Genomic DNA, 55878 nt, shown 5'->3' with positions numbered 1-55878 from the left:
TACATGGGCGGGGGAGGGGCGATAGGCGGGGAGTGGTGCGGGTGAATAAGGCGCGGAGGGTGCTTTAAGCGTAATGGAATATTTTACCGAGCTGGGTCATATCGGTTTGTTTCTGGCGGCGTTTCTGGCTGCCACGGTGTTGCCACTGAGTTCCGAGGTGGTGCTGGTGGCATTGCTGCTCAATGGCTTGTCGCCGGCGTCACTGGTGACGGTGGCCACGGTGGGGAATGTGCTGGGGGCGCTGGTGAACTATGCGCTGGGTTACTGGGCCGGGGTGGCGGTGATCCGGCGATGGCTGAAGATGTCTGAAGCGGAATTTGTCTCTGCGGAAAAGCGGTTTCGCAAGTATGGGGTGTGGTCGTTGTGTCTGGCCTGGGCGCCGGTGATTGGGGATCCGCTGACGGTGATGGCGGGGATTCTGCGGGTGCGGTTGTTGTGGTTTGTGCTGTTGGTGACGGCGGGGAAGTTGTTGCGGTATGTGGTGATTGCGTGGATGGCGGGGTGAGAATAGCTGTGAGCTACGAGCTACGAGCTACGAGCTACGAGCTACGAGCTACAAGCTACAAGCTACAAGCTACAAGCTACAAGCTACAAGCTACAAGCTACAAGCTACAAGCTACAAGCTACAAGCTACAAGCTACAAGCTACAAGCTACAAGCTACAAGCTACAAGCTACAAGCTACGCTTGAATCTGATAGCAAACCCCGGAAAAGTTCCCGTGGTTTTGCACTTCTACGAAGCCGCTGTAGGAACGTAGCGTAGCGAAGCAACGCACGGAGTGCGGCCCGAAGGGGTGAGCGGAGCGAATAACCTGCCTGCAGGCGATCTGAGCCTGAGCGAGGTAAGGATTCCAGAGGCGAGTTTTGAGTGACGAGTTTCGAAAATCAAATAACCACAACAAGGCACCAGGTTTGAGGTTTTGCCTTTCGATACTCGCTTCTCGTCACTCGAAAATGATTTCCTCGCTGCGCTCGGATCGCGGTCGAACGACCGCTCCTACAGGGACCGGTTGGGGTTAATCCAGCAAGGCTCTGAGGTTGGCGATGCTGGCTTCGGCTACGGCGTCTTCCTGGGCTTCATCCTTGATCACGCCGATGCCGAGGTAGTCGATATCGTCCTGGGGGATTTCATCCAGGAAGCGGCTGGCGGCGGTGTCGATGCGTTCGCCGTATTGTTTGCGGGTAAGGGCCTGGGTCATGGCCAGGGTTTCCCGGGCGCGGGTGATGCCCACATACATCAGGCGGCGCTCTTCGACGATGTTGTCTTCTTCGATGCTGCTGCGGTGGGGCAGCAGTTCTTCTTCCACGCCCATCATGTAGACATGGGGAAATTCCAGCCCTTTTGAGGCGTGCAGGGTCATCAGCTGGACGCGGTCGGAATCGTCTTCCTCTTCCTGTTGCTCGAGCATGTCGAGCAGCACCAGCTTCTTGATGACACTTTCCAGATCGCTGGCGCCGTCATCTTCTTCTTCCTGTTTTTCCAACATGCGTTCAATGCTGCGCACCAGTTGCCAGACGTTCTCGATGCGCTTTTCACCGATGCGCGGGCTGGAGGCGTTCTGCATCAGCCAGCCTTCGTAATCGATATCGCTGATTAGTTCGTGTACGGCCTGCAGGCTGTTCTGGCCAAAACAGAACTCGCGCTTGGCATCCAGCCAGGCCTTGAACTTTTGCAGTTTCTCGGCGGACTTGGGTGCCATCACTTCGCCAAGGGCGAAGTCATCACAGACATGGTAGAGCCCCTGCTCTCGCTTGATCGCCCAGGTGGCCAGTTTCTCCAGTGTGGTGGGGCCAATCTCCCGGCGTGGGGTGTTGATGATGCGCAGGAACGCATTGTCATCGTCCGGGTTCACCAGCAGACGCAGGTAGCACATCAGATCCTTGATCTCGCTGCGCGAGAAGAAACTGGTGCCGCCAGACACCTTGTAGGGAATCGACAAGCTTTGCAGCTTCATTTCCAGAATGCGTGACTGAAAGTTGCCACGATACAGGATGGCAAAATCTTTCCACTTCAATCCTTGTTGAAGGCGGCGGTGGAAGATATCGCTGGCAATCCATTCGGTTTCCGCGTCTTCATCGCGCAGCGCGGAAAAACGGATCGGCTCGCCGTAGCCGTAATCGGACCACAGGGTCTTTTCGAACACATGAGGGTTGTTGTCGATTACCGTGTTGGCGGCTTTCAGGATGCGGCCGGTGGAGCGGTAGTTTTGTTCCAGCTTCACGACTTTCAGGGTCGGCCAGTCTTCCTGCAGTTGCGCCAGGTTTTCCGGGCGGGCACCACGCCAGGCGTAGATGGACTGGTCATCGTCGCCCACCACGGTGAACTTGCCTTCTGGCAGGGTGAGCATTTTTACCAGCTCGTACTGGGCGCCGTTGGTGTCCTGGTATTCATCTACCAGCAGGTACTGGATGCGGTTGCGCCATTTTTCCAGAATGCGCGGCTGCTCCTTGAACATGCGCGCGGGCATCAGGATTAGGTCGTCGAAATCCACCGCGTTGCACACTCGCAGCATGCGGTCGTAGCCGCCGTAGGCCATGGCGGCGCGCAGTGCTTCGTCCGTGTCAGCAGTGCTGACCGCTTCTTCTGGCAGTACCAACGCATTTTTCCAGTCGGAGATGCGCTTGTGGATGGCGTCCACCGCGTCCAGGTCTTTTTCGGAATCCCCCTGACGCAGGATCTCCTTGAGGATTTCCTTGCTGTCGGCACCGTCGAGAATGGAGAAGCCGTTACGCAGCCCGCAGGCCTTGAGTTCGGACTTGAGGATGCGCAGGCCCAGGTTGTGGAAGGTGGAGACGATCAAGCCCCGGGTCATGTCGCGGCTGACCAGGCTCTGCACACGCTCCTTCATCTCCCGGGCGGCCTTGTTGGTGAAGGTCACCGCGGCGATATGGCGGGCCGACATGCCCCGTTCCAGAATCAGCCAGGCGATCTTGCGGGTGATCACGCTGGTCTTGCCCGAGCCCGCCCCGGCCAGCACCAGAAGGGGGCCATCGGCGTAGTGCACGGCTTCCTGCTGGCGGGGATTGAGTTTGCTCATGGGGTGGTTATCCGGGCTCGACTTCGGGGTGAATGGCAAAGGCGGGTATGATACCAGCGAAGTGGCTGCACTCCAGATACCGGATGTCAGTTGGTCGATGAATTTTGTCTCTCCCGGCGCCATGGCATGGCCGGGGGCGGCCTGTAGAGATGGTCGGCATCAGTATGGTCATGCGTCTGGATTTCTTTCTTGCCCACGGCACCGGGCTGAGCCGCAAGCAGGTGAAAATACTGATCGGCAAGGGCGCGGTGCGCGTGGACGGCGAGGAGCGGCCCAAAGCCAATACCCGGGTAGTGGAAGGCCAGGGGGTCTGGCTCCATGATGAACCGGTGCAATTGCCGGGCCATCGCTACCTGATGTTGCACAAACCGGCGGGGGTGGTGAGTGCCACCGAGGACGGCGAACACCGCACCGTGGTGGATCTGATTCCTGCCGAGCTGCGCCGGGATCTGCACCCGGCCGGACGGCTGGATCGCGATACCACCGGGCTGGTGTTGCTGACCAGCGATGGCGACTGGTCTCACCGGCTGACCTCTCCCAATCATGCTTGCGGGAAACGCTATCGGGTGTGCTGTGCCGACCCTGTCAGTGACGAGGATCTGCAGGCGCTGCGAGAGGGTATTCTGCTGCGTGGCGAAGACAGGCCCACCCTGCCGGCAGAGGCGGAACGTTTGAGTGAGCACGAATTGCTGCTGACGATTACCGAAGGACGCTACCATCAGGTGAAACGGATGCTGGCTGCCCGGGGCAACAAGGTGGAGGGGCTGCACCGGGAGCAGATTGGTGAGATCGAACTGGATGCGGAGCTGGCACCGGGAGAGTTCCGGGTGCTGACGGAGGACGAGGTGGCGAGTATCTAACGCCTACAGTGGCTCCGCCACGTTTGTATGGATTGGCTGCACCGTGAAATGGAGGGAACCATGACTCAGAAAAAAATCGGGCCTGTCACGGTGGAAACTGTGCAGGGGGATATCACCCGTCAGCCGGACCTGGATGCCATTGTGAACGCGGCCAACGCGGCGCTGCGCACAGGCGGAGGGGTCGCGGGGGCGATTCATCGTGCTGCCGGACCGGGGTTGGAACAGGAATGCCTGCCGCTGGGGCCAATCAAGCCGGGTGAGGCGGTGATGTCCGGTGGCCATCATCTGCCCAATGCCCATGTGATTCATTGCCTTGGTCCGGTGTATGGGCATGACAAGCCGGAGGATGAACTGCTGGCGTCCTGCTACCGGCAGGCGTTGTTGCTGGCCGACCGGGATGGCATCACCGCCATCGGCTTTCCCGCCATTTCCACCGGCATCTTCGGGTATCCCATTGCTGACGCTGCCGAGGTCAGCTTGAAAGCCGTGGCGGATGTCGCTCCGAGCCTTGCTGCGGTGAAAACCGTGCGGTTTGTGTTGTTCAGCGAGAACGACAAGGCGGTGTTTGATCACGCCCTGACATCGATTTAAGCGCCGCTGCTTTCGGTTCTTCATGTCTCAACACGGAGTGTGAATGTACGCCGTTATTTTTACTGCCCGCGTGGGCGATCAAGATCATCATTATGGCGACATGGCGGGGCGCTTGCGCGATCTGGCCATGGCAGAGTTTGGTTGCACTGAGTTTGTCAGTGTCACGGAAGGGGAGCAGGAAATTGCCATTTCCTATTGGCCGGATCAGGACGCCATCCTTGCTTGGAAGCAACAGGCGCAGCACCGGGTGGCACAGCAGTTAGGCAGGGATGGCTGGTACACACACTACAAGGTAGAGGTGGTGAAAATCCTCCGGTCCTATTCCGCAGAGGCGGGTGTGTAGGTGTGCTTCTTTCGCGTGGGAGGGGTATAAAAAAGGCGGAGATGGGCTTTCGCCCATTTCCGCCCTACGAGGTTTAACCCGTTTTTCTCGGTGAACTCTGTGGCCTCTGTGGTAAAAAATCTTTACCCCAGTTGCCCCTGCAGTTCCATCACATCCACAGTGCGCTCCGGGTTGAGCGGATCGATCAGGGTTTTCGCGTCCTTATAAACTCGCGGTGTCTGGTAAAGCATGGCCACAGCTTTGACGTGGCTCGGGCACACGTAGCGATCCGGCATTTCCTTTTCTAGCCAGGCACGGACTTTCGGTGCCTGGTCGGAGCCCATCTTCGGGAACAGGTGGTGCTCCACGTGGTGGCTGAAGTGGAAGTGCAGCGGATCGATCCAGCGCCAGGCGCGTACGCTCATGGAGTTGTCCACCGGATGATTGTTGTCCATCTGCGGGCGCATCATGTGGTTGGTCAGGATGTAGCTCTGGCCAATGAAGTTCAGGATCATCACCGGGATCAGCACGGTGAAGATGGCCAGCGGACCGGAGGCAATGGCCAGGGCGATCCACGCGGCACCACACAGCAGAGACTGGGTAATGGCCTTGCGACGATTGAAGCCCTTGAACTCCTCACGACGGCGGGTCTGCATCCACAGCACCAGTTGGGCGTGAAACATGAAGGAGTAGAACAGAAACAGGAAGCTGTACCAGGTGCCGCTGCCGGGGGCCGGTTTGGTGAAGTTGGCCATCTGCGGGTACTTTTCATAGCGTGCCATGGTGCCGAAGGAATCCGGGTCCTTGTCGCCCAGGTTGGTGTGGGCGTGGTGCGCCACGTTGTGCCAGCGGCGCCAGAATTCCGGCGGCACCATGGCGGGGCCGAAGCCCATCCAGCCGAGTACATCCTGCATGCGGCGGCTCATGCCGAGGGCGCCGTGCAGCACCTCGTGGGCCAGCAGCGCCTGACAGGCCAGAGTGTGGCCGGCCAGCAGGCTGAGCAGCAGGTTGCCCCACCAGGGCAGGTCAAAGGTCAGAATGCTGGCGATGCTGCCGACGATGATGGCGGTCATGGGGATAAACCACAGGCCGCGCAGGGGGCGGGATTTGAATGCCGCAGGGCCAAGATCCTTTTTCACCGCATCGCGAATGGCGCGAGCGTCGTCAGCGCCAAACTGGCGGCTGTAGGTTGGGGTATCGGTGGTCATGCTCTGTCCTTGGCGTTGCCATGGGTAGGATTCTGATGACAGGCATTCTGGTGAACAGTTGTTGGCAGGCGAAGTGCAGGGCTGGCCATTGATCGGTCATTTTCGGACAGAGGCGCAAAGTGGCGTATAGTAGAGGCTATGAGTCGTGAACGTTTCGTACAGCTAGACCCTGGCACAGGCCGCTCTCCGGTCCCGGTCAACTATGTCCGCAATCTGGTGGAGCTGATTGGTGAGTTGGGTATTGATACCTCTCGCCTGCTGAACCGCGTGGGTCTGAGCAAGGAAGATGTCTACAATCCGGAGCCGGCACTGCGTTTCGAGCAGTTCCGCCGGGTGATGGTAGGCGCGCGCGACATGACCGGTAATCCAGCTCTGGGGTTGAAGCTCGGCCAGCAGCTGACCCTGACTGCCCATGGCTTGCTGGGCTATGCGGCCATCAGCAGTGCTGACCTGGGCGATGCCCTGCGTCTGCTGGAACGTTATTTCCGTACCCGTACCCGTCTGTGTGTGCCGCGCATCGAGCCGGTGAGCAGTGGGGTGCGTTTCTGTCTGATCGAAAGCATGCCGTTGGGCGATATTCGCGAGACCTACCTGGAAGTGGTGGTGTCGGCGGTGGTCGGTGGTATCCGCTATCTGCTGGGCGACCGTTTTCAGGGGGCGGTGCTGGAGTTGCCGTATCCGGCTCCGGAGCATGCCCATCTTTACAATGAATTATTGGGTATGCCGGTGGAGTTCGGCGCCGAGGTGGCGGCGTTGCGTTTGCCGACCCGGCTGTTGAATGAGCCCTTCACCCTGTCCGATCCGGCCTCCCGGCAGATGGCCGCGCAAAAATGCGAGGAAGAACTGCAGCGTCTGGAAGCCGATCAGGATTGGGCTAGCCGGGTGCGTGCTCGCCTGATGCAGGCGGAGGGCATGCTGCCCAGTCTGGAGCAACTTGCCAGCAACTTTCATGTCACCTCCCGCACCCTGCGGCGCTACCTTAATGCGCTGGATGTGAGTTACCGCTCGCTGCTGGAAGAAGTGCGGATGACCAAGGCCATGGGCTATCTGCAGGCGAACATTACGGTCCAACAGGTTGCCCTGCGGCTGGGGTACGCTGATCCGAGTAACTTTGCCCGCGCCTTCCGCAAGTGGACAGGACACCCGCCAAGTCATTTCCAGCCGTAACAACCTGAGCGGCAAGCTACAAGCTTCAAGCTGCAACACGAAGCAGGCCGCGGGTCATCATCAGCCCCGTGCCCGCGCACCTGCCATATGTTTCGCGGGCACGGCGCGCAAATGATGAGGTCATACCCCGTGTTGAAGCTTGTAGCTTGCGGCTTTTGTATTCCTTGCCTTTCGAAACTCGTGACTCGGAACTCTAAACTGATTAGCCTCGCTGAGGCTCGTATCGCTTGCAGGCAAGTTATTCGCTCCGCTCACCCCTTCGGGGCCGCACTCCGTGCGTTCTCTGCTGCGCTACGTTCCTGCGGGAGAGGGATCTCGCGCCTCGATCTCTGGTATTCGCCGCCTTATATCGCTAGTGTTGCCGGTCCACATCGGGAAATAACAACACCCCATGAGCAACCACGAACCCGTCCTGCTGGTGTCCCGGCACAATCATCCCCGCGGCAGTTGTCAACGCGGGCGCATGCAGCGTGACCGACTGATCCACCGTGCTTCCTACGTGGTGGTGCAGGATCTGGCCGGGCGGGTGTGTGTGCAGCAGCGGGCGGCGGACAAGCATTTCTACCCTGGCGGCTGGGATCTGGCCGCCGGTGGGGTGATGCGCCCGGATGAATCGGTGGCGCAGGGCCTGAGCCGAGAGTTGTTTGAAGAGCTGGGTCTGCGTCGTCAGTTTAGTCGCTGGCAGTGGTTCTGGTTTGCCAATCCCCATCACCGGGTGTGGGGCGCGCTTTCATCGGTGCAGGCATGTCCGCAGGCAGTGTCGTTGAGCGATGAAGTGGTTGCCATAGACTGGCTGCCGGCACAGCAGGCACTGGCCCTGCCCGGGGCTACGCCGGATACTCGCCATGCCCTGTCCTTACTGCTGGCATCACCACGCTGAGCGTTTTCGTCCTTGTCCAACAGGCGTCTGCTGGGTAGCTTCTCTGCATCGAGAAGGAGAGCCTTATGACTCAGCGATTCAGTGTTGCCGGTAAGCGTATTCTGATTACCGGTGCCTCCAGTGGTTTTGGTGCCCACTTTGCCAAAGCGCTGGCCGAGGAAGGGGCGGATGTGGTGCTGGCCGCCCGCCGCGTGGAAAAACTGGAAGACACCGCCAACGCCGTGCGTGCCCTGGGCCGTGAAGCCACCGTGGTACCCATGGATGTGAGTGATCACGCCAGCGTGGAAGCGGCGTTTGCCGACATGCCTCCGCTGGATGTGGTGGTGAACAACGCCGGTATTTCCCAGGAAGGCCCTACCGAAAATATCCCTGAAGAAGAATGGGATCGTGTCATCGACACCAACTTGAAAGGTGTCTGGGCGGTCTCCAAGTTCGCCATTCAGCAGTGGAAGCGAGATGGTCGTCCGGGCAGCATCGTCAATATCGCCTCCATTCTCGGCCTGCGGGTTGGTGGTCGAGTGGCGCCATACACTGCTTCCAAGGCGGCAGTGGTGCAGTTGACCAAATCACTGGCGCTGGATTGTGCCCGCTACAACATCCGCTGCAACGCCATCTGCCCAGGCTATGTGGAAACCGACATCAATCGTGATTTCTTCAGCAGTCCGCAAGCAGAAAAGATGCTCAAGCGTATTCCCTACCGCCGACTGGGGCAGATCGATGAACTGGTGGGCCCGCTGTTGTTGCTGGCCTCTGATGCTTCGTCCTACATGAGTGGAGCGATCATCGCGGTGGACGGCGGCCATCTCTGCAATACCCTTTGATAGGCACACGCGGCACGGCAACAAATACGGCCTGAAGCGTAGGAAACCCTTGAAACAGTATTAAGGAACGACCATGGATTTTTCCCTGAGCCCGGAAATTGAAAACCTGCGTCAGAAAGTTGCAGCGTTTGTTGAAGCCGAAGTCATGCCGCTTGAAAGCGACAAGGGCAACTACGACGAGCACGAAAACTTCAAGGAAAGCGTGGTCGACGCACTGCGTGAAAAAGCCAAGGCGCAAGGCCTGTGGGGTTTTCAGCTGCCGAAAGAACGTGGTGGTCTGGATGTGGGTGTGGCGGGTATGGCGGTGCTTTACGAAGAAGCCGCTCGTAGCCCGTTTGGTCCCGTGGTGTTCAACTGTGCACCGCCAGATGATGGCACCATGATCCTGCTCAACAAGATACTCAACGACGAGCAAAAAGCGCGCTGGCTGCAGCCGATGATCGACGGCAAGGTGCGCTCTGCCTTCGCCATGACCGAGCCCGATGGGGGCTGTGGTTCTGATCCATCCCTGACCTACAGCACCGCCACCAAAGAGGGTGACAACTGGGTCATCAACGGACGCAAGTGGTTCATCACCGGTGCGGAAGGCGCCCAGCATTTTGTGCTGATTGCCAAGACCAGTGATGACCCGCGCAAGGGCCTGACGGCCTTTATGTTCGATGCTGACCAGCCCGGTTGGGAAATCGTTCGCCGCATCCCGATCATGGGCCCGGAAGAACACGGCGGTCACTGTGAGCTGAAGTTTGACGGTCTGGTGATTCCTGACGAAAACCGTTTGCTGGAAGTTGGCGACGGCTTGAAAGTCACCCAGATTCGTCTCGGCACTGCGCGCCTGACCCACTGCATGCGCTGGTTGGGTCTGGCCAAACGTTGCATGGAAGAAGCGGCGGGTTATGTGGAGAACCGCATGAGCTTTGGCACGACTCTGGCCGAGCATGAAGGTGTGCAATGGATGCTGGGTGACGTGGCCAAGGAAATCGAAGTGGGCCGTCTGCTGACCATGCAGGCTGCCTGGATGCTGGATCAGGGTGACTTTGCCAAGAAAGAAATTTCCATGGCAAAAATCCACGTGGCCGATACCTTGCACAAGGCGGCGGATACCGCCATCCAGCTGTGCGGTGCCCGCGGTTACTCCAAGGACACCTTGCTGGAGTGGATCTACCGCTACGCCCGCCAGGCCCGTCTGGTCGACGGCGCCAGCGAAGTGCACAAGATGGTGTTGTCCCGCTTTTATCTGAAAGAGAAGCGTGATTTTTTCAAGTGGGGCGTATAGCTGCTCTGCAGCTGCAACAGGCACCATGCCAAAAAAGCCGGCTTTTGCCCACTGCTGTCCCACAGTTTGGGCGGTCATAAATAGAGCCTCATCTGAGGCTCTATTGTTTTGTCTGGAGGGTCCGGGTTCAGCAGCTCTTTCAGGGTCTTCTTCTCGAACAGGTTGCCTTGAAGCACTCGCATGATCCTCTGCACGGTCCAGCCCGCCCTTGCGCTGTGGCGGGCGAACGACAGCAATAAATAGGTACACAGGGCAATCCATAGCTGGGTCAGAATCGCGTTGCGGGATGTGCCCACGAAGGCCTTGATCTTGAGGTTCTGCTTGATCGCCTTGAAGAATAACTCGACTTGCCAGCGATCCTTATAGATGTCAGCAATCGTGCGTGCGCTTAGCTTGAAATTGTTGGTCAGGAAGACGTAGTGACGGCCCGTTTCCGGGCAGCGGAAGCCGACCCGACGCAGCCGGGGCGCGCCACGCTTGAGAGCATGCGCACTGTTGAGCTGGATGACCTGGTCCGAGGTCACGCCTTGCCCCTTGATGAACTCGCGTCGCTCCAGCACCTTGTAGATGCTGTTCGGGCGGAGCCGGGTCACAAAGAATACTCCCTTTTCAGTCAACGACTTATACCAGCCATAGTCCACATAGCCCTTGTCGAAGGCAATGATGCTGCCCCTTGGAAAGTCAAAGCCTCGCCCGGCAATCAGTTCGCTTTGTTTGCCATCGGAGATCGAGACAAACTCCGGAATCATGCGTTCGTGGTTCAGGCCCACGTGCAGTTTTACCGAGGCTTTGTCGGCATTATTCCGGGCCCAGGGGAACAGGTGGATGGACAGATCAATCAGGCTGGCATCGAGGGAATAGAGTGGGTTTTTGAAGCGAAAGCGGCGCTGTCCCGGCAAGCTCTGGCAGCGTGTCAGTAGCTTGCTAAACAGGGGCTCGTACAACTGATAGGGCTGCTTCTCGTTCACTCTGGCCAGTGTCGAACGCGCAATCGGCTTACCGCCCAGATGGTACAGCTTGCCTTGCTGGGCCTGCAGGTTGGCTTCGATATCCCGCAGGCTCTGTCGGCCCGCTACTTGGGAAAGCGCCATGCCGAGAAACTGATCCCAGCGGGTCGCTGATCTCAATTTCTGCCCTTGATGGTGCTCTCGCGCCAAGGCCTCGAATTCATGTCTCGAAACCGGCTTGAGCAGATCGTGAAAGGTGGTGTTAGAATGCGACAAAGCCTGAACCTCCCTGATGACAACGTTTTCTTCGCAGATACATTGTAATCAGATTGGTTCAGGCTTTTTCATTTATCCCAAACTGTGGGACAGCAGTGCGCTGTTGCGGAGCTTTTCTTAATGGCGATTTCTATCCTGCGCTGTGAATCTCGAATTGCACACCAATGCGCCGGGCTTCCTGGGCCGCGCGTCGTTGTCTCTCCTCTGAATCGTCCACAATCACGGCAAGAATTTCTGTCTGTAGTGCTTGGGCATGTCCCTTATCCATTTCCTGGTTGGCAATGCGATGGGGCAGATCGTTGAGTAATTGATTGCCCAGTGTTTTTTGCATTTGAGTATTGTTTTGCGCGGCAATCTTGTCCCATTGCTCCCGTAATTTGGCAAAACGCAACCGATTGGCAAGCCGGGTAAGTTCTTGTGCAGGCTCTTCATGACGGGCGGCGACGGATTCCAGAACCTGCCACTCCATGGGAGAAATAAATGCCGGGCGCGCATTCAATTCCCCCTGATATTCTTCTCTCCCAATTTGATTCAGCGCCTGTTGCGCTGCATTTTCCTGTTGTTCAACCAAGTCGTCGTTGCGAGCGTCGTCAGCATTGTTGGTTTGCTCAACGACGACAGACTTCAGCTCGGTGGTTTTAGCGTCCGCGTTGTTAGGTTGTATATGGGGAGGCAGAAAGAGTGCGATACCGACAGCGGCCGCAATCAAGCCAACGCCGGTGGCTGCTTTCAGGGTATTGGGTGAATGATGAAAACGATACATGGATACTCCCTGTTCTTGGAGGCCGGCCCGAAAGCGGGCCGGCTATCATGGTTACCAGGTGGTCGGTGCCGGTGGCGCCACATTGAAGCTGTATTGCTGGCCCGGGCCTGACATCAGGGTCGTGAACAGGCTGTTGAACAAACCGCACCCTTGCATGCGTGGGAAGCTGGTGGTGCCAGTAAAGGTCAGCTCACCACTGCCCAATGCGGAGACCGGTCCATCAAAGTCCACGGGGAAGGCTACCGGCGTTTCGGTCTTGCAACCAAAGGGGATCTGCAGGAAACCAAACCCGGCGGATTTTACGGCGATATCGGCGTAGGCGGTGCCGTGCACACCCAGTTGGCCATGGTTGTCCAGTGAGGCCGTCCCGGTAGTGGGGGCAATGGGAACGACGGACAACTTCACATCCAGCGGCAGGACGATGTTGAGTTTGGTTGAAAAGTGCGGCACGTCCAGGTTGCCGTTGAGGGTGCCTGCGGTCATGTCGGTGTCGGCAGAAAAGGTGGAAGTTTCTGGTAGATCTACGGTTTGTCCCAGAGTGGCCAATTCCATACTGGCATCCAGATTCCATTGATCCAGTGAGACAACAAAGTTTCCGCCGCCGGGATTGGGGTTGGCAGTGGGTTTGGGTTTCAGAGTAAGACAGGTGCCGACTGTATATTTGCCATCCATGCGATCTTGCAGCCAGGACAGAACCGGGGTGGCGGCCTGGAATTGGGTGACGATGTGCTCACTGGGAAAAACGCCGAAGGTCACATTGCCAAACTTGCGGCAGTACTGCTTTTTTAGCGCCAGGTGTTGATCCAGCGGGATAAATTCATCGGCGGTGCCGTGGTATTGATACAGCGGAACCTCGATACGCTTGTTGCCGAGGGCTTGCTCTGCAAGGGTGGCGTTGACTTCAGGAATGGCAAGCAGAGTATCCAGTGGCGCATTGCCCACGGTGTATTCGGCCAGATCCTTGTTCATGTAATTGAACAGGGTATCGAACACACACTGATCGGCGGTCACCTTGGCAATTTCAGTTTTGCCTTGAACATTGGCGCGGTTGTCCAGATCAATTTCTGTAGGGTACTGGGCATCAAGACCGATAACGGTTTGCAGCAGAAATGAGGAGCCGGTACTGGCATTCAAGTAATGTGCAGTATCGAAGAAATCGGCGGGTGTGCCGCCTGCTGCAACGGCTACCAGATTGATATCGGCGGCGTAATCCTTCCAGCGCTCGCCCGCCCAGGATGCTGTTTGCCCGCCTTGTGAGTAGCCCCAAATCGCGGTGCGAGTTGCTGGTGTGATGCCACTGTCTGCGATCTGTGAGCTCGCCCGGATAATATCCAGTGCGGCATGTGCCTGTGCTTTGCCGGCCATATAGGAGGGCGTGTCTCCTGTGGTGTAGCCAGGGTTGTCGGTGATCACCACAGCATAACCGGCCTGCAGTGCAGCGCGGATATTGGCATTTTCGTAGTCGGTACCCTGTGCCATTTGCAGAGACGGCGCGCAGCGCTGGGCCAGGCCATGGGTGCCAACGGCATAACTGATCAGCGGACGTTCACCATTGCCACTCCATGGTGCCTCCGGTACCAGCACCGTGCCGGTGACCTGGTTAGGATTGCCGATGGCATCTGTGGAGTGATAAAGCACATTCCAGGCAGACACCGACGGGCTGCCGGTGCCGAGGTCCACGCTGGTTTCGCGCTGCCAGATCAATTCGCCCGGCTGGCCTGTGGCGATGACGGGTGGATCATAAAAACCCATGTCGGATGGGCCTGTCATGGCCGCGTGGCTGCTCAAGGGGGGTAGTAGCAGTGCTGTGGTCAGCCCTGCGACGGCGGCAAGGCCGCTATTGTTGTAACGCATGTCAGACTCCTTTTTTATTTTTCTCCGACGCAGCGGTCGGAGGGGAGCCTGAAAGTAGTGGGTGCCTGCCATGGGCGCAGGATGAAAAAGGCCAGATATCGGTTAAATATGGCCAATGGAAATGATTGCTGTGGAAATGTGATGGAGTTGCTATTGCCGATGTGCCTTGGCCGTTGCTTCTTTTTCTGCAAGAAATTCTGTTGGCGACAGCCCTGTCCAGCGGCGGAACGCTTTGGCAAACGCAGAGGAGTCAGTGAAGCCGAGCATTAGCGCCAGTTCAGTGATCGACTCTCCGCCGCGGGAAAAGTACTCGCGGGCGAGTTTTTGCCGCACATTATCCAGTTCTTTCTGATAACTGGTGCCATTTTCGGCCAGTTTTCGGCGCATGGTTCTGCCGCTCATGCCCAGTTCTGAAGCGGCATTTTCCAGCGAGGGGAAGGCGCCGTAGTAGCGCATCAACATGCGTCGTAAACGCAGTGGAAGGATCCGCATGGCTCGGGTGGGAATATTCTCAAACAGGGATTTTTCTGCAGACATGGCCATCAACCGATTGGCCAGAGGAAGTTCTCTCTCCGCCAGTGATTCACAGCCTACAATTGCGTTTTCAGGTTGATCGAAGATGACCGGGCACTTGAAGTAACGGCGATAGATATTGCCCCAGGCGGGTTCGGGATAGGCAAAGGTGACGTGCTTTGTGTAATCGTGGGACCCGATCAACTTTTCCATGATGTTGTAAAAACTCACCATGTTCAGCTCAATAAAAAAATGGGTGTAGGGCGCCAATGATATTTCTTCACGTATGAAGAATTTTCCCTCTCCCTTCTCGAGGTAACCGTTCATGGAAAGTGGCGGAAAAAGTTCGTCGCAAAAGCGGGAGATCACCTCAAGGCACTCTCTCAATGTGGTCTGGGTAACGGCCGCGACCCCGGCCATGCCATGGTGAGAGATCGTCATCAGGTTGCCCATGGTCAGGCCGAGGTAGGGCATCCTTAATGCCTGTACCGCCTGATCAACAAGGGCGACGACCTGGCGGGTGTTGATAAAGCGACCGTCCTCGCCCGGAAGGTAGTCGATGCCGGCATTGCGATAAAAACTGGCCTGATCAATACCGATGATGTGTTCGATGATTTCATGAGGGTTGTCGACATGGAACTGGATTTTCTGCTGCAGCCAGTCTGCATCCAGATTGAGGCTTTTCCGCAAATCGAAATAGGTCTGAATATGGCCGAGCGGTATGCAGGGGCTGTCCTTGTCCATGTTTGCTCCTGGCGCGTTCTTTTTGTTTTTGTCCAATTGGGCCATTTAATTACTAACACAGGAGATAAATGGCTCAGCTGGCTGAAAGAACAGATGCCTTGGGCGCAAGGGCTACCCGGAGGAGGCTTGGCCGATATTTTGCCGGTAACTCAGTGCTTCCCGTAAATGATCCCGTTCCACCTCTTCGCTCTGTGCCAGGTCGGCGATGGTTCTGGCTACCCGGATACTGCGGTGCAGTGCGCGGGCCGACAGGCCGAGCCGATTCATGACGCTGGCCAGCCAGTCCCGGTGGGGGCGTAACAGCGGCTCAAGATCATCTGGCGACAAATCACGATTGAGCCGTTGTTGTCGCTGCCATTGTCGTTGCCAGGCTTCTCGTACTCGCTGACAAACGATGGCGCTGGTTTCGCCTTGCTTGTCGCCCAGTAGCTCATGGGCGTCGACGGCGGGAACATCCAGATGCAGGTCGATACGATCCAGCAGCGGGCCGGACAGTTTGGACTGGTAACGTTTGGCTTTTTCACAGCGATAACCGCAGCTTTTTTCCGGATCACCCAGAAAACCGCAAGGGCAGGGATTCATGGCCGCGACCAGTTGAAAGCGGGCAGGAAAAGTCAGCTGCTGGGCGGCACGGGCGATGCTGACTTCGCCGGTCTCCAGCGGCTCACGCAATACTTCCAGCACGCGCCGATCAAATTCCGGCAGCTCATCCAGAAATAGCACGCCGTGATGGGCAAGGGAGATCTCTCCGGGCTTGGGGTAACTGCCGCCACCGACCAGCGCTGTGGCCGAGGAAGTGTGATGGGGAGCCCGGTAAGGGCGCTGGTAAAACAACTGACTGTCGCGCGGCTGTTTCAGCGAGTGGATGGCGGCGACTTCCAGGGCCTGGCGAGAGCGTAGGGGAGGTAACAGTCCAGGTAATCGCGAAGCCAGCATGCTTTTACCGGCTCCTGGTGGGCCGCTGAGTAACAGTGAGTGGCCCCCGGCCGCCGCAATTTCCAGAATTCGTTTTGCCATTGCCTGACCGCGAATCTCGGACAGGCAGCCGCCCTGCAAAGTCTGCTCACATGGCGGGTTGCTGTGATGACCGGGCAGAGGTGCCTGGCCTGTCAGGTGGGCGGCAACCTCACAGAGCTGATTGGCGGCCAGGGTCTCGACCCCGGTGAGACTGGCTTCGTCGGCGTTCTCTTTTGCGACCATCAGGCTGCGTTCACTTGCCTGGCAAGCCAGGGCACAGGGGAGGATGCCGGATACCGGATTCAGCTGGCCATTGAGCGAGAGTTCACCTGCGAACTCCAGCTGATCCGTATCAACTTTACCCAACTGGTTGCTGGCGATAAGGATGCCCAGGGCAATCGCCAGATCAAAACGACCACCATCTTTGGGGAGGTCGGCGGGGGCCAGGCTGATGGTGATCCGGCGCTGGGGAAATTCAAAACCACTATTCACCAAGGCAGAGCGCACCCGGTCACGGCTTTCGCGTACGGCGGTGTCGCCCATGCCGACAATAGTAAAGGCGGGGAGACCTGGTGCCAGATGGGTTTCGACACGCACCTCCCGTGCATCAATTCCCAGCGGCGCACGGCTATACAACAGAGCGTGTGTCATTGTGGCTCGCATTCCAAGAATAACGCAGTGCAGTCTAAGCGGGTTGTGCCGGGGGGCGTGTGCGAGGTTGGTGATGTTGTGCGTAGGAGATTGGCCGTTTGTGCTGCTATGGCCGCTGTGCCCACTGTGTACATGCCACGGTTTCACCGCGATGGCGAGCGGCGACAAGCCAGCCCCCGTAGGAACCTGCCTGCAGGCGATAAAGAGCCAGTGACGAGGTATGAGTTTCGAGTTTCGAAAACCTGAAATGCAAAGCGGCTTTTTTGCCTTTCGGAACGTGCAGCTTGATCCTGCTTTTTGTGCCCATCGCTTGCAGGCCTGCCTCCTGCTGTGGAGGCAGTGTTTCACGCAAAAGCGTATCAGCCGCGCTTTTTACCGGCTTTTTCCAGCACCATCAGCGTATCCACATAGCTGACGAAGTGATCCAGATAGGCAGGGGATAATTCCTGCAGGGCGCTGATGGCGCGGGTAACCAGGCGGTGGGAGTTGAGGGGGCCGGCGTCACTGGGCGTCTGGGTAAGGGCGTCTTCGATGCGGCGACGTTTGCGCTGTTGTTGCTGACCGGCGCGTACCCGGCTCAGGGCTTTCAGTTCGCGTGGACCTTCATTGACTGGCTGCGGTACGGCATTTTCTTGCGCAAACAGATTCCCTTCCTGTTCCTGCAGCATGACCCTTAGCGGGTCGAGATTTTCCGGTTCCGGGGTGTTGTTGCCATGCAATTTTAGCAGGGCAAGCACTTCTGCCAATGGCGAAACGGAAGGTGCAGGCGACAGCTGACGCAACAGACTTTTAAAAGCCTGTTGTTCGTATAACGGCGTTAGTTCGGGTTGCTGTTGCCGGTCCCATTTCTGTTCCACAGCCTTTTGGCAATCGTCCAGTCGTTGCTGCAGCTGGGTGATTGCATCGCCAAGGCGGGCCAGGGTGCGAGGGCTGTTGTGGCGAAGCTGCGCCAGCCGTTTGCACTGGCTCTGCAGGAAACGGAAGGCGACGGGATCGAACTGCTCGGCCCCCCGCGTTTGCAGGGCATCGACACGTTCTGTCAGTTCAGAAAGGGACATGGCTTCAGCCATTGCCGCTCTCCGTTTCTGCCGAGGCGTCTTCAATATTGTCGGTGTTGCGGCGCGGTACGGTCGTCAGTTCGACGCGGCGGTTTTTGGCGCGGGCGGCGCTGTCGTCGTTGGGGACCACCGGCTGATGCGGACCAAAGGCAGCGGCGAACACCTGGTCTTCCGGCATGCCCTGATCAATCAGGGTGCGGGTGACGGTGAGGGCCCGCTGGGCAGAAAGCCCCCAGTTGTCTTCATAGCGGCTGTTGCCGCGCTGGATCGGCAGGTCATCGGTGAAGCCGCTGACCATGAGCATTTCGTCATGTTGATCCAGATACAGCTGCAGCGGTTTGACCAGATCCTTGAGCAGGACTTCACCCTCTTCCTGGAGTTGGTCGGAGTTGATCTGGAACAACACGCTGCCGCTGATGCCGATGCGGCCATCGCGGAAGGTCACCCGGCCGCTGGCCAGCGGATCGGCCAGCGCCTGTTCCAGGGCCATGCGGCGCTGTTCTTCAGCGAGGCGCTTTTCCTTTTCCTGTTCCAGCGACTGGCTCAGCTCCAGCTGGATGCCGATGACCCACACCAGTACCAGTACCAGGATGCCCACCAGGGCTGCCATCAGGTCAGAAAAGATGGCCCAGACCGGTGAGGCCTGGGCGTCGTCGTGGAGCTCTTCCATCAGCTGGCCTCGGCCGCAGACAGGTTGCCCAGGGCGTCGATCACGTCTTTCTGGGAGGTCATGCTCAGTTCGATCACTTCACGGGCTTGTTCCACGTAGTAGGCCAGTTGCTCATCGGCGCGGATGGCAGACTTGTCCAGTGCGGCCTCTACCTTCTGCAGGTTATCCAGCAGCTTGTCGTTGCTGTCGCTGAACAGCTGCACAGCGGCGGCGAACGAGTCGCTGAGGCTGGCCACTTCGGCAGCGCTGCCGGTGACATCGCCGGCCACTTCATTGAGCCGTTCGCTCTGCTCACTGACCTGCTGGGTGAAGGTGTCGCCCACCTGGCTGAGAGTCTCGCTGGCGCGGGTGATCAGGGTCTCGATGGCCTCACGCTGGGCGGTGGCCGCGTCGCGCTGGTTGCTGAGCAGCTGATCCAGCTCTTCAGTGATGCGCTGGCGCTCTTCCAGCAATTCGTTGTCACGCTCGCTGCTGCGGGTCATTTCCTCGCGCAGGCGGGTGATCACTTCCGCCGCCGCTTTCGGGGTTTCCGAGGCGGTTTCGATCAGGCGGGTCATGGGTGCTTCCAGTGCGGTGCCAAGGCGGGTCAGATGCTCGCTGACGGTACCTTCCAAGGCTGCGAGACGTTCGCTGGCGGCACCGGCGCGTTCGGCCTCGGCGTCACGCAGGGCGGTCAGTTCTTCACGGATGCCACTCACCAGCTGATCAAGACCTTCGCGCTGACCGTCCAGCAGGGTGGCGGTGCTGCTCTGGAACTGTTCATTGTTGTTGCTGAATGTATCGCGCAGGGCTTGCAGCAGTTGTTCATTGCTCTGCTGTTGCTGGCTGTTGTGCTGCTGCCACCGTTCGCCGGCCTGCTGAATGGCCTGGCTGAATTCGCCGGTGGCGGCATTCAGGCGGCTTTGCTGCTGTTCGGCAAGGGCGGCCTGGGCATCACGGGCTTCCTGCAGCTGACGGTCATGTTGGGCCTGTTGGTCGGCCAGTTGTTCCTGCCAGTGTTGCTGGCCGCTGCGGCTGGCCTGCTCGAACTGCTCGGCCACCGCCTGCAGTTGCTCGCGGCTCTGTTCAGCCAGGCCTTGCTGGCTGTCGCGCAACTGCTCGAGCAGGGTGTCGCTGTTGCTCTTGAAGCGGTCGTGGTGCTCGGCCAGTGAGGTGCTGATATCGCTGACCAGTCGGGCGCTGGTTTGCTGATGGGTATCCAGTCCCTGCTGCCAGTGGTTGGCGGCAGCCTCGGTGGTGGCGCGGAATTCTTTGGTCAGTTCACTGAGCTGCTTTTCGGTGAGCTCGGCAAGACGGGCATGGGTACCTTCCACCTGCTGGTTAAGGGTGGCCAGGGAGCTTTCCATCAGCGGCTGGATGTTTTCCACCGCCAGGCGGCTGCTGTCGGCCAGGGTGTCCTTGAGGGACTGGCTGACATCATTGGCCAGCTGACGGTATTGGCTGTTCACAGCCTCATGAAACTGCTGCTGATTGCCGGTGAGGCTGTCGCGCAGTTCGGAGCCCAGGCCTTCCATTCGGGTTGCCAGCGCCTGCAGGGCATCCACCAGTGCCGGGAAGGTTTCACTCTGTTGATGCAGTGCCTGATAGGCGGCCTCGCGCTGATGATCCAGTGAGAAGGCATGCAGGGTGGTGTCGCTGAGAGTGTCCAGCCTGCGCGAGATCAGCATGCGGTCGCGACGGCACAGGGTGGCGGTCAGGCCGAGCATGGCGGAGGCCGCGACCCCGGCGATGGAGGTGCCAAAGGCCAGGCTCAGCCCGGCAATAGGGGCAGACAGGGCGCTACGGATGGCGGTGAGTTCGCTGCTGCCGTCCAGGGCGGTGGCGGCGCCCTGCAGGGTCACGATCATGCCCACAAAGGTACCCAGCAGGCCGAGCATGACCAGCAGGCCGGTGAGGTACGGAGTCAGGACCGGGCCGGGCAGAGCGGCGGGGTGGCCGTCGATGCGGCGCTGCACGCTGTGACGCAGTGGTACCGGCAGGCTTTGCAGCCAGTGACGCAGGTTTTCTCGGCTGTCGGGGAGATCGTTCAGACGATCATCCAGCGCGGCGGTATTACGGCGGAAGCGTAACAGCTCGGCGAAACCCATGGCGTAGACGGCAGCAATGATAGCCGTCACGGTGAAGGCTACGGGCTGGCTGATAAAGGTGATGGCGATCCACAGGACCGCGATAGCGCCAATCACAAAGGGCGCAGCAAATAGATAACGTTTCATGGAGTGGGGCTTACCTCATTGGTGTCATGCGCGCCGGCGGGGGCAGTTTCGGTCGCCTCCCGAGCCGCCGCGAGCAGGCCAAGAACCGGTTCTTGTCGGGCATCCAGTTCGGCCAGTAACAGCATTTTCAGTTCCTGCCGAAATTGGGTGAGCCAGCCTTGCGGGCCCAGCCAGTCGGCGGGAGTGTGGAAAGGGTCGCGCTGCTGCCAGAGCAGGCGATAACGTTGTTCGAGTACGCCGGCCAGAGCGGCGAATCCCTGACGGGCATAGCTGGCCAGACCGCTTTCAAATACGGCATCCAGCTCGGCCAGGTGTGCCAGCGGAGCACTGTGTCCGGCCAGCAGGCGCCGGCAGCGCAGGCGCAGATTGCTCAGCCCGGCGATCATCTGCCGTTGGTGAGCCTGATAGAAGCGTTCGTAAGCGCTGAAGCTGGGCCGCTTCTCGGCGTCGGCATCGTCACGTAATGGAGGCAGTGCAACCACTGAAGCGGCCTTTTCCCCGGAAAAACTGCGGCCGAGATAATCCAACAGGGCACGGCGGGTTTTCAGCAGGTCGTCCTGCAGCTGCTGGGGCAGCTCCTCAGCGCCACTAAACGGGCCTTTGGGGCTATAGCGGGTGGCACCGTCCAGAGAAATGGCATCAGACAGATCGAAAAGCCGACCGAGGCGCTCGGCAAAATCGCCGTGGCTGGCACGGGCAGCCTTGCTGTCCAGGCTATTCAGCAGCTGCACCAGGCGGCTGCCGGGAAGGCCGGATTGTGTGCGCGGTTGCGTCCTGTGCATGGGGTGGCGATCCATTGGTGTCACATTCGGTGTCACTGTGCCGGGCGGGGAATCCCGCGCGGCGAGCCGAACATTCTAATCGGGAAAGGGGAGGGATGATAATGCGTCTGTCGGTTGAGGGATATGGGGCGTATTTCTGTAATACTGGGCAATATTTCAGCGGGAGATGGGCGATGAGAGTGATGATGCTGGTGGCGATGCTGTTGTTGGTGGGCTGCGGCCCCAAACCGGTGGGCGCTGATCGTGACCGTCACGGCTGCCTGGGCTCGGGAGGTTATGAATGGTGCCCGGGCACGCAGGAGTGTGTGCGCAGCTGGGAGCTCGCCGAAGCGCATGGCTACGAAGATGCCGAAGAGGCCTTTGATGCGGTCTGTCTGGGTGAGGCGGGAGAAGCTTGAGGCGACTTTGGCGGTGGGGCACCGGGCAATAGCAAGGCCGTCACCGCGTGACGAGTCGCGAGTGGCGAAAGGCCTTGACCGTGGAATCAGGGGTTGTGCTCTTCGAAACTCGTGACTCGTATCTCGAAACTGACTAGGGAGCCTCTAAATAACTCCTTGCACGCTGAGTACGCAAGGAGTTCTTCAGAGGCTCCTAAATCTGACTGTCGATGGGCAGCCAGGACAGCAGCCAGATCTTGAAACGTGACCAGCCGGAGGTTTCCGGGTCATGTTCTTCTTCCAGCCGGCCCTGTGGGGTGTCGGCAATCCAGCGCAGGTCTCCTTCATCGTTGAATTGTACTGACCACGCGGAATCGCCGGCCACCCAACGGTCAAAAAGGTCACTGAGCTCCTGATTGATGGCCGGGCTGTCGATAAGCAAGGCAATTTCCGTGTTCTGCAGGATGGAGCGCGCGTCCAGGTTCACGGAACCCACTACGGAAAGACGATCATCAATGACCATGGTTTTGGCGTGCAAGCTGGCTCGAGACTTGCCTTTAAACCAGTGCATGCGCTTTTGTTGCCCGGCGGTAGAACGTAACTCCCAGAGTTCGACTCCGCCCTTCAGCAAGGGCTTGCGATAATCCATGTAGCCGCTGTGGACGATCGCCACATCCGTGGTGCTGAGAGAATTGGTGAGAATCTGCACCGCCACGTCCCGTTCTTCCAGGCTGTTGAATAACTCCACTCCCTGGTCGCCGGGAACAAAGTAGGCGGAGCTGATCTTTACCCGATCCCGGCTGGATTCAAGAATGGTTTTCAGATCAGCGCCAAGATAGAAAGATTCATGCAAATCTGCGTGTTCAAGGACTTTCTTTGGCGTATCCACCAGCAGGGAGGCATTGCCCCAATGGAACGGAACTTTGCTATCCACTAGCGCCTGGCTCAGGGTGCTGGTCCGCAATGCGTTGATGAATTCAGAATTTTTTTGCTCTTCAAGAAAGTCGGCCAGGTTCTCGCGCAGGGTGGCCAGGTCCGTGTCGGTATCATCGGCATCAAGTAGCAGGTGCCCAGGCACGCTGGCGGGATAGGCCCAGTACTCGTCGAAGCTGCCACTGGCCGGCGGCACGATGGGGCCAACGGCAAGAATATCGATGTCCTGAAAATCGATGTTGGTACTGGAGAAATACACATCTCCCAGGTTACGTCCGCCGGTAATGATGGCCACGCCATCTGCCACCATGAGCTTGTTATGCATGCGATGGTTGGTGCGGCTGAAATCCTTGAGAATTTCCCAGTTCCGGGAAACGCCATTGCGGGACGCCACTGGATTGAAAACACGGATTTCGATGTGGGGGTGCTGGTCCAGTCGTGCCACGAGCGGATTATGGAGTCGGGTGCCCATGTCATCCACCAGTACCCGCACACGCACGCCACGGTCGGCTGCATTCAGCAGGCGGCTGACGATGATCCGCCCGGTAACATCATTGGTAAAGATGTAGTACTGCAGATCCAGACTGGTTTGGGCACTCTCGATTAGCGCAATGCGGGCAAGGAAAGCGGACAGACCGTCGTGGAGTAGATAGAAGCCGGATTCGCCCTGATGATCCGCTTCCATGACGCGCAGCCCTTTCACCAGTGGCGAGTCGGTATTGACCAGCGTGGTGCTTTCCGGCCGCTGCTGCGGGTCGTACGGTGGGGCACTCTGGCAGCCTGCGGAAAGCAGCGTCATCAGAATCAGAATTGAGGCATGTTTTGGCAGTGCGGTCATGGCGACTGTAGGATTCGTTATTAATGAGGTAATCAAACCTCAGCATGGACAGGATTACAAACCCGGGAGTGGGTATGCGGATAAAACGAATCGGGATGGCCGTGGCAGTCTGCGGTCTGTGGGGCTCGGCGCAGGCGGGTTTCATGGAAGACTATATGACCGATCCGGAAGACGGCATGCCGGATGCCAGCCGCTTTCTCTCTGAATTGCCCCTGAGTTTCATGCCCGTACCGGTGGTGATTACCGAACCGGCGGTGGGTAATGGTTTGGGTGTGGTCGGCGTGTTCTTCCACGAAAGCGAGGAGCAGAAACAGCAGCGGGTGGAGGGCAACGCGTCGGCGATTCTGCCCAACAACATCAGTGTGCTGGGCCTGGCGGCTACCGAGAACGGTACCCGAGGGGCGGCGGCGGGGCACCTTGGATTCTGGCGCAACGATACGATTCGTTACCGGGGCTTTGCACTGGTGCCCGATCTGAACCTGGATTTTTATACTTTTGGTGGCCGTACCATCGACCGTCCCATTGAATTGAATCTGAAAGGGCCTGCGGCCATTCAGGAATTGAAATTCAGGCTGGCGGACAGCCCCTGGATGATGGGGGTTCGACAGACTTATCGTCAGGTGGAGCTGGACCTGGCAGAAAACGTTCAGCTACCCAATCCGCGTCTTGAGCAAGCCGTAAACCGTTTTCTGGAGAATCACCTGGGCGAGACGACCCGGACGTCGGGTCTGGGCGTGCTGGCAGAGTACGATTCCCGGGATAATCCCATGGCACCCCAGAGTGGACTTTATTACACCGCCAATTACGTCTGGTACGGCGACAGCATTGGCAGTGATGTGGATTACGGTAGCTATACCTTGGAGGGGCTGAATTACTGGAACGTGAACGAACACTTTAATTTTGCCCTGCGGATGCAGTATGACGGTATTGATGCCGGTGACAGCGCCCGCTTGCCTCCGTATATATCGCCTTATGTGGACTTGCGAGGGGTTCCCGCTGTGCGCTACCAGGGCAAATCAGTGGCCGTCGCAGAAGTGGAAGCGACCTGGAAAGCCACCATGCGCTGGCGTTTCAATTTCTTCGCTGGGGGTGGGCGTGCCGCAGAGAATATCGGTGAGTTGTCGGATGCAGAGGTGGCGAACAGCTATGGCGCAGGTTTCCGTTATCTCATGGCTCGCCGCTATGGCATGACCATGGGGATCGATGTGGCGAGAGGGCCTGAGGATACTGCATGGTATATTCAGGCGGGGTCGAGCTGGTAGGGGATTAGCGAGTTACGAGAAGCGAGTTTCGAAAGGCAAAAACTGCCTGCCTTTTGGGATTTGAGGTTTTCGAAACTCGCTTCTCGTAACTCAATACTTGTTATTCGTCGTCGTTTTTGTCCATGTTCTTGCTGGCGGCTTGTGCATCTTCGAGCGCAGCGAATTGTTCCGAAATAAGGCTGCCAATATCCTGGTTGATGCGACGGATAGTGTCGTAGACCATGCCGATCGTCTTGCGTTGCTTGTCTTTCAAGGAGGCCGCCTGTTCTTCAAACAAGCCGAGCTTTTCCAGAGCATCGAATGGCAAGCTGGCAATATGCTGGTGCACATCTTCCACGGTGCTGGCACCGTCCTCGATCGCTTCCTGAATCATGTCCTTGAGCAACTCTGCCCGTTGTACTGTTTTTTTCATGGTCGACCTGCTGGTTTACATCATGGTGATTGCTTACGAATGTAGCGGAAAGTCGGTATTTCGACCATACATGGAATTGTATGATTTGTTGAAGCATGACCGGTTGTCAGGTGATGGATGCCATTGTCAGCGCCAGAGTTGACCTTGGGAAACAAAAGGCGGCAACCTGATAGCGGGTTCATCTCCGAATCCTGATCGGAACCTGGAGTGCGATTATGGAAAACGTGAAGTCGATGATTGCCGATATCAAGGGCAAGCTGGACGAGCTGGAAAGTGAACTGGAATCGCTGGAGAAAAAAGCCATTAGTGACAGCGGCGATGCCAATACGGAAGCCGAGCGTCATCGCCTGGCGCTACAGGATGTGCTGACCGACCTGCAGCAGCGCATTGATGAGTACCATGAACTGGCCGGGATTGATGGCGAGGCTGCGGGTGAGCGCTGGCAGCAGATGGACAGGGATCTGATGGATCTCAACAACGATCTATACGGGGCGAACTAGCTACGCTCAGTTGGATAGGAAAACCAAAAAGTTCCCGAGCTTCTGCCTTTCAACGAAGCCGCTGTGGGAGCGTGCCTGCACGCGATCCGAGCCCAAGCGAGGTAAGGATTCCAGAAACGTCGTTGGAGCTGTAGGAGCGGACGTTCGGCCGCGAACCGTGCGAAGCTCGGAATCGACCGCAGGGCGATCAGGCATTTCAGGGCTCGACAGGTCTCTACAGAAAGAGATGCCTCTGGGCCCTGCAGCTTTGCTTGTGGCTTCGGTGGTCGGGCTTGGCATGAGGCCCTTGTGCGTTTCCGTAAGCCCGCTGGACACCGATCTGACGAAACGGAGTGGCCATGCCATCCTTTCATATTCGTAATGAACAACCCGACGACATCCCGGCCATTCATGCCCTCACCGCGGATGCCTTCGCCAATGTTTCCCACAGCGATCAGCGCGAACCGCTTATCGTAGATGCCCTGCGTGATGCGGGGGCGCTCTCTCTGTCGCTGGTGGCTGAACTTGAAGGTGAGTTGGTGGGGCACATTGCCTTCTCTCCGGTGACACTTTCCTGTGGTGCCAGCCACTGGTACGGGCTGGGGCCGGTATCGGTGTTACCGGAGTGGCAAGGGAAAGGCGTTGGCAGTCAGCTGGTGCTGGCAGGGCTGGATAGCCTGAAGCAGCAGGGCGCCCACGGTTGTGTGTTGCTGGGGGACCCTGCCTGGTATGTGCGCTTCGGGTTTGTCGCCACACCGTTGCTGCGTCTGTCAGGGGTGCCGGCGGAATACTTTCAAGCGTTATTGCTAAACGGCACCTGGCCGGATGCGGAGGTGCATTATCACCCGGCGTTTCAGGTTTGAGAGCAGTTGAAAGTTTAAAGTTGAAAATTCAAATGTGCGGGACGCGCCGCTGCACTGGTTTATCGGTTTGTGCCCGCGCCATTACCGGTTAACGCGGGCAGAGCCTTGCACAGAACGACAACCTGATCCGCGTTTAAACTTTGCACTTTCAACTTGCCCTTACAGCAACGCCCCCAGTCCCAGCACCGCCACAAACCCGACGCTGTACGCGACCAGCAGATAGCCGAAGTAGCGCAGGTAGGAGCCGAAGGTGAGGGCTTCCACCTTGCTCATGGCAATCACCCCTGCGGCGGAGCCGATCACCAGCAGGGCACCGCCTACACCTACCGAGTAGGTCAGCGACAGCCATTCCGCCAGGCTCATCTCGATGCCGGAATTCAGCAGCGCTGCAGTTAGCGGTACGTTATCAAACAATGCGGATGCCAGGCCGACCAGATAGTTGGCAGCCACCGGTGGCAATACGTCATAGAGCGCCGGGAAATAGGCCAGCATGCCCAGTTCCTTGAGCATGCCCACCAGCAACAGTACCCCGAGAAAGAACAGCAGGGTGTCGAACTCAATCTTGCGGATATATTCCAGGATGGGCTCATCCTTGTTGGTGAACTGCACCACCATGAACATCAGGGACAGGCCGAACAGGAAACACAATACCGGAGGAATGCCGAAGGCCACGTTGGCACCGATAGTGCCGACAATAGTCGCGAAGAACAGAGTGGCGATGACCTTGTCGCCTCTTTCGGTGGTTTGCAGCTGCTTCTCGATGTGCACTTCGCCATTGAGTCCGAAAGAGAGCATGACGGCGAGCACGGCGACCGCGCTGGCGGCTGGCAGACTCAGCAGCAGCAGATCGGGAATCGCCACCTTGTTGGCGAGGAAAATCATCAGGGTGGTGACATCGCCGGTGATGAGTGCAGTACCACCAGCATTTACCGAGAACACTACCAGCACCAGGTAACGAAGCAGTTTCTGGGCTGGCAGGTTGAGGTTCATCAGTACCGCGATGCAGACCAGCGTGGCGGTAATGTTGTCGGCCATGGACGAAAACAGGAAGGCGAACAGGCCAGTCAGCAGCATCAGCTTTCGCTCGCTGATCTGCGAGGGCAGTAGCCGATTGACGATATTGTCGATAATGCCTTTGCCGGACAGGTAGGCCACAAACGTCATGGCGGCCATCAGGAACAGCCATAGCGTGGCGATATCCAGCAGGTTTTCATTCAGGCTTTCCATCAGTGCTTCATGACTGAGGCCTGTTGGCGGTGAAATGAAGAACAGCAGCCAGGCAAAGGACCCAAAAAAGAGGGTGGTTTTGGCTTTATCGATATGAACGATGTCTTCGATGACGATGGACACAAAGCCCAGCGCCACCAGGATGAGCAACACAGTGGTCATGACAGGTGTCTCGCAAGTAATGGGCGGACGGGGGTGAAGGCAGCGGGGCTGCGTGGGGGCATTCTAGGTGCCGATCGAACAATGTTCATTAGAAAAACGCAGTGTATAGCCTGCTTTTTTGCCTGAATGATCCTGCAACCGGTGTATCGGAGTGATTTATTGGGGTGTTTTCCTTTACAATAATGAGAATAATTCGCATTTTTGGATTTTTCGGGATTGTGGTGCGCGCTTGCGCTGACGACGCTCCCTGATTGACTGTCGAGAATGATAGAGGAAAACCTATGTTGACCCGTGTTGCTGCCGGTGGCCTGCTGCTGTCTTCCCTGTGGATGGCAGGGTGTAGTGAAGAACCCGGTTCTGCCGTTGAATCTACTCCCTATGATGAGGCTCAGGCCCGCCAGGTGGTCAGCCACTACGCGGACCTGGTGCTGGCGACTTACAGCGATGCCCTGGCTCAGGCCCGGGCCATGCAGGAGGCGGTCAATGTTCTGCTGGCGGAGCCATCAGAGCAAACCCTGGCGGCGGCCCGGGATGCTTGGCGTGCAGCCCGAGTCCCCTACATGCAGACCGAAGTCTTCCGGTTTGGTAACCGGGTGGTGGATGAATGGGAGGGGCAGGTCAATGCCTGGCCGCTGGATGAAGGGCTGATTGACTATGTGGATGACAGCTACCAGGCGGTGATGGGTAACCCGGGGGCGCGTGCCAATATCATTGCCAGTGAATCGCTCATGATCGGTGAGCAGGTGTTGGACCTGTCGGAGCTGAATGGAGAGCTGCTGGCTAGCCTGAATGAGCTGGGTGGTTCAGAAGTGAATGTGGCCACCGGGTATCACGCCATCGAGTTTTTGCTCTGGGGTCAGGATCTGAATGGCACCCAGGCCGGTGCCGGGGAGCGCCCGGCGACGGATTTTGCCCTTGGCGATGGAGCGACCGGAGGGAATAACGAGCGTCGCCGCGAGTATCTGCAGGCAGTGACGGGATTGTTGATCAGTGATCTTGAGGCCATGGTGGCCGAGTGGCAGCCCGATGCGGATAACTATCGTGCCGAGCTGGAAAGTGATGAGGTGAAGAACGGGCTGCGCAAGATGCTGTTCGGCATGGGCAGTCTGTCGCTGGGAGAGCTGGCGGGTGAGCGCATGAAGGTGGCATTGGCAGCGCATTCACCGGAAGACGAACATGATTGTTTCAGTGATAACACCCATTTCTCCCACTTCTACAACGGCAAGGGCATTGCCAATGTGTATCTGGGTGAATATCAGACCGTCGGCGGCGAAAAGCTGGCCGGTCCTTCCCTGAGCGATTTGGTGGCGGCAAAGGACCCGGCAGTGGATGCCCGTCTCAAGCAGGATCTGGCGGCCAGTGAAACCGCTCTGCAAGGGCTGGTAGATAGCGCTGCCAATGGCGCGCACTTTGATCAGTTGATCGCGCCGGGTAATGCCCAGGGTGCGGAATTGATTAATGGGGCGATTAACGCGCTAGTGCAGCAGACTGGCAGCATCGAGAAGGCGGCCCTGGTGCTGGATATTCAGGCGCTCAACCCTGACACCGCCGACCATCAGTTCTGAAAACGGGATCTGATAAGATAGCGCCGCCTGATGAGGCGGCGTTTTTCTTGCCGCACCGGCGTGAAAGCCACACCGCGTGGCACCTGAAATTCTGGAAGGATACTTGTCTTGCGTTATGCCATCTTGACCCTGTCCCTGGCCAGCGTGCTGGCCGCCTGTGATTCTGGCCCTACCTTTACCGAGGCGGAGCCCGGCGAGCAGCTGTCTGCCGGTGAAGGTACGGTGACCAAGGTCGATCAAAACGCCTTCTCGCTGCCTCTGGCCAATCTCTCGCCCACTCGCCGTTTGGACTTCAGTGTGGGCAACAGTTTCTTCCGCAACCCCTGGGTGATTGCACCGGCGTCCACCGATGCCCGCGATGGTCTCGGTCCGCTTTTCAACACCAACGCTTGTCAGAACTGTCATATCAAGGATGGTCGAGGTCATCCGCCGGGTCCGGAGGCCAAGCAGGCGGTTTCCATGTTGGTGCGGTTGTCCGTACCAGCAGGTGAGGGGGACGATCTGACCCGAAGTGGTCTGGTGGCTGAGCCCAACTATGGTGGTCAGTTTCAGGACGCAGCGATTCCCGGTGTCGCGCCTGAGGGCCGGGTGCGGGTGGAGTATTCTCCGCTGGTGATGCGCTTTGCCGACGGACACGAAGTGGAACTGCGCAAGCCGCGGCTGACGTTCAGCAATCTGGGTTATGGCCAGATGCACCCTGCTACCCTTTTCTCGGCACGTATTGCCCCGCCGGTGATCGGGCTGGGCTTCCTGGAGGCGATTAGCGATGAAGACCTGCTGGCCCATGCCGACCCGGGGGATGCCGATGGTGATGGCATCAGTGGCAGGGCCAATCAGGTATGGGACCGTGCCAGCGACACCACGCAACTTGGCCGGTTTGGCTGGAAGGCCGGGCAGCCCAGCCTGCGCCAGCAAAATGCCGAGGCGTTTGCCAACGATATGGGGTTAACCAGCAATCTCGTGCCCACGGATTCCTGCGCGCCCAGTCAGCAGGCGTGCCTCGCGTTACCCGATGGCGGTACTCCGGAGGTCAGTGACGAGATTCTGGATAACGTGACGTTCTATACCCGTAACCTTGCCGTGCCGGCCAGACGCAACGTGAATGATCCCAAGGTACTGGAAGGCAAGGGGTTGTTCTTCCAGACGAATTGTCAGGGTTGTCATGTGCCCAGCTACACCACCGCAGCGGATGCCGCGGAGCCGGAATTGGCCAACCAGACGATTCGGCCTTACACCGATTTGTTGCTGCACGACATGGGGCCAGAGTTGGCGGATGGTCGCCCGGAATTTCTGGCCAATGGCCAGGAGTGGCGTACCCCGCCACTGTGGGGTATCGGGCTGACTGAGGCTGTGAATGGCCATACCCAGTTTCTCCATGATGGCCGGGCGCGCAATCTGATGGAGGCGATTCTCTGGCACGGTGGTGAAGCGGCTGCCTCCCGAGACAAGGTGCTGACGTTTGATGCCGAGCAGCGCGAAGCCCTGCTGGCGTTCCTGAATTCACTGTAGCTGGGAGTTGTCCATGAAGATGCGGATGCGGAATGTGTTGCCTGTGCTACTGGCGATGCTGGTGGCGGCTTGTAGTGATCCTCGTCAGGAAGTCACGGAACAGCTGACAAATCAGGTGTTGCTGCCGGCTCATGAAAAGTGGCATGGCAGTAATGCGGCGTTGCTGGTGGCGACAGAAGGATTTTGCGCGGGTGAACTGGACGTATCCGCGTTGGAGCAGGCGTTCTATCGCACTCTGCAGCAATGGTCTTATCTGCAACCGTTGATGATTGGTCCGATGGCAGAGGGCAATCGTAGCTGGCAGGTCCAGTTCTGGCCGGACAAGCGCAACATGGTGGCCCGTCAGGTAGAAGACCTGTTGGCCGCCGCTTCGCCACTCAGCCAGGAGGCCCTGGAGGGCGCCAGTGTGGTGGTGCAGGGATTGAGCGCTTTCGAGTATGTGGTGTTTGATGAAGCGGTGGACCTGACCAGCCAGGGTGATCGTTATTGCCCATTGCTGACCGGCATCGCGCGTCATCAGCAAGCGTTGTCAGGGGAGGTGCTCTCCCTCTGGGCGGGTTCAGAAGGCATGACTGTCATGCTGACAGCGTTTCCCAATGCGCGTTTCGCCTCTGCCGATGAAGCACTTGGCAGCATCCTGCGCACCCAGATCACCGCTGTGGATGTGCTGAAGAAGAAACTGGGTGTCCCCATGGGGCGGTTGAATCAGGGGGTGGCTCAGCCCTGGCAGGCGGAAGCCTGGCGGAGCCAGCATTCTGCGGGCAATTTGCAAGCGTCATTGTCAGGCGCCCAGGCGGTCTGGGAGCGAGTGCGATCGCTGGTGGCCAGTGCGGATCTGGTGACCCGGATCGATGCTGCCTACCAGGACACCGGGAAAAAGCTGGCAGCGCTGCCGGCACCGTTGGTCACGCTTGTGCAGGAGCCGGAGCAGCAATCACAGCTTCAGTCGCTGTACGACAGCCTGGATAATCTGGAGACCCTGCAGCAGGTGGAACTGGCCAGGGATCTGGGTATCCAGATTGGGTTTAATGCCAATGATGGCGATTGAATCAGTGGCGAGTTTCGAGTTGCGAAAATCAAAAGCGTAAAAGCCTGTCCCGTTTAGCGAATCCGGGTTTTCTCTTCGAAACTCGAAACTCGAAACTCGAAACTCGCTTCGCGCCGGCTTCTGAATACTTCTGCAATTGCCGATTCTGGTGAGGGTGCCATGACTCTGACACGACGACATCTTCTTGGCATGGGTGCGGCCCTCGGTGGTGTGGCGGCCCTGGGCGGTTGGGCGTTCTGGCAAGGGAAAGGGCAGTCGCCGTTGTTGTTGTCCGCCCGTAATGACGACGCTGGAAAACATTATTGCACTGGTTATTTTCTCGATGGGAAACGGGCGTTTGCCACGCCGGTGGCGGAGCGTTGTCATGATGTGGCTCGCCATCCTTTTCTGCCCCTGGCACTGTTTGTTGGCCGCCGACCTGCTCGTGAAAGTTACCTGATTGATTTACGCGATGGCGGTTTGCTACAGATCGTGCGGGGGCAGCCGCAACGGCATTTTTATGGCCATGCGGTTTTCCATGGCGCAGGGGAATGGCTCTATGCCACCGAAAACGATCTGAATGAGCCCGGTCGTGGTGTGCTGGGTCGTTACCGGCTTGATCAAGGTAACTTGCAGTTGGTGCATGAAGGTGAAGTGCCTACCCATGGCGTGGGGCCACACCAGTTGGCCTGGATGCCGGATGGTGAGTCCCTGGTGGTGGCCAACGGGGGGATTCGTACCGAAGGCAGCCGTGAGAAAACCAACCTCCACAGTATGTCGCCGAGCCTGGTGGTAATGGATCGCCACGGCGAGCTGCATAGCAAGGAAACTCTGCAGCATTCACAAAGCAGTATTCGCCACCTGGCTGTCGCCAGCGATGGCACGATCATCACCGGACAGCAGTATCAGGGAGAGGCCTGGGAGACAGTGCCGTTATTGGCGGTGAAGCGTCCAGAGCAGCCTTATCAGCCTTTCCCTGTAGGGGCTTCGCAATTGGCGATGATGGATCAGTACACGGCGAGCATAGCCATTCATGGCGAGCGCCGGCAGGTGGCGATGACGGCGCCGCGCGGCAACCGTTTTTTCGTTTGGGATCTGGATACGGCCGAGACTCTTGTGGATGTGCCCATGGAAGATTGTGCCGGGGTCGGTGTGGCGGGCGACGGGTTCGCCGTCACGTCCGGCCAGGGCCGCTGTCGCTACTTCAGCTATCAAGACGGCCAGGTCGCCAGCCACTGGCTGGACCTGCCGGGCGGCTGGTGGGATAACCATCTGCGGTTGGGGTAGGGGCGAGGCTCGAGTAACGAGTTTCGAGTTGCGAAAATCAAAGGCGTAAAAGAAAACACTTTGGCTTTCAGTTGGAGCGGGTTTTGCTCTTCGAAACTCGAAACTCGAAACTCGAAACTCGAAACTCGAAACTCGAAACTCGAAACTCGTTTTTACGTCCCGCAGAACGTAGCGCACACCACCTCATCCTCCTTCGGCGGCTGCACGTAGGGATCATCGCTGTCCCGTTCCGCATAGGGATCGGCCAGCGCGAAGAGCAGGGATTCGACCACGCTGAGGTCGCCATCTTCTGCTGCGCGTAGCGCTTTTTCTACTTGATGATTACGCGGAATCACGGCCGGGTTGCTGTTGCGCATCAGTTCCCAGGCGTGGTCGTGCGCTTGCGGATCGCGATCCAGCCGGTTCAGCCAGCGGTTATGCCAGGCCGTAAAGGCGTCATTGTCATAAGGTTGCCCCTGCAGCGGCTTTCCTCCAATCAGGCTGCGGAAGGTGTTGGTGAAATCTGCCTTGTGCAGTTGCATCAGAGCCAGCAAGTCTTTTGCCAGTGTCTCATCCCCGGCGTCACTGCCAGTCAATCCCAGTTTGCTTCGCATCATGGCCAGCCAGCTGGCATCGTAGCGGGCACTGAATGCCTTGAGTCGTTCGGTGGCGATCTCTACTGCGCTGTCTACGTCGTCGTCCATGCGGGTAAGCAGGGTTTCCGCGAAGCGCCCCAGGTTCCATTGGGTGATGCCGGGCTGGCTGCCATAGGCATAGCGGCCTTGCTGGTCGATGGAACTGAAGACGGTATTTTCATCGTACTGATCCATGAAGGCGCAGGGGCCGTAATCAATGGTCTCTCCGCTGAGTGTCACGTTGTCGGTATTAAGCACGCCATGAATGAAGCCCACCCGCATCCAGTGAGTGACCAGTGCGATCTGTTTATCGATGACGGCATCCAGTAACGCCAGCGCGGGGTTGTCGCTGTCCTGTTTTTCCGGGTAGTGACGCTCAAGGGTGTAGCGGATAAGCGTATCCATTAACGCGCTGTCTTGTTGCGCGGCAGCGTACTGGAAGGTTCCCACTCGCAGGTGAGAGGCGGCGACACGGGTAAGCACTGCTCCCGGCAAGGGTTGTTCCCGGTAAACCGGTTCACCGCTTGAGACGACAGCCAGGCTGCGGGTGGTAGGAATGCCAAGCGCGTGCATGGCTTCGCTGATCACATATTCACGCAACATGGGGCCAAGGGCAGCGCGCCCGTCGCCCCCCCGTGAGAAAGGAGTGCGTCCGGCCCCTTTCAGCTGGATGTCCAGCCTGCGCCCGTCGGGCGCTATCTGCTCACCCAGCAAAATGGCGCGCCCATCACCTAGCATGGTCAGGCGGCCGAACTGGTGTCCCGCATAGGCCTGGGCCAGCGGCATGCTGCCGGGAAGTTGATGGTTACCGCTGAAACAGTCCGGGCGTTGTGCCAGTGTGGGGGCATCCAGCCCCAGTTCAGTGGCCAGAGCCGTATTGAACAGCACCATGGCAGGGGTGCTGACAGCTTGCGGATCGCACGGGGAAAACAGGGCTTCTGGTAGCCGGGAATAGCTGTTGTCGAACTGGAAACCGAAGGACTGACTCATGGACGCTCCGCCACGATAACTGGAGTGCCACAGGGTAACAGAGCTGGTTGGGAGGCGCAGGCGTCAGCCTTGTTTGACTGGCCTGCGGATGCTTACATGCCGCTATCTTTCATGGCGGTGTCTGCCCCCTGGAACAGGCCCAGCACTTCTTCACCAACCAGAACAATGACGGCAACAGCGGCGATAGAAATCAGTGATGCAACGATGGCGTACTCGACCATGGTGGCACCACTTTCTTCCTGCAGGAATCGGGTAATCAAGGTTTTCATGTAAGCCTCCGGTTATTCCTTTAACCCTGGGTCAATTCCAGCATGGACCGCTTGAACGCATTTCACCAGTTTGGCTGTCGGCTGACCCTAGAGGGGGCCGCCGACAGGGGCAGCGGCACCGGGTTTATTCTTGCGGATTGACGCACTCGGCCCGAGATGCATCCTGCTGGCAGCGTACCTTGCGCAGCAGGCTCATCATGTCCTTGTTGTAAACGCCATCTTTGGTGAGGGCAATGCGGGCCTCGCGCATCATCTGGTCGTAACGCAGCGTGTCGGCCTCGGGGATGCGGATCCACCATTTGTCATCGATTTCGCTGCTGGAGTTGTCGATCAGCTTCATGGCGCGGTCAAACTGGCCAAACATGAACTGGCGGGATTGCTGACCGAAGCCGTCCGGGAAGCGGTCCTTGCGAATGATTACCTGGGCGCTCAGCTGACCGAGCACGTAATCCAGGATGCCGCCGCTGGGGGCCATGCCTTTGTAGAGTTCCAGAGCGGAATAACCCATTACCGGGGCAAAGCAGATATCCACGGAGCCATTGTTGAAGCGGGTAGAGAAGTTGGTGATATCTGACATGACCGGAGACATGCCCACTCGTGAGGCCATGTTGGCCTGGGCGCTGTCGTACTCCAGAACGGCGATGGATTTACCGGCCAGCTCTTCCACGGTGTCAATTTCCTTGTCCTTGAGGAACAGGAAGGCCGCGCCAAGGGGGAACACGCCGCCCACTTCATAGGGGCCAGACACCAGATGCTGGTCCACTTTGCCACTGGCCAGTACCGCGATCACGGTTTGCATGGCGTCGTAGTTGGGGATGGCGCCGATGGAATCCATGCTGCCGGTGTAGCTGTTGAACTGGCGACCGCGGATGCCGGTGAGAACAGCGGCATCACACTGGTTGGCCTTGAGATCTTCAGAGGCGATCTTTTCGTCAGTGTAGGGCTTGAGTTCCACATCCACCCCCCAGGCCAGGGCGGCGGTCTTGTAATCTTTCATCATGTTGTAGGTGTCGCCACTGGCGCCGATGATGTCGAATACGCAGAAGGTACGCTCCACCGCCGCGAAAGCGGTACTGCTGAGCGTCAGCGCAGCGGCGGCACTCAATGCCTGAAACACTTTTTTTGTTTTGCTCATGGGACTCTCCCGTTAATTGCGGTACAGATATCGAAGTCGCAGCCAGAGCTGCAAAAAATGATGAAATGCATTTTGTTGGGTAAACAGAAAGGGCGCTGTAGTGTCCTTGTTGTGCGCTATCTAACGAATTGTGTCCTTTGTAGAGGTAGTGTTATTACTGACGCGTTGTTCACGTGTGGCAGAGGGATGGACAATTTGTCATCTGGGCAGATCGGAGAAGTCTGGTAGTGTGGTTATAAGGATATTCCTACAGGAGATATCGAATGGAGTTTGACCCCTTCCTGCTGGCGCGCCTGCAGTTTGCCGCCAACATCAGCTTTCACATTCTGTTTCCGACCATCACCATTGGTCTGTGCTGGGTGTTGTTCTACTTTCGCCTGCGCTACACCCTGTCCGGCGACAAGGCCTGGGAATATGCCTATTTTTTCTGGGTGAAAATTTTTGCCTTGAGTTTCGCGCTTGGGGTGGTGTCCGGCATTACCATGAGTTTTCAGTTCGGCACCAACTGGCCCGGATTCATGGAGAGGGCGGGTAACATCGCCGGGCCGCTGCTGGGTTATGAAGTGCTCACGGCGTTTTTTCTGGAGGCGTCTTTCCTCGGGATCATGTTGTTTGGCAAGGATCGCGTGTCCAATCGCACGCACCTGATTGCCACGGCGCTGGTGGCGGTGGGCACTTCGTTTTCGGCGTTCTGGATTCTGAGCCTGAATTCCTGGATGCAGACCCCCAGCGGTTATCGTATTGAGGATGGTGTGTTCTTTGTGAATAGCTGGTGGGAGGTCATCTTCAATCCCTCTTTCCCCTATCGTTTCGCCCACATGTTCAATGCCTCCCTGCTGACCGCCGCCTTCCTGATCATGGGCGTGAGTGCCTGGCGTGCGCTGAAAGGGGTGGATGGCCCGGCCACCTGGAAGGTCATGCGCACCGGGGCCCTGATGGCTGCCGTGTTGGCTCCACTGCAGGTGTGGATTGGCGATATGCACGGGCTCAATACCCTGGAGCATCAGCCTGCCAAGATAGCCGCCATGGAAGGGATTTGGGAAACCGAAAGCCATGCGCCCCTGACCCTGTTCGGCTTTCCGGATGAAGAGGCCCGTACTACTCACATGGCAATCAAGGTGCCCGGTCTTGCCAGCCTGATCCTGACCCATGAATGGGATGGCGAACTCAAAGGGCTAAATGAATTTGCAGGTGCCCACCCGCCGGTGGCACCGGTGTTCTGGTCATTCCGGGTGATGGTTGGGGTGGGCACACTGATGGTGTTGGTGGGCTGGTGGGCCCTGTGGCGGTTGTTTCGATCCCGGGAAGAAAACAGTAGCGCGCATCCGTGGTTATTGCGCACCCTGTCGGTGATGACGTTCTCCGGTTGGGTGGCGGTGCTGGCGGGCTGGTACGTTACCGAGATCGGGCGCCAGCCGTGGATTGTGGATGGTTTGCTGCGCACTGCTGAGGTGGTGGCCGATCACAGTAGTGCCACTGTCGCCGGCACCCTGTTTGGCTATGTGCTGTTGTATGCCTTCCTGCTGGTGTCCTATATCGCCGCATTGCGCTATCTGGCCACCAAGCCGGCCCGCTCCCTGTCGTTGTCGCCACAACAGCAGGCCATGGCAGCAGAACGTAGCGAAGGAGATGCATGATGGATCTTGGATACTGGTTACCGTTATTTTTCGCCGGCGCCATGGGACTGGCGCTGTTGATCTATGTGGTGCTGGATGGCTACGACCTGGGCATTGGTATGTTGTTGCCGTTTGCCTCCGATCAGGAAAAGGATGTGATGGTGGCGGCCATCGGCCCGTTCTGGGATGCCAATGAAACCTGGATCGTGCTCGGGGTGGGCATCTTGCTGATTGCCTTCCCGCAGGCCCACGGCATTGTGCTGACTTCGCTTTATCTGCCCGTGACTATCATGCTCATGGGGTTGATTCTCCGAGGGGTGTCATTCGACTTTCGGGTCAAGGCCGGGGACCAGCACAAGGCCATGTGGAACCGGCTGTTTGCTATTGGTTCACTGGTCGCTTCGGTTTGCCAGGGCTGGATGTTGGGCGCCTATGTCACGGGCCTGACCGGTGATACCACCAGTACACTGTTTGCCGTGCTGATAGGTCTGGCGCTGCCTGCGCTTTATATCATGCTGGGTGCGGCCTGGTTGCTGATCAAGACCGAAGGCGAGTTGTTCCGTAAGGCGGCTCATTGGGGGCGGCTTGCGGTGTGGCCCATGGGGGGCTTTCTGCTGCTGGTGTCTATTGCTACGCCGCTGGTGAGCGAGACCATCGCTGCCAAATGGTTCACGCTCCCCAACGCTATTGGCCTGATGCCGATTCCCATTGCCACCGGGCTGGCGTACGCCGGGTTGATCTGGATCTTCAACAGCCGTCAGATTCTCGACAATGGCTATGGCTGGCTGGCGTTCCTGGCGCTGATCGTGATCTGCGTGCTGGCCAGTATCGGTCTTGCCTACAGTCTGTTCCCGGATGTAGTGCTGGGGCAGCTGTCTATCTGGGATGCGGCTTCCGCGACCGAGTCTCTGCTGTTTACCTTCTGGGGTGCGGTGATCGCTCTGCCGATGATTCTTGGATATACCTTCTACATTTACCGGGTGTTCCGCGGCAAGGCGACTCATCTCAGTTACGAGTAAGGCGGGTGTTATCCGACTATCGGTCGGCTGCCTGGTACGGACGTGGTCCTGCCAGGCTGTTATCGATGGCGAAAGTGCCATAATGGCGAGACAAGGTGTGAACCAGGTCACGCAAAATAATGAAAAAGAAGCCTGCAGCCTTAGTAGCGGTATATCGATTGCTCGACTGGAGCGACAGGGACAAGTGTTTACTGTTGTCTGTGCTCCTGTGGGGCTATATGAGTTTTGTTTTCCTCTGGCACCTTTTCACGATTCATCTCACTGAGTTTGCGGATCGCTTCGTCTCCACAGAAGGGGCGGAGGTCATGACGCAGGTGATGTTGTTCAATCAAGCTGGCTGGCTGGTGTTGGTCGTCTGGGGGATGTTGTTACGTCGGACTCAACGTCACTCGGTTCTTTATCCTCCGTTCTTCATGTCGTTTTTCAGTGTGGCCTTCTTGCTCCTGGGCTGGACATTCGGACTCTATAGCCCCATGACCGGTATGGTGCTGGTGGGGGCTCCTCTGGTGGGTTTTATCCTGTTTGGGTTTCAGCGTGTGGCCTGGAATTTTGCCTTCACGGTGTTGGTGGTGTTGTTGTTGGCCTGGCTGTCGGTGCAAGGCTATAGCGTTCATGCCATTTATTTTATCAAGTACCCGATCTCTCAGGAGCTGCTGTCGTATTACTGGATTGGCAGCACGGTGGCGTTCATGGCGCCGTTTATCACTGTAGTGATCGTGCTGGTGGCCTTGTTGCTGGGGCGTTGGGTTCGACGTGAGGCGCAGGTTCGCGACCAGGCCCTGCACGACCCATTGACGGGGCTTGCCAATCGTCGTGAGCTGTTTAGCCGTTTTGGTTTTGAGCTGGCGCGGGCGCGTCGTAACGGCCAGCCGTTGAGTGTTTGCCTGCTGGATCTGGATCACTTCAAGCGAATCAATGATACCCATGGTCATGCTGTGGGTGATGAGGTGCTGGTGCGTGTGGCTGAGGTGCTGCGCGGATGCCTACGCGAGACCGATACCGTTGGCCGTATCGGTGGGGAAGAATTCGTGTTACTGCTGCCGGAAACCGATCATGCCGGTGCCGCACGGGGCATCGAGCGGTGCCGTACAACCATTGAGCGTTCGCCGGTGAGCCTGGCTTGTGGCGAGTTGCTGTCATTTTCTGCCAGCTTTGGTGTGGTGCTGTGGCAGGCGGACGATGAAGCTGATGAGCATGCCTTGATTGCCCGGGCGGATGAGATGCTCTATCGCGCCAAAACGGCCGGACGTAACCGGGTTGAGTTCTGGTCCGATCCGGCCGTTGCTCCCTGTTGATGTTTTTTCAGAATGATCTTGCCAGCAGGTCATTAATGGCACGGGCGAACACAACCGGCGAATCCTCCTGCAGAAAATGGCCTCCCACGAGTGTTTGATGCGGCTGCCCTGCGGCTCCGGGTATGCGCTCTTGCATGTATTTATCTCCGCCACGTGTAATCGGGTCGCCATTGCTGAACGTGGTCAGGAAAGGCTTTTTCCAGGTTTCCAGTATTCGCCATGCTGATCGATTCGCCTCAGTTGCTGGATCATCCGGAGTAACCGGTACCAGCTTGGGGAAAGCACGCGCCCCGGCCTTGTATTGGCGGTTTGGAAAAGGGGCGTCGTAGGCGCGGCGCTCGTCCGGGCCCAGCTTGCGAAACGTGGCGGAATTGATAATGCGGGAGACGGGAAAAATGGGGCTGTAGATGGCAAAGTTTTTCCATAACTGGAATGCGGCGGGAACCTTCTGGTCGCCAGTGGGCAGCATGCCGTTGCCGACCACAATCGCGCGGAAACGGTCCGGGTTTTCCGCCGCCAGCCGTAATCCCAGCAAAGAGCCCCAATCCTGGCAAACCAGGGTGATGTTGCTGAGTTGCAGTTGATCCAGCAGTGACAGCAGCCAGTCCATGTGGCTCTGGTAGCTATAGGCATTGATGTCAGTGGGCTTGTCGGACTTGCCGAAGCCAATCAGGTCCGGGGCGATGACACGGTGTCCGGCTGCGGCACAGATGGGGATCATGTGCCGGTAGAGATAGGACCAGGATGGCTCTCCATGCAGCATCAGGATGGGGGCCGCATCAGCCGGGCCTTCATCAAGGTAATGCATTCGCAGCCCTCCCACATCCGCATAGTGGGGTGTGAATGGGTAGTCGAGCAGTCGTTCAAATCGGCTGTCGGGAGTGCGCAGATAATCCATGGTGACTCCTGGTAACGTTGGCCTGACTATTGTTGCCACAGGTGGGCCGGTCATTACAGGCCGAAGTGCCTGCCGATTTGCTGATCAGTTGCGATGGTAGCGCTTGAGGAGGAGAAGGCATTTCGCTACTGTGGCCAGCCTTCCCGCTTTCCGGAGACGCCCCTTTTCGTCCCGGCTTTTGGATACAAGACTATGTGGATCAAGAACCTGATTGTGTATCTGGGCGATGAGCCCTTTTCTTTCTCTGTGGCGGAGCTGGATGAGATTCTTTCCAGCAATCGTTGCCAGCCTTGTGGTAGCCAGACCTTGCGCTCTGAGGGCTTCGTGCCGCCCCTGAAAGGCCAGGACCCCATGGCGTATGCCGTGGATGGCTTCATCTACTGCACCTATCAGGAAACCTCCCGCCTGTTGCCCGGCCCGGTGATCAAGGAACTGCTGGATGAGAAGGTGGAGTACATTCAGGAAGAGGAAGGGCGCAAGGTGGGCCGCAAGGAAAAAGCGGAGCTGAAGGAGCAGATCACCTTTGAGCTGATGCCCCGTGCCTTCACCCGCTCCCGGCGCACCAATCTGATCATCGACACCCAGCGCAAACGGGTGCTGGTGGACGCCTCCTCCGCCACTCGCGCCGAGGAAGTGGTGGCCTGTTTGCGTAAGGCGATCGGCACCTTGCCGGTGGCGTACCCGGCACCCAATTCAGCCCCTTACACCAGCTTCAGCAACTGGCTGCGTGACACCAAGTTGCTGCCTGAAGGATTCACCCTGGGGGACCGGTGTGAACTGAAGGGGACCAAGGATGAAGGGGCGGCGGTGAAATTCACTGCGGTGGACCTGGGTCAGGAAGAAATTCTTGCCCATCTGGAAACCGGCATGGTGGTCACACGCATCAACCTGGCCTGGCAGGACAATCTTGAGCTGGATGTGAATGACAAGCTGGAGATCAAGCGCATCAAGGCGCTGGATCTGCTGCAGGAAAATATCGACAGCCTGGATGCCGATGATGCAGTGGCCGAACTGGAGGCGCGGATCAGCTTGCAGGGAAGTGTGCTGCGTGAGGCGCTGGATGGGTTGTTTGGGTATTTCGAGGTGAATCCGGCGTAACGGCAGGTACAAGCTTCAAGCTTCAAGCTGCAACGCGGCATCGAGGTTTTATTGGGCTGTATTGACGAGGCCGCGTCCGGAATCCGGGCGCGGCCTCGGTCGTTATTCAGAGGCTCCTCGATAAAGCAAAAAACCTGACCCAGGTTGGGCGGTTTGGCTTTTCGGTTGCGGGGCAAGGCTGACGCCAGATGTCCGGGCGCGTCGCCACATCGTTTAGTGAACGCTTGCCCGCTAGTCGTGGATGTCCTCGTCGTCGTCCTCTTCCTTGTGCTGCTTCACCGTTGATTCTTCGGTGCACGAGGGGTTGTGGAGGAAGGTTTCGGTCACATCCAGATACCCCAGATGAGACAGGGTGCGACGGCCCAGTAGTACCGGGTAGATCATGTCTGAGCGATCGTTGAGGGTGAACTGTTCTTCATAGACGGTATTGCCCATGCATAACTTCATGAGCACGACAGGGCGACGGTCCTCTCCTCCTGCGCCTCGAATCAGCACTTTTCTGTGGCGGGGCTTTTCAAAGGTTTTTGATACCACTTTCCCACTGTCCAGGTCCTTCACATTGACAGTGAAACGCACCCACTTGTCGCCGTCTTTTTCAAAAATGGTGACGTCGGTGGCATGCAGGGAAGAGGTCAGCGCGCCACTGTCCAGCTTGGCTTTCAGCTTGACGCCCCAGGGCATCAAGGTGGTTTGCTCCACCCAGCCGAACACATTCTTGCTCTCTTCAGCCTTGCGGGCCATGGCTTGACTGGTGCTGCACAGCAGGAAGAGTGAGATCAGGGCGACAACGGTTTTTTGCATGCTTTCCTCTTAACCGGATTGAGAATGGTTGGCCATTGTGACCGTTGCCGCACGGGCATGTTCCCCGGCAGGCCGGTTGAGCCAATCGCCAGCGGGACTATTTAACGGTTTTTTGCACAGGGTACCATTCCTCTCTGATTCGGGTTGGACCGAAATGAACGAATGCGGAGTGCAATCATGACAGAAAAGCTCTCTCCCCCGGCATTGAGCCTGTTGCTGGGTGAAAGCCGTGCCATGCTGGCCTATGGCCGCTATTTGCTGAAAGGCCTGGATCACCGGCGGTTGCCGCTGGGGAATGGCCAGCCGGTGTTGGTCCTGCCTGGGTTTGGGGCCAGCGATGTGAGCACCCGGCCATTACGGCGAGGGCTGGCGCGGCTGGGGTATACCAGCTATGGCTGGGCCCAGGGCACCAATACCGGCATGAACCGGCAGAGGCGGGAAATGCTGGTGACCCAGTTGCAGGCGATCCATGCCCGTCATGGTCAACCAGTGGCACTGGTGGGCTGGAGTCTGGGGGGCGTATTTGCCCGAGAGTTGGCGCGGGTCTTCCCGGATCAGGTCAGCCAGGTATTCACCCTTGGCAGCCCCATTAATGGTGACCCGGATGCCAATAATGTCAGTGCGCTATTCAGACTGTTGAATCCCAAACATCGCAATCCCGACCGGGAGGCGTTCTTTGATCGTATCAACGCTCCGCCTGTGTACTGTACTGCTATCTACACCCGTCAGGATGGCATTGTGAGCTGGCAGTGCTGTCTGGAAAATGACGGGCCGCTCACCGAGAACGTGGAAGTGACAGGTACCCATGTCGGGTTGCCATGGAATCCACAGGTGCTGGCGGTCATCGCCGAACGTCTGGCAAGAAGGTCAACAGGAGAATGCAATGCGTGAGATCAAACCCGGTCGTTACCGCCATTACAAGGGTAACGACTATCAGGTCATTGGGTTGGCCACCCACTCCGAGACCGAAGAGACACTGGTGGTCTACTACCCGCTGTACGGTAACCGTGACCTGTGGGTGCGGCCACTGGCCATGTTTGCCGAGACCGTGGAAAAGGAGGGTGAGGTCATTCCGCGCTTTGCGTGGGTGGGGGAGTAAGTTCAAAGTTCAAAGTTTAAAAGCCTGCTTCAAGGGAGGGCTTGGCCTTGGGCGGTGTGTGCGTCTGCGTACAGATGGGGTCGCGCGGGCAGTGCCTTTCAGGAGAAGGGGCATTTGCCGCGCTTTTGAACTTTAAACTTTAAACTTTCAACTCCGGCAGCTGCTACAATGCCCCCTCAACACCGGAGCTGATTCCCATGTCCACCTTTGCCGATCTCAATCTCCACGAGCGCCTGGTGCGCGCCCTGTCCGAAATGGACATCACCGAGCCGACCCCGGTGCAGGCGTCTGCCATTCCTGAAGCGCTGACAGGGCATGATCTGCGGGTGATTGCCCGTACCGGTAGCGGCAAGACTGCGGCCTTCCTGCTGCCCTTGCTGCACGGCCTGTTGCAGCATTCCCGCCCCCGTACAGATACTCGTGCCCTGATCCTGCTGCCCACCCGTGAGTTGGCACAGCAGACCCTCAAACAGGTAGAGGCACTGGCGCGATACACCTTTATCAAGGCGGAACTGGTTACCGGTGGTGAAGACTTCAAGGTGCAGGCGGCGAATATGCGCCGTAACCCGGAAATCCTGATCGGTACTCCCGGGCGGCTGATCGAGCATCTGGAGGCCGGCAATCTGCTGCTGGGTGATCTGGAAGTGCTGGTGCTGGATGAGTCTGACCGCATGCTGGATATGGGCTTCAGTGACGATGTGCTGCGTCTGGCAGCACTGTGCCCGGCAGAACGGCAGACCCTGCTGTTCTCTGCCACCCGGGGCGGCAATGCCATGGATCGGGTAGTGGAGAATGTACTGCGCGAGCCAAAGTTCCTGCTGCTCGATACCGTGCGCGACCTGAATGAATCCATTCAGCAGCAAATCATTACGGCTGACGATGTGGCGCACAAGGAGCGTCTGGTGCAGTGGCTTCTGGCCCATGAAACCTATGACAAGGCGGTGATCTTCACCAATACCCGTGAGCAGGCGGATCGTCTCGGTGGCGTGCTGCGGGCAACCAGCCACAAGGTATTTGTGCTGCACGGAGAGAAAGACCAGAAAGAGCGCAAGCTGGCCATGGACCGGCTCAAGGATGGTGGCGTTCGGGTGCTGGTCGCCACCGACGTTGCCGCCCGCGGTATTCATGTGGAAGGCCTGGATCTGGTGATCAATTTTGATATGCCTCGCAGCGGCGATGAGTATGTTCACCGTATCGGCCGTACCGGTCGTGTGGGTGGTGAAGGCACGGCAATTTCACTGATTGCAGCCCATGAATGGAACCTGATGGCGAGCATTCAGCGCTACCTGCGTCAGCAGTTTGATTTCCGCATTGTGGAAGAGCTGAAAGGCAAATTCCTGGGGCCGAAGAAACTCAAGTCCAATGGCAAGGCAGCGGGCAGCAAAAAGAAAAAAATCAAGAAAAAGACTGATGCCAAGAAGGGTGGCAAGAAGCCCCTGAAGAAGGTTTCGGCGAAAAAATCCGCAGGGCCTCGCAGCAGCAGACCTGCCGCACCGGATACCCAGGGTGGCTTTGCTACTGTGAAAAAGCGCAAGAACCCAGGCCCAATTGATTAATTGCTGCGAGTTAGTTGCGAGTTACGAGGAGCGAGTTTCGAAAAGCAAAACCCCAACCCCGAGCCTGGTCGTGTTTGAGGATTTTCGAAACTCGTTACTCGAAACTCGCTGGTTAAATCCATACCTCGCCAAGGCTCGCATTGCTTGGCGTATATCGATCTGGACGCCCAGCACATCCCGCCTTTATAAAACTCCGTAAAACTCTCGCCGGTTTTCACAGACGCCTCAATCAGGCAATGTCATCCTTGAGACTACTCTTAGCGAAAGGAGTCACCTTTGCCAGAGGACAAGGACGCTTCCCTTGATCAGGAGCGAGCTAGCACCCTGACATGTCCGGATTGTCATACGGATCTTGCCTTGCCCACGGGAAGAGGGCGAGGGGCGTGGCGTTGCCCTCGCTGTGACCGTCAGCTCAGTGGCGCCTGGACCCTGAAGCCGGATTCTCTGCTGGCCCTGTCCGTCGCCACGGCATTCCTGTGGGTGCCCGCACTCACGCTCCCGCTGTTGCGCCTGGAGAACCTGGGGCTGGATAACAGCGCCAGCCTGCTGGATTGTACTGTCGCCCTTCTGCAGGGTGTCTATCTGCCTGCTGGCGTGCTTTTGCTTTTCACGCTATTGACCATGCCACTGGCCAACCTGATCGCGGTGAGCCGGCTGCTGTGGGCTGCCCGTGAGCATATGCCTGTGCATTCGCCGCGCTGGATGCAGGTTTATCGGCTAAGCCGGGAGTGGGCCATGACAGATATTTTTCTGTTGGGCATTTTGATTTCCATGACCAAGCTGGGTGATCTGGCCACAGTAAAGCCCGGTGCGGGCATTGTCTGTCTGGGGTTGGCGGTGCTGCTGCGGTTGATCGTGGAGACCCTGGCTCAGCCAGACCAGCTACAACGCCTGATGGATCAACAGGCGCGGGAGGTTGCCGATGCGCGATAGTCCCCACGCCCTGTCCTGGTCGTTGCTGGTGGCAGCCATGGTCTGGCTGATTCCGGCCAACCTGTTGCCGATCATGACCATTACCCAGGGTGGACGCAGCAAGACCAGTACCATCGCGGAGGGTATCTGGCAGCTGTTTGAGGCAGGCATGCCCGGTATTGCCATTATCGTCATGGTGGCGAGCTTGCTGGTGCCGCTGTTCAAGGTGCTGGTGCTGGCGGTGGTCTATTGGCGTGCGCCGGGAGAAACCGACCCCTTGTTGAGCACTCGCGCCTTTCGGCTGGTGTACTGGATCGGGCGATGGTCCATGCTGGACGTCTTCGTGGTCGCGCTGCTGGCAGCGCTGGTGGAGTTTGGCAATCTGGCTAGTGTTAAGCCGGAACCCGGTATTCTGGCGTTTGCCATGGCGGTGGTGTTGACCATGTTGTCCGCCCACGCTTTTTCGCCCAAACAACTCTGGATAAAGACAATCCCGGATCAACGTGGAGTCTGATCATGGAAACCCCTGAAGTAAAAAAGTCACACTGGCCTTCGCCGATCTGGCTAGTGCCCTTGCTCAGTTTGATCGTCGCTGCCTGGCTGCTTTACGACCAGCTATTGCAACGGGATGTGCAGATCGAGATCAGTTTCGAGAGCGGCTCGGGAATCAAGTCCGGGGTGGAACTTCGCTATCGTGGTGTTCCTGTGGGTAGCGTGGATGAGATTGTTCTCAGTGAGGATCTGAAGACCGTGATTGTACATGCCAGCCTGAATCGTGATGCGGAAAAGCTGGCGAGGGAAAACAGCAAATTCTGGATTGTTGAACCGGAGCTGGGCATTGCTGGTGCCCGAAATCTGGATACCCTGGTGTCGGGAAAATACATTGCGGTAGAACCGGGTGACGGAGAGCCGGAAAAGGAATTTTCCGGGCTGGAAACCCCGCCGGATCAACAGCCGGATCTTGGTTTGAAGATCACCCTGGTGGCGAACCAGTTGGGCTCCCTGAAAAAGGGGAGGCATATTTATTATCGAGACCTGCAGGTGGGTACTATCGGTGAGAGTGTCCTCAGTGAAGGCAGTCGGTTCGTGGAAATCCAGGCAATTATCAAACCGGAATACAGCAAGCTGGTCCGCACTAACAGCGTGTTCTGGAACAGCTCCGGGTTGACCGTGGATGTGGGGTTGTTCAAGGGGGCCGAAGTGCAGGCCAGTTCACTGGAGAATTTGCTGCGCGGTGGTATCAGCTTTGCGACCCCGCCCGAACCGGGGCCGCTTGCAGAGGAGGGTCGTCGCTTTCCATTGAATCGCCAGGCTGATGACGAGTGGCAGGAGTGGGCACCCATCATGAAATGGCGGGAAAGCAATTAATAATTAATAGTTAATAATGAATAACTGCGCGAGAGCGCGTTACGCTTGCTTATATGCAAGAGGCCGCGCCCAAGCTTTGGGCGCGGCCTCCTGTGTTATAACAGAACAATAGTGCGCTTGTGCAGCTATTAATTATTCATTATTAACTGTTAATTGCTCTTTATCACCCCATCAGTTTGTCGACGATCTTCAGGGGGAAGTTGCGCATGGCGAAGCCCATGGGGCTCCATGGCCAGGATGGTACTGCTGCATGCATGACTTCTTTTTCGATATTCTTTACCAGCGCTTTGCAGCCGGTTTCAGTGTCCACGATGAAGGGGGTGTTCTTCAGCTTTTCGTTGATCTCGGAACGAATGAAACCCGGGAACAAGGTTGTGACCTTGATGGGCGTGTCCATCAGTTCCATTTGTAGTCCTTCTGCCAACATGGCAACACCGGCCTTGGTGGCGGCATAAGTGGTGAGGTTTTTTTTCATGCCACGCATGGCGCTTACGGATGAAATGACCACCAGGTGGCCGTCATTCTGGGCGCGGAAAATTTCCATGGCCGCTTCCATTTGTGCCAGTGCGGCCACAAAGTTCACTTCCGCTGTTTGCCGGTTGGCATAGAAGTAGCCGGTACCAATGGGTTGGCCTTTGCCCATGCCGGCATTTACCAGTACCCGGTCGATGCCTCCCAGCTCGGTGCGAAAAGCATCGAATACCGCGAACACCTGGTCGTAGTCTGCCACGTCAAGCGGTTTGATTAGCACGCGGATGTCCGGATGCTTTTCTTCCAGTTCTGCTTTGAGCGTTTCCAGCCGATCCATGCGTCGTGCGCACAACGCCAGATTGCGCCCCTTGGCGGCAAAGATACGGGCCATGCCTTCGCCAAGGCCGGAGCTGGCGCCGGTGATCAGGATGTTCTTGCGGACAGGCATGGTCATTTCTCCAAAAGTTTTTTTCGTGAGCATCGGGGGCGGAACTGATGAGTTGAAAGTTTAAAGTCGAAAGTTAAAACGCGGATCAAGCCGGTTGGTTTTGAAAGGCCATGCCCGCGTTCTCCGGTAACGGCGCGGGCACAGCAGCCCAGAACGGCAAAAACATTCGCGTGCTTTTTCAACTTTGAACTTTAAACTTTCAACTCGCCCTTCATCGATACGTCACCTGCTCCGTCGGCAGGTGCAGATGTTCATTCACCGACACTAGCCGCAAATTGCCGGCATTCACAAGTAGCCGTGTCACACTGGTATTGATCAGGGTGCGGTTCCAGGTCAGCAAGGCTTCATCTTCCAGGCCGAGGAGATGCTGGATGATCACGCTGATGGCCCCTCCGGAGGTAAAAACCAGGGCGCTGTCACCCTTGTTGAGGCTGTTGCCCAGACTGTAGGTGCTGGCCAATACCCGTTCGCGGAATTGTGGCCAGCTTTCACCGTACTCGCCGTCGCCCCGTTGCCAGCGTCGCACCGCCTGCTCGAAGCGTGATTGAAAAACCTTGCGTGGCTGAGGCTGGGTGGCCAGCCATGCGGTGACTGCTGCGTGGTCTTCGGCCAGCGGCCAGTCCAGTGCCAGAATTTCCTTGTGGTTATATTCATTGAAGCCGGTATCGGTCCGCCATTGTGCAGGAAGGCCCAGCTCTGTGAGTGTGGCTTGCGCCGTTTCGGTATGGCGGCGCATGGTGCCGCAGAGCGCGACCGGCACGCCGAGATCCTGTGTCTGCATGGCGCGGCCAAGAAGGCGGCTTTGCTGCCAACCGTTCTCGGAAAGTTGATCGTAATCCGGTTTGCCAAAACTGGCCTGGCCATGACGGATCAGGTAGATCACTGGCATCAGGCCGACTCGGCCTTCTTCAGTTTGCGTTCCATGCCAACGGCACTCTTGTGCATGATGCGATTGAAGAGCGCGGGCACAAAGCGCTTGATGAACCAGGCGCGCCGGCCGCTCTTGTGCGGGATCAGCAGGAACGTTTGTTTCGCGACGGCCTGCTTGATCATGTCCGCAATCTGGGCGGCGGTTAGCTCATCGCTGGACAGCAGCTTGTCGACCATTTCCACCATGCCGGGCTCCGGGCTGCGCATGGATTCGTGCAGGTTGGTGCGGAAGAAGCCCGGGCACACGACCGTGCAGTGGATACCGTGGGGGGAAAGTTCGTGGCGAAGGGTTTCGGAGAGCGAGACCACTCCCGCCTTGGTGACGTTGTAGCTGCCCATCACCGGTGCGTTCATCAACCCGGCCAGGGAAGCAATGTTGACGATGTGGCCACTCTGCTGACGTTTCATCATCGGTACGAAGACCTTGCAGCCTCGCACCACACCTTTCACATTGATGTCGAAAATCCAGTCCCAGTCCGCCATGTCACCGCGATCAATACGTGCCGCTGCCGCCACGCCGGCATTGTTGACCAGTACATCCAGGCCTCCCCAATGTTGTTCTATCCATTCGCGGGCACTGTTGAAGTTGGCCGGATCGCGCACGTCCAGATATTGGAATTCAACGGTGCCCGGCAGGGTGGACAGCTCCGCTGCGGTTTGTTGTCCGCGTTCCACGTTCACATCGCCAATGAAGACTTGTGCACCGTCGCGCAGCCAGCTTTCTGCCATGGCGCGGCCCAGTCCGGAGGCGCCGCCGGTGATCAATACACGAGGAGAGGAAGTGCTTGTCATGGGAATCCCGAAATCGCTGTTGTGACGTTCCGCAGAGCGCGGAGATTTATGCATTGACCGATGCTAGTAGCCGGTTTTCAATAAATCCAATGAATTAACTAAATGCAATTTGATAAATCTCATGCATGTATCCCGTTTTGATCTCAATCTCTTTGTGGTCTTCGATGCTATCTATACCGAGGGCTCCCTGACCCGTGCGGCGAAGGTGCTTAACCTGACGCAGCCCGCTGTGAGCCATGCGCTGGGGCGGTTGCGTGACCGTCTGGATGATCCGTTGTTTGTGCGTCAGGGCAGCCGTATGGTGCCCACCGCCCGGGCGAGGGCAATGATCAGCCCGGTGCGTCACTCGCTGGGGGGCTTTCAGCGTTGTCTCAGTGAAGAGGGCGGCTTTGATGCCTCTGAAGCAGAGCGGACCTTTGTGCTGGGACTGCGCGATGGTCTGGAAGGTTGCCTGCTTCCACCGTTGATGACCCAGTTGATGAGCGAGGCTCCCGGCGTTCGTTTGCAATCACTCACTATCCGCCGCAGGCAGATGGCCACTGAGTTGGCCAGTGGTCGCCTGGATCTGGCTTGCGATGTGATGCTGGCCATGCCGGAAACCATCGAGCATGTGCCTGTGTTGTCCGGCCCGATGGTGGTGATGATGCGTGAGGGGCATCCGTTGAGCGAGGGTATGGACCTGCCCGCCTATCTGGCGGCCCAGCATGTATTGGTCTCATCACGGCGAGAAGGGCCAGGCCTGGAGGATTTCGGGCTGGCCCGGCTGGGATACCGGCGGCACATTCGGTTGCGCTGCCAGCATTATCAGGCGGCCATCACCACCGTACAGCAGACGGATCTGTTGTTATCGTTGCCGGCTACGCTGGCCGGGCAGTTATCCCGTGAGGGCATGGTGGTCAGGCCCTTGCCGGCAGACCTGACGGATCTGGAAATGCATCTCTACTGGCATAGGGACCAGAGCAGCGACCCGGCCCATAGCTGGTTACGCGACCGCGTGCTTGCCCTGCTGAAAGCGCAACAGGCCAGTCTGGAAAGCTGAGCACCTGGCCTACTTTGCTGGGGATTACCTTGGTCGGGAGTCGTTGCCTGATGCTGCCGAAGACTTCCGCCACCCGTAGGCCCTGTGCTTGCTTCAGGAAAGACGCAGATGACAACCCAAACCGCCATGAGGACTTCCATGGGCGGATTAAAAGGTCAGCGTCACGGTTACCACATCCTTCAATACCGCCCCGCCGGATACCTGATCGTTCGGGTTCAGGGTAAAGGTGCCAGGCAGGTGGCCGCTCACTGTGTGGGTGACCATGGTACCGGTACCTGTCCCGCTTAATACGCTTATGTTGTCCCAGTCTATGGAGTTGCCACTGTCCTGATAGAGCTCATAGCTGACGGTGGAGCCATTGTGCGAGCGCAGTGTCCGGGTGCCGTTGGTGCCGCTGAGTCCAATGTCGTAACTGGTGCCTTTGGAGCAGGCAATACCAATATCACCGGTTTCCGTTTGGGTGCCGGACGATACGTCGTCCACCGAGAGGGTGCCGAAGTCCAGGTTCTCTACACTCTCGATAGAGCAGGAGCCGACCAGGGAAAGCCTGACCTGGAAACTGTCTGATGTGGAGGAGGCTTGCGCCGCCATGGGAAGCGAGGAGGCTGTCGCCAGCAACGCCATTGCCAGTATTTTGTTCATCATTATCCCGTCCATGGAATTGTGTTTGATTTCTTTATATCTAAGAAAAAAGCATTACTAAATATGCAAAACGTTGTGCCGGGATGGAGCTGGTATGCAAGAGTGAATAGTATTCAAGCGGGGGATGGGCTTACTGAAATCATGCTCATGAACGGAATTCGGTCACAAAAATAATGAGACGGGGTTCGCCGGATTTTAGTTGATTGAATTTGTTGATTTTTCCCTGGATCAAGAGGTTTCCGGTCTGCTGGAGATGGACGTTGCTGGCAGTAAGCGCTGGCATTCCATGAGTGAAGAAAAAAATCTTGGATTGTTTTGGAATATTGATAGAGCGCGTTATGCGTTTCACATGTCGGTATGCGGTGAGGCCCTTTCTTTCCGGGATAACCGGCAAGCCAAACTCGGGCCCCACGCCAATCAGCGTAGCCGTTAGCTGACTGGTGACTGCTCCGGGTCAGTATTGTTGGATCATGGGTAAGCAAGGAGGCCGTCCATGCCTCTTGCCCTGATCGGATCGGGAAGTGTCTGAGGGCTCAGCTTATTTTGTGCGCGAGGTCATCTGCGCGGGGAGCAGTTGCCCAATGTAGTCGGGCCCTTCCTCCACCCGGATGTCTTTCGCTTCCACTATGTCGCCGCAATGGCCGCACTGTAGTTGGGCGTGCAGTGGATGCCCGCACTGCTTGTGGATACGCAAGACAGGTGCGCCCTTGCTGTCAGCCAGATACTTGTCGCCCCACTGAGCCAGGTGAGCGATCACCGGGTAAAGATCTCGGCCTCTCCCTGTCAGGCGGTATTCATGCCGCAGGGGGCGCTGTTGGTAGGCCACCTTCTCAAGAATCTCCCCTTCGGTCAGCTTTCGCAGGCGATCACTCAGTACGTGGCGGGTCACGCCCAGCCGTTGCTGGAAATCATCAAAGCGGCGTACGCCCAGAAAACAGTCCCGCAGCACCAGCAGGGTCCAGTTGTCCCCGATAATGGCCAGGGCTCGCGCCATTGAGCAGGGTTGCTGATCTATATCTTGCCAACGCATGAAGGTCTCCAGAGGTTACTCCTGCATGATACCTGCTTGACGGGTTCCCCAAAAGAACTCACTATGAGTTCCGTATTGGAACTGACTATTTCAAATAGAGGAGAGTGCCATGTCGCATCCGGCCATGTTGGTGATTGGTGCCGGTGATGCCACCGGAGGTGCCATTGCGCGCCGTTTCGCACGGGAAGGTTACCGGGTGTGCGTGACTCGCCGCACTGAAGAGGCTTTGGCGCCCCTGGTGGGGCAGATTCAGCAGGACGGCGGTTGGGTGCGTGCCTTCGGTTGTGATGCTCGTGATGAGGACGCCGTGTCGGCACTCTTTGAGACTATCGAAAATGAGGTGGGGCCTCTGGAAGTGGTGGTCTTCAATATCGGCGCTAACGTGCGCTTCGGCATTCGCGAAACCTCGTCCAGGGTGTACCGCAAGGTTTGGGAAATGGCCGCCTTTGCCGGTTTTCTCACCGGCCGAGAAGCCGCACGGGTGATGGCGCCCCGTCAGAAGGGCACCATTATTTTCACCGGAGCTACCGCATCGTTGCGTGGCAGCAGTGGATTCTCTGCCTTTGCCGGTGCCAAGTTTGCGCTGCGGGCGCTGGCGCAGAGCATGGCCCGGGAACTTGGGCCGCAGGGGATTCATGTAGTGCATCCGATCATCGATGGGGCCATTGATACCGATTTCATCCGTGACAATTTCCCGGCCATGTATGCCAAGAAAGAGCAGGACGGCATCCTCAACCCCGAGCACATTGCCGACAGCTACTGGATGCTTCATCAGCAACCCCGCGACGCCTGGACACACGAGCTGGATCTGCGCCCGTGGATGGAAACGTTTTAATTCGCGCAGCGCGCTAACTTAAATATGGCGAAGGATCTTTTTTCTGGCCCTTCCCCAAGCATTGGAAAAGGACGAGCAAATGAGCAAGACAGTCGAGTTTATTTTTGATGTGGGCAGCCCGACGGCCTATCTGGCCTGGACGCAATTGGGGGCGATGTGCGAGCGCACCGGCGCACAGCTGCAACTGACGCCGGTATTGCTCGGCGGCATCTTCAAGGCCACTGGCAACAATCCGCCCGGCGCGGTGCCGGCCAAAGGGATGTACATGATGCGAGACCTGGCGCGCTATGCGCAGCGTTACCAGGTGCCGCTGACCATGAATCCGCATTTTCCGGTGAACACGCTGCTGCCCATGCGTGTTGCCACAGCGGCAATTGGCACCCCGGAACAGGACACCGTGGTAGGTGCCTTGTATGACGCCATGTGGAAAGCCCCCTGCAAGTTGTCTGAACCGGAAGCGTTGTCTCGGGTGTTGACGGAGGCGGGCCTTGACGCTGGGCATTGGCTGGAGCGTGCCGGCGATGAGGGCGTCAAGGACACTCTGAAGGCCAATACCGAGGCAGCGGTAAAACGCGGTGTGTTTGGTGCGCCTACTCTTTTTGTGGGCAATGAGATGTTCTTTGGACAGGATCGTCTGGATTTTGTGGAAGAAGCACTGGCCTGAACGAGATGACTGATTGACACTCTGGCATTCCATGGCGCCTTTGCCGAGAGGAAGGAAGCAGGAATGCCGGAGTCCGTTGAGCAAAAAATTCAGACTGTTTTCGCAGAGCAATCCCGCCGGGTGCTTGCCACCCTGATTCGTTTGCTGGGCGATTTCGATCTGGCAGAGGATGCCCTTCAGGAAGCCTTTATCGCGGCACTCAAGCAATGGCCACAAGAAGGCATTCCCGAGCAGCCTCGCGCCTGGCTAGTGTCCGCCGGGCGTTTCAAGGCTATCGACCAATTGCGCCGACGCGCCCGTTACCATGAGATTCTTCAGCAGCAGGCAGATGTCCTTGCCGCGCAGGCCGTGGTTAACATGGAGGAAGAGAACGCCGGTATTGCCGATGACCGCTTGCGGCTGATCTTTACCTGTTGCCATCCCTCACTGGCGCCGGAAGCGCAGGTTGCCCTGACCCTGCGGGAAGTCTGTGGCCTGACCACTGAAGAAATCGCCAGCGCCTTTCTGCAGAAAACCCCCACCGTAGCCCAGCGCATTGTGCGCGCCAAAGGCAAGATCCGTGATGCGGGCATTCCCTATGAAGTTCCGGAGGGGGACGCCTTGCTGGAGCGTCTTCAGTCTGTTCTTCAGGTGATTTATCTGGTGTTTAACGAGGGCTATCTGTCGTCTTCAGCAGATGAGACCGTTCGGCATGATCTGGGAGATGAAGCCATTCGGTTGGCGGAGCTGCTCAACCAGCTGTTGCCGGAACCGCAACCGGAAGCCATGGGCTTGTGGGCGCTGATGCTGCTGCACCATGCTCGCCGTCATACTCGTCTGGATGCGGAGG

General features: G+C 57.9%; 55 protein-coding genes (1 of these 55 cut by a window edge). 31 read left to right on the top strand and 24 right to left on the bottom strand.

Annotation, left to right across the window (positions count from 1 at the left end; all coding sequences use genetic code 11):
* The first annotated feature begins 73 nt into the window (after window positions 1–73).
* Window positions 74–505 (top strand): YqaA family protein, encoded by a 432-nt coding sequence (locus Y5S_RS09135; protein ID WP_035232380.1) that lies wholly within the window; start codon window positions 74–76, stop codon window positions 503–505.
* A gap of 510 nt (window positions 506–1015) precedes the next feature.
* Here the strand turns inward: Y5S_RS09135 and rep are convergent.
* Window positions 1016–3037, bottom strand: a complete 2022-nt coding sequence (rep, locus tag Y5S_RS09130) for a DNA helicase Rep (protein WP_035232378.1) — start codon at window positions 3035–3037, stop codon at window positions 1016–1018.
* Between the two features lie 170 nt (window positions 3038–3207).
* Between rep and Y5S_RS09125 the strand changes: the two genes are divergently transcribed.
* From Y5S_RS09125 to Y5S_RS09115, 3 genes are read left to right on the top strand one after another with little or no spacing between them, the layout of a single operon-like run.
* Window positions 3208–3897, top strand: a complete 690-nt coding sequence (locus Y5S_RS09125; protein WP_035232572.1) for a pseudouridine synthase — start codon at window positions 3208–3210, stop codon at window positions 3895–3897.
* Between the two features lie 60 nt (window positions 3898–3957).
* The gene (locus tag Y5S_RS09120; RefSeq protein WP_035232376.1) at window positions 3958–4488 is read left to right on the top strand and encodes a macro domain-containing protein; all 531 of its coding nucleotides are present in this window, start codon (window positions 3958–3960) and stop codon (window positions 4486–4488) included.
* Window positions 4489–4531: 43 nt separating this feature from the next.
* Window positions 4532–4831 carry an antibiotic biosynthesis monooxygenase family protein gene (locus tag Y5S_RS09115; protein WP_035232374.1) on the top strand — a complete coding sequence of 100 codons (300 nt, stop codon included), beginning with the start codon at window positions 4532–4534 and terminating at the stop codon, window positions 4829–4831.
* Window positions 4832–4953: 122 nt separating this feature from the next.
* Here the strand turns inward: Y5S_RS09115 and Y5S_RS09110 are convergent, their stop codons facing one another.
* The gene (locus Y5S_RS09110) at window positions 4954–6018 is read right to left on the bottom strand and encodes a fatty acid desaturase family protein (protein ID WP_035232373.1); all 1065 of its coding nucleotides are present in this window, start codon (window positions 6016–6018) and stop codon (window positions 4954–4956) included.
* Window positions 6019–6156: 138 nt separating this feature from the next.
* Between Y5S_RS09110 and Y5S_RS09105 the strand changes: the two genes are divergently transcribed.
* The 4 genes from Y5S_RS09105 (at window position 6157) to Y5S_RS09090 (ending at window position 10159) form a co-directional block, all read left to right on the top strand.
* Window positions 6157–7185 carry an AraC family transcriptional regulator gene (locus Y5S_RS09105; RefSeq protein WP_035232371.1) on the top strand — a complete coding sequence of 343 codons (1029 nt, stop codon included), beginning with the start codon at window positions 6157–6159 and terminating at the stop codon, window positions 7183–7185.
* 391 nt (window positions 7186–7576) lie between these two features.
* A complete protein-coding gene (locus Y5S_RS09100) occupies window positions 7577–8065 on the top strand; it encodes an NUDIX hydrolase (protein WP_035232370.1) in 489 nt (162 codons plus the stop codon).
* 65 nt (window positions 8066–8130) lie between these two features.
* A complete protein-coding gene (locus Y5S_RS09095) occupies window positions 8131–8886 on the top strand; it encodes an SDR family NAD(P)-dependent oxidoreductase (protein WP_035232368.1) in 756 nt (251 codons plus the stop codon).
* A gap of 73 nt (window positions 8887–8959) precedes the next feature.
* The gene (locus Y5S_RS09090; protein ID WP_035232365.1) at window positions 8960–10159 is read left to right on the top strand and encodes an acyl-CoA dehydrogenase family protein; all 1200 of its coding nucleotides are present in this window, start codon (window positions 8960–8962) and stop codon (window positions 10157–10159) included.
* Window positions 10160–10233: 74 nt separating this feature from the next.
* Here Y5S_RS09090 and Y5S_RS09085 read toward each other — a convergent pair whose 3' ends face one another.
* From Y5S_RS09085 to Y5S_RS09045, 9 genes are all read right to left on the bottom strand, one after another.
* The gene (locus Y5S_RS09085; RefSeq protein ID WP_035232363.1) at window positions 10234–11382 is read right to left on the bottom strand and encodes an IS4 family transposase; all 1149 of its coding nucleotides are present in this window, start codon (window positions 11380–11382) and stop codon (window positions 10234–10236) included.
* Window positions 11383–11512: 130 nt separating this feature from the next.
* Entirely contained in the window at window positions 11513–12145 is a 633-nt protein-coding gene (locus Y5S_RS09080; RefSeq protein WP_035232360.1) for a hypothetical protein, read from the bottom strand.
* Window positions 12146–12196: 51 nt separating this feature from the next.
* On the bottom strand, window positions 12197–13999 hold the full coding sequence (locus Y5S_RS09075) for a lipase family protein (protein ID WP_035232358.1): 1803 nt from the start codon (window positions 13997–13999) through the stop codon (window positions 12197–12199).
* Window positions 14000–14149: 150 nt separating this feature from the next.
* A complete protein-coding gene (locus Y5S_RS19135) occupies window positions 14150–15256 on the bottom strand; it encodes an AraC family transcriptional regulator (protein WP_052041490.1) in 1107 nt (368 codons plus the stop codon).
* A gap of 111 nt (window positions 15257–15367) precedes the next feature.
* Complete coding sequence (locus tag Y5S_RS09065; protein ID WP_035232357.1) at window positions 15368–16864, bottom strand: YifB family Mg chelatase-like AAA ATPase; 1497 nt, start codon at window positions 16862–16864, stop codon at window positions 15368–15370.
* Window positions 16865–17223: 359 nt separating this feature from the next.
* The gene (locus Y5S_RS09060) at window positions 17224–17934 is read right to left on the bottom strand and encodes a DUF2894 domain-containing protein (RefSeq protein WP_035232356.1); all 711 of its coding nucleotides are present in this window, start codon (window positions 17932–17934) and stop codon (window positions 17224–17226) included.
* On the bottom strand, window positions 17927–18592 hold the full coding sequence (locus Y5S_RS09055) for an OmpA family protein (protein ID WP_035232355.1): 666 nt from the start codon (window positions 18590–18592) through the stop codon (window positions 17927–17929). The genes Y5S_RS09060 and Y5S_RS09055 overlap by 8 nt, the downstream gene beginning before the upstream one ends.
* Entirely contained in the window at window positions 18592–20805 is a 2214-nt protein-coding gene (locus tag Y5S_RS09050) for a DUF802 domain-containing protein (protein WP_035232354.1), read from the bottom strand. Before Y5S_RS09050 ends, Y5S_RS09055 begins: the two co-directional genes overlap by 1 nt.
* The gene (locus Y5S_RS09045) at window positions 20802–21587 is read right to left on the bottom strand and encodes a DUF3348 family protein (protein ID WP_231552659.1); all 786 of its coding nucleotides are present in this window, start codon (window positions 21585–21587) and stop codon (window positions 20802–20804) included. The genes Y5S_RS09050 and Y5S_RS09045 overlap by 4 nt, the downstream gene beginning before the upstream one ends.
* Window positions 21588–21760: 173 nt before the next feature.
* On the opposite strand from Y5S_RS09045, the gene Y5S_RS09040 reads away from it, so the two are divergent.
* The gene (locus Y5S_RS09040; protein WP_035232352.1) at window positions 21761–21985 is read left to right on the top strand and encodes a hypothetical protein; all 225 of its coding nucleotides are present in this window, start codon (window positions 21761–21763) and stop codon (window positions 21983–21985) included.
* Between the two features lie 193 nt (window positions 21986–22178).
* Here Y5S_RS09040 and Y5S_RS09035 read toward each other — a convergent pair whose 3' ends face one another.
* Complete coding sequence (locus tag Y5S_RS09035) at window positions 22179–23735, bottom strand: phospholipase D family protein (protein ID WP_035232351.1); 1557 nt, start codon at window positions 23733–23735, stop codon at window positions 22179–22181.
* Between the two features lie 74 nt (window positions 23736–23809).
* On the opposite strand from Y5S_RS09035, the gene Y5S_RS09030 reads away from it, so the two are divergent.
* On the top strand, window positions 23810–24997 hold the full coding sequence (locus tag Y5S_RS09030; protein WP_035232350.1) for a BamA/TamA family outer membrane protein: 1188 nt from the start codon (window positions 23810–23812) through the stop codon (window positions 24995–24997).
* A gap of 100 nt (window positions 24998–25097) precedes the next feature.
* Here Y5S_RS09030 and Y5S_RS09025 read toward each other — a convergent pair whose 3' ends face one another.
* Window positions 25098–25409, bottom strand: coding sequence for a hypothetical protein (locus Y5S_RS09025; protein WP_035232347.1), 312 nt, complete (start codon window positions 25407–25409; stop codon window positions 25098–25100).
* Between the two features lie 215 nt (window positions 25410–25624).
* On the opposite strand from Y5S_RS09025, the gene Y5S_RS09020 reads away from it, so the two are divergent.
* Window positions 25625–25909, top strand: a complete 285-nt coding sequence (locus Y5S_RS09020) for a hypothetical protein (RefSeq protein ID WP_035232346.1) — start codon at window positions 25625–25627, stop codon at window positions 25907–25909.
* A 338-nt stretch (window positions 25910–26247) separates the two neighbouring features.
* Complete coding sequence (locus tag Y5S_RS09015; RefSeq protein WP_035232344.1) at window positions 26248–26751, top strand: GNAT family N-acetyltransferase; 504 nt, start codon at window positions 26248–26250, stop codon at window positions 26749–26751.
* A gap of 159 nt (window positions 26752–26910) precedes the next feature.
* Here Y5S_RS09015 and nhaD read toward each other — a convergent pair whose 3' ends face one another.
* Complete coding sequence (gene nhaD, locus Y5S_RS09010; protein WP_035232342.1) at window positions 26911–28140, bottom strand: sodium:proton antiporter NhaD; 1230 nt, start codon at window positions 28138–28140, stop codon at window positions 26911–26913.
* A 281-nt stretch (window positions 28141–28421) separates the two neighbouring features.
* Here nhaD and Y5S_RS09005 point away from each other — a divergent pair, with 281 nt between their 5' ends.
* The 4 genes from Y5S_RS09005 to Y5S_RS08990 all read left to right on the top strand — a co-directional run bounded on the left by Y5S_RS09005 (window position 28422) and on the right by Y5S_RS08990 (window position 33528).
* Window positions 28422–29705: an imelysin family protein gene (locus Y5S_RS09005; RefSeq protein ID WP_035232340.1), complete on the top strand. Its 1284-nt coding sequence runs from the start codon at window positions 28422–28424 to the stop codon at window positions 29703–29705.
* 108 nt (window positions 29706–29813) lie between these two features.
* Window positions 29814–31214: a di-heme oxidoreductase family protein gene (locus tag Y5S_RS09000; RefSeq protein WP_035232338.1), complete on the top strand. Its 1401-nt coding sequence runs from the start codon at window positions 29814–29816 to the stop codon at window positions 31212–31214.
* Window positions 31215–31227: 13 nt separating this feature from the next.
* Window positions 31228–32262, top strand: coding sequence for an imelysin family protein (locus tag Y5S_RS08995; RefSeq protein ID WP_052041488.1), 1035 nt, complete (start codon window positions 31228–31230; stop codon window positions 32260–32262).
* A gap of 159 nt (window positions 32263–32421) precedes the next feature.
* The gene (locus Y5S_RS08990; protein WP_197055120.1) at window positions 32422–33528 is read left to right on the top strand and encodes a DUF1513 domain-containing protein; all 1107 of its coding nucleotides are present in this window, start codon (window positions 32422–32424) and stop codon (window positions 33526–33528) included.
* Between the two features lie 152 nt (window positions 33529–33680).
* Here the strand turns inward: Y5S_RS08990 and Y5S_RS08985 are convergent, their stop codons facing one another.
* The 3 genes from Y5S_RS08985 to Y5S_RS08975 form a co-directional block, all read right to left on the bottom strand.
* On the bottom strand, window positions 33681–35132 hold the full coding sequence (locus Y5S_RS08985; protein ID WP_035232334.1) for a protein adenylyltransferase SelO: 1452 nt from the start codon (window positions 35130–35132) through the stop codon (window positions 33681–33683).
* Between the two features lie 92 nt (window positions 35133–35224).
* Complete coding sequence (locus tag Y5S_RS08980) at window positions 35225–35401, bottom strand: Flp family type IVb pilin (RefSeq protein WP_035232332.1); 177 nt, start codon at window positions 35399–35401, stop codon at window positions 35225–35227.
* A 124-nt stretch (window positions 35402–35525) separates the two neighbouring features.
* Window positions 35526–36536, bottom strand: a complete 1011-nt coding sequence (locus Y5S_RS08975; RefSeq protein ID WP_035232330.1) for a putative solute-binding protein — start codon at window positions 36534–36536, stop codon at window positions 35526–35528.
* A gap of 263 nt (window positions 36537–36799) precedes the next feature.
* On the opposite strand from Y5S_RS08975, the gene Y5S_RS08970 reads away from it, so the two are divergent.
* From Y5S_RS08970 to Y5S_RS08960, 3 genes are all read left to right on the top strand, one after another.
* Window positions 36800–38173, top strand: a complete 1374-nt coding sequence (locus tag Y5S_RS08970) for a cytochrome ubiquinol oxidase subunit I (RefSeq protein WP_035232329.1) — start codon at window positions 36800–36802, stop codon at window positions 38171–38173.
* Window positions 38170–39171, top strand: coding sequence for a cytochrome d ubiquinol oxidase subunit II (locus Y5S_RS08965; protein ID WP_231552658.1), 1002 nt, complete (start codon window positions 38170–38172; stop codon window positions 39169–39171). The genes Y5S_RS08970 and Y5S_RS08965 overlap by 4 nt, the downstream gene beginning before the upstream one ends.
* Window positions 39172–39476: 305 nt before the next feature.
* A complete protein-coding gene (locus Y5S_RS08960; protein ID WP_197055119.1) occupies window positions 39477–40466 on the top strand; it encodes a GGDEF domain-containing protein in 990 nt (329 codons plus the stop codon).
* Window positions 40467–40473: 7 nt separating this feature from the next.
* Here the strand turns inward: Y5S_RS08960 and Y5S_RS08955 are convergent, their stop codons facing one another.
* Window positions 40474–41364: a haloalkane dehalogenase gene (locus Y5S_RS08955; RefSeq protein ID WP_035232325.1), complete on the bottom strand. Its 891-nt coding sequence runs from the start codon at window positions 41362–41364 to the stop codon at window positions 40474–40476.
* Window positions 41365–41556: 192 nt separating this feature from the next.
* On the opposite strand from Y5S_RS08955, the gene Y5S_RS08950 reads away from it, so the two are divergent.
* Window positions 41557–42462: a recombination-associated protein RdgC gene (locus Y5S_RS08950; RefSeq protein WP_035232323.1), complete on the top strand. Its 906-nt coding sequence runs from the start codon at window positions 41557–41559 to the stop codon at window positions 42460–42462.
* 231 nt (window positions 42463–42693) lie between these two features.
* Here Y5S_RS08950 and rloA3 read toward each other — a convergent pair whose 3' ends face one another.
* Complete coding sequence (gene rloA3 / locus Y5S_RS08945; protein ID WP_035232322.1) at window positions 42694–43263, bottom strand: retropepsin-like aspartic peptidase RloA3; 570 nt, start codon at window positions 43261–43263, stop codon at window positions 42694–42696.
* A gap of 177 nt (window positions 43264–43440) precedes the next feature.
* Here rloA3 and Y5S_RS08940 point away from each other — a divergent pair, with 177 nt between their 5' ends.
* The 6 genes from Y5S_RS08940 (at window position 43441) to Y5S_RS08915 (ending at window position 48198) form a co-directional block, all read left to right on the top strand.
* A complete protein-coding gene (locus Y5S_RS08940; protein WP_035232320.1) occupies window positions 43441–44154 on the top strand; it encodes an esterase/lipase family protein in 714 nt (237 codons plus the stop codon).
* On the top strand, window positions 44147–44362 hold the full coding sequence (locus tag Y5S_RS08935) for a DUF1653 domain-containing protein (RefSeq protein ID WP_035232319.1): 216 nt from the start codon (window positions 44147–44149) through the stop codon (window positions 44360–44362). Before Y5S_RS08940 ends, Y5S_RS08935 begins: the two co-directional genes overlap by 8 nt.
* 197 nt (window positions 44363–44559) lie before the next feature.
* On the top strand, window positions 44560–45918 hold the full coding sequence (locus Y5S_RS08930) for a DEAD/DEAH box helicase (protein ID WP_035232318.1): 1359 nt from the start codon (window positions 44560–44562) through the stop codon (window positions 45916–45918).
* A 276-nt stretch (window positions 45919–46194) separates the two neighbouring features.
* Window positions 46195–46851, top strand: coding sequence for a paraquat-inducible protein A (locus Y5S_RS08925; RefSeq protein WP_035232317.1), 657 nt, complete (start codon window positions 46195–46197; stop codon window positions 46849–46851).
* Window positions 46841–47344, top strand: coding sequence for a paraquat-inducible protein A (locus Y5S_RS08920; protein ID WP_035232316.1), 504 nt, complete (start codon window positions 46841–46843; stop codon window positions 47342–47344). Before Y5S_RS08925 ends, Y5S_RS08920 begins: the two co-directional genes overlap by 11 nt.
* Before the next feature lie 2 nt (window positions 47345–47346).
* Window positions 47347–48198 carry a PqiB family protein gene (locus Y5S_RS08915; RefSeq protein WP_035232315.1) on the top strand — a complete coding sequence of 284 codons (852 nt, stop codon included), beginning with the start codon at window positions 47347–47349 and terminating at the stop codon, window positions 48196–48198.
* A 163-nt stretch (window positions 48199–48361) separates the two neighbouring features.
* Here Y5S_RS08915 and Y5S_RS08910 read toward each other — a convergent pair whose 3' ends face one another.
* From Y5S_RS08910 to Y5S_RS08900, 3 genes are all read right to left on the bottom strand, one after another.
* Complete coding sequence (locus tag Y5S_RS08910; RefSeq protein WP_035232567.1) at window positions 48362–49117, bottom strand: SDR family oxidoreductase; 756 nt, start codon at window positions 49115–49117, stop codon at window positions 48362–48364.
* A gap of 211 nt (window positions 49118–49328) precedes the next feature.
* Window positions 49329–50006 carry a histidine phosphatase family protein gene (locus tag Y5S_RS08905; RefSeq protein WP_035232314.1) on the bottom strand — a complete coding sequence of 226 codons (678 nt, stop codon included), beginning with the start codon at window positions 50004–50006 and terminating at the stop codon, window positions 49329–49331.
* Complete coding sequence (locus Y5S_RS08900; RefSeq protein WP_035232313.1) at window positions 50006–50839, bottom strand: SDR family oxidoreductase; 834 nt, start codon at window positions 50837–50839, stop codon at window positions 50006–50008. The genes Y5S_RS08905 and Y5S_RS08900 overlap by 1 nt, the downstream gene beginning before the upstream one ends.
* Window positions 50840–50960: 121 nt before the next feature.
* Between Y5S_RS08900 and Y5S_RS08895 the strand changes: the two genes are divergently transcribed.
* Window positions 50961–51878 carry a LysR family transcriptional regulator gene (locus Y5S_RS08895; protein WP_035232312.1) on the top strand — a complete coding sequence of 306 codons (918 nt, stop codon included), beginning with the start codon at window positions 50961–50963 and terminating at the stop codon, window positions 51876–51878.
* A gap of 147 nt (window positions 51879–52025) precedes the next feature.
* Here Y5S_RS08895 and Y5S_RS08890 read toward each other — a convergent pair whose 3' ends face one another.
* On the bottom strand, window positions 52026–52523 hold the full coding sequence (locus Y5S_RS08890) for a Csu type fimbrial protein (RefSeq protein WP_035232311.1): 498 nt from the start codon (window positions 52521–52523) through the stop codon (window positions 52026–52028).
* Window positions 52524–52719: 196 nt separating this feature from the next.
* Here Y5S_RS08890 and Y5S_RS08885 point away from each other — a divergent pair, with 196 nt between their 5' ends.
* Complete coding sequence (locus Y5S_RS08885; RefSeq protein WP_035232310.1) at window positions 52720–52953, top strand: hypothetical protein; 234 nt, start codon at window positions 52720–52722, stop codon at window positions 52951–52953.
* A 105-nt stretch (window positions 52954–53058) separates the two neighbouring features.
* On the opposite strand, the gene Y5S_RS08880 is transcribed toward Y5S_RS08885, so the two are convergent.
* Window positions 53059–53550, bottom strand: a complete 492-nt coding sequence (locus Y5S_RS08880; RefSeq protein ID WP_035232309.1) for a winged helix-turn-helix transcriptional regulator — start codon at window positions 53548–53550, stop codon at window positions 53059–53061.
* 109 nt (window positions 53551–53659) lie between these two features.
* Between Y5S_RS08880 and Y5S_RS08875 the strand changes: the two genes are divergently transcribed.
* The 3 genes from Y5S_RS08875 to Y5S_RS08865 all read left to right on the top strand — a co-directional run.
* Entirely contained in the window at window positions 53660–54385 is a 726-nt protein-coding gene (locus Y5S_RS08875; protein WP_035232308.1) for an SDR family oxidoreductase, read from the top strand.
* A 79-nt stretch (window positions 54386–54464) separates the two neighbouring features.
* A complete protein-coding gene (locus tag Y5S_RS08870) occupies window positions 54465–55049 on the top strand; it encodes a 2-hydroxychromene-2-carboxylate isomerase (RefSeq protein WP_035232307.1) in 585 nt (194 codons plus the stop codon).
* A gap of 63 nt (window positions 55050–55112) precedes the next feature.
* On the top strand, window positions 55113–55878 hold the 5' portion of the coding sequence (locus tag Y5S_RS08865) for an RNA polymerase sigma factor (protein WP_035232306.1). The gene runs 482 nt beyond the window's last position; 766 of the gene's 1248 nt are visible here — the first part of the coding sequence; it begins with the start codon at window positions 55113–55115; the stop codon falls past the right edge of the window.

It is taken from the genome of Alcanivorax nanhaiticus (genome assembly GCF_000756665.1).
GTDB classification, from domain to species: Bacteria; Pseudomonadota; Gammaproteobacteria; order Pseudomonadales; family Alcanivoracaceae; genus Alcanivorax; species Alcanivorax nanhaiticus.
Note: the sequence above shows the minus strand (reverse complement) of the source record. Positions and strands in the feature narration are given on the sequence as shown.

Bases quoted from the DNA above. Each gene is read 5' to 3' on its own strand.
- Y5S_RS09135 (WP_035232380.1), top strand. From the start codon at position 74: ATGGAATATTTTACCGAGCTGGGTCATATCGGTTTGTTTCTGGCGGCG.
- rep (WP_035232378.1), bottom strand. From the start codon at position 3,037: ATGAGCAAACTCAATCCCCGCCAGCAGGAAGCCGTGCACTACGCCGAT.
- Y5S_RS09125 (WP_035232572.1), top strand. From the start codon at position 3,208: ATGCGTCTGGATTTCTTTCTTGCCCACGGCACCGGGCTGAGCCGCAAG.
- Y5S_RS09120 (WP_035232376.1), top strand. From the start codon at position 3,958: ATGACTCAGAAAAAAATCGGGCCTGTCACGGTGGAAACTGTGCAGGGG.
- Y5S_RS09115 (WP_035232374.1), top strand. From the start codon at position 4,532: ATGTACGCCGTTATTTTTACTGCCCGCGTGGGCGATCAAGATCATCAT.
- Y5S_RS09110 (WP_035232373.1), bottom strand. From the start codon at position 6,018: ATGACCACCGATACCCCAACCTACAGCCGCCAGTTTGGCGCTGACGAC.
- Y5S_RS09105 (WP_035232371.1), top strand. From the start codon at position 6,157: ATGAGTCGTGAACGTTTCGTACAGCTAGACCCTGGCACAGGCCGCTCT.
- Y5S_RS09100 (WP_035232370.1), top strand. From the start codon at position 7,577: ATGAGCAACCACGAACCCGTCCTGCTGGTGTCCCGGCACAATCATCCC.
- Y5S_RS09095 (WP_035232368.1), top strand. From the start codon at position 8,131: ATGACTCAGCGATTCAGTGTTGCCGGTAAGCGTATTCTGATTACCGGT.
- Y5S_RS09090 (WP_035232365.1), top strand. From the start codon at position 8,960: ATGGATTTTTCCCTGAGCCCGGAAATTGAAAACCTGCGTCAGAAAGTT.
- Y5S_RS09080 (WP_035232360.1), bottom strand. From the start codon at position 12,145: ATGTATCGTTTTCATCATTCACCCAATACCCTGAAAGCAGCCACCGGC.
- Y5S_RS09075 (WP_035232358.1), bottom strand. From the start codon at position 13,999: ATGCGTTACAACAATAGCGGCCTTGCCGCCGTCGCAGGGCTGACCACA.
- Y5S_RS19135 (WP_052041490.1), bottom strand. From the start codon at position 15,256: ATGGACAAGGACAGCCCCTGCATACCGCTCGGCCATATTCAGACCTAT.
- Y5S_RS09065 (WP_035232357.1), bottom strand. From the start codon at position 16,864: ATGACACACGCTCTGTTGTATAGCCGTGCGCCGCTGGGAATTGATGCA.
- Y5S_RS09060 (WP_035232356.1), bottom strand. From the start codon at position 17,934: ATGGCTGAAGCCATGTCCCTTTCTGAACTGACAGAACGTGTCGATGCC.
- Y5S_RS09055 (WP_035232355.1), bottom strand. From the start codon at position 18,592: ATGGAAGAGCTCCACGACGACGCCCAGGCCTCACCGGTCTGGGCCATC.
- Y5S_RS09050 (WP_035232354.1), bottom strand. From the start codon at position 20,805: ATGAAACGTTATCTATTTGCTGCGCCCTTTGTGATTGGCGCTATCGCG.
- Y5S_RS09045 (WP_231552659.1), bottom strand. From the start codon at position 21,587: ATGCACAGGACGCAACCGCGCACACAATCCGGCCTTCCCGGCAGCCGC.
- Y5S_RS09040 (WP_035232352.1), top strand. From the start codon at position 21,761: ATGAGAGTGATGATGCTGGTGGCGATGCTGTTGTTGGTGGGCTGCGGC.
- Y5S_RS09035 (WP_035232351.1), bottom strand. From the start codon at position 23,735: ATGACCGCACTGCCAAAACATGCCTCAATTCTGATTCTGATGACGCTG.
- Y5S_RS09030 (WP_035232350.1), top strand. From the start codon at position 23,810: ATGCGGATAAAACGAATCGGGATGGCCGTGGCAGTCTGCGGTCTGTGG.
- Y5S_RS09025 (WP_035232347.1), bottom strand. From the start codon at position 25,409: ATGAAAAAAACAGTACAACGGGCAGAGTTGCTCAAGGACATGATTCAG.
- Y5S_RS09020 (WP_035232346.1), top strand. From the start codon at position 25,625: ATGGAAAACGTGAAGTCGATGATTGCCGATATCAAGGGCAAGCTGGAC.
- Y5S_RS09015 (WP_035232344.1), top strand. From the start codon at position 26,248: ATGCCATCCTTTCATATTCGTAATGAACAACCCGACGACATCCCGGCC.
- nhaD (WP_035232342.1), bottom strand. From the start codon at position 28,140: ATGACCACTGTGTTGCTCATCCTGGTGGCGCTGGGCTTTGTGTCCATC.
- Y5S_RS09005 (WP_035232340.1), top strand. From the start codon at position 28,422: ATGTTGACCCGTGTTGCTGCCGGTGGCCTGCTGCTGTCTTCCCTGTGG.
- Y5S_RS08995 (WP_052041488.1), top strand. From the start codon at position 31,228: ATGAAGATGCGGATGCGGAATGTGTTGCCTGTGCTACTGGCGATGCTG.
- Y5S_RS08990 (WP_197055120.1), top strand. From the start codon at position 32,422: ATGACTCTGACACGACGACATCTTCTTGGCATGGGTGCGGCCCTCGGT.
- Y5S_RS08985 (WP_035232334.1), bottom strand. From the start codon at position 35,132: ATGAGTCAGTCCTTCGGTTTCCAGTTCGACAACAGCTATTCCCGGCTA.
- Y5S_RS08980 (WP_035232332.1), bottom strand. From the start codon at position 35,401: ATGAAAACCTTGATTACCCGATTCCTGCAGGAAGAAAGTGGTGCCACC.
- Y5S_RS08975 (WP_035232330.1), bottom strand. From the start codon at position 36,536: ATGAGCAAAACAAAAAAAGTGTTTCAGGCATTGAGTGCCGCCGCTGCG.
- Y5S_RS08970 (WP_035232329.1), top strand. From the start codon at position 36,800: ATGGAGTTTGACCCCTTCCTGCTGGCGCGCCTGCAGTTTGCCGCCAAC.
- Y5S_RS08965 (WP_231552658.1), top strand. From the start codon at position 38,170: ATGATGGATCTTGGATACTGGTTACCGTTATTTTTCGCCGGCGCCATG.
- Y5S_RS08960 (WP_197055119.1), top strand. From the start codon at position 39,477: ATGACGCAGGTGATGTTGTTCAATCAAGCTGGCTGGCTGGTGTTGGTC.
- Y5S_RS08955 (WP_035232325.1), bottom strand. From the start codon at position 41,364: ATGGATTATCTGCGCACTCCCGACAGCCGATTTGAACGACTGCTCGAC.
- Y5S_RS08950 (WP_035232323.1), top strand. From the start codon at position 41,557: ATGTGGATCAAGAACCTGATTGTGTATCTGGGCGATGAGCCCTTTTCT.
- rloA3 (WP_035232322.1), bottom strand. From the start codon at position 43,263: ATGCAAAAAACCGTTGTCGCCCTGATCTCACTCTTCCTGCTGTGCAGC.
- Y5S_RS08940 (WP_035232320.1), top strand. From the start codon at position 43,441: ATGACAGAAAAGCTCTCTCCCCCGGCATTGAGCCTGTTGCTGGGTGAA.
- Y5S_RS08935 (WP_035232319.1), top strand. From the start codon at position 44,147: ATGCGTGAGATCAAACCCGGTCGTTACCGCCATTACAAGGGTAACGAC.
- Y5S_RS08930 (WP_035232318.1), top strand. From the start codon at position 44,560: ATGTCCACCTTTGCCGATCTCAATCTCCACGAGCGCCTGGTGCGCGCC.
- Y5S_RS08920 (WP_035232316.1), top strand. From the start codon at position 46,841: ATGCGCGATAGTCCCCACGCCCTGTCCTGGTCGTTGCTGGTGGCAGCC.
- Y5S_RS08915 (WP_035232315.1), top strand. From the start codon at position 47,347: ATGGAAACCCCTGAAGTAAAAAAGTCACACTGGCCTTCGCCGATCTGG.
- Y5S_RS08910 (WP_035232567.1), bottom strand. From the start codon at position 49,117: ATGCCTGTCCGCAAGAACATCCTGATCACCGGCGCCAGCTCCGGCCTT.
- Y5S_RS08905 (WP_035232314.1), bottom strand. From the start codon at position 50,006: ATGCCAGTGATCTACCTGATCCGTCATGGCCAGGCCAGTTTTGGCAAA.
- Y5S_RS08900 (WP_035232313.1), bottom strand. From the start codon at position 50,839: ATGACAAGCACTTCCTCTCCTCGTGTATTGATCACCGGCGGCGCCTCC.
- Y5S_RS08895 (WP_035232312.1), top strand. From the start codon at position 50,961: ATGCATGTATCCCGTTTTGATCTCAATCTCTTTGTGGTCTTCGATGCT.
- Y5S_RS08890 (WP_035232311.1), bottom strand. From the start codon at position 52,523: ATGATGAACAAAATACTGGCAATGGCGTTGCTGGCGACAGCCTCCTCG.
- Y5S_RS08880 (WP_035232309.1), bottom strand. From the start codon at position 53,550: ATGCGTTGGCAAGATATAGATCAGCAACCCTGCTCAATGGCGCGAGCC.
- Y5S_RS08875 (WP_035232308.1), top strand. From the start codon at position 53,660: ATGTCGCATCCGGCCATGTTGGTGATTGGTGCCGGTGATGCCACCGGA.
- Y5S_RS08870 (WP_035232307.1), top strand. From the start codon at position 54,465: ATGAGCAAGACAGTCGAGTTTATTTTTGATGTGGGCAGCCCGACGGCC.